At 53.0% G+C, this 56,399-nt stretch carries 59 protein-coding genes and 1 other annotated feature (2 of these 60 cut by a window edge); of the genes, 40 read left to right on the top strand and 19 right to left on the bottom strand.

The genetic code is table 11. The features are described 5' to 3' along the window. Together IRJ17_RS22865 and IRJ17_RS22860 are read right to left on the bottom strand one after the other, a co-directional pair. Positions 1-430 carry the 5' portion of a hypothetical protein gene (locus IRJ17_RS22865; RefSeq protein WP_242771984.1) on the bottom strand. It extends 422 nt beyond the left edge of the window, so the window shows 430 of its 852 coding nt (coding positions 1-430); the start codon lies at positions 428-430; its stop codon lies off the left edge, out of view. 91 nt (positions 431-521) lie between these two features. Then, a complete protein-coding gene (locus IRJ17_RS22860; RefSeq protein WP_242771981.1) occupies positions 522-932 on the bottom strand; it encodes a hypothetical protein in 411 nt (136 codons plus the stop codon). A gap of 567 nt (positions 933-1,499) precedes the next feature. Here IRJ17_RS22860 and IRJ17_RS22855 point away from each other — a divergent pair. The 4 genes from IRJ17_RS22855 (at position 1,500) to IRJ17_RS22840 (ending at position 3,870) form a co-directional block, all read left to right on the top strand. After that, positions 1,500-1,925 (top strand): DMT family transporter, encoded by a 426-nt coding sequence (locus IRJ17_RS22855; protein ID WP_122964298.1) that lies wholly within the window; start codon positions 1,500-1,502, stop codon positions 1,923-1,925. Positions 1,926-1,973: 48 nt separating this feature from the next. Continuing rightward, positions 1,974-2,672 (top strand): Crp/Fnr family transcriptional regulator, encoded by a 699-nt coding sequence (locus tag IRJ17_RS22850; protein ID WP_242771979.1) that lies wholly within the window; start codon positions 1,974-1,976, stop codon positions 2,670-2,672. 13 nt (positions 2,673-2,685) lie between these two features. Next, positions 2,686-3,153, top strand: a complete 468-nt coding sequence (locus IRJ17_RS22845) for a DMT family transporter (RefSeq protein ID WP_122964163.1) — start codon at positions 2,686-2,688, stop codon at positions 3,151-3,153. Between the two features lie 171 nt (positions 3,154-3,324). Then, a complete protein-coding gene (locus IRJ17_RS22840; protein ID WP_122964162.1) occupies positions 3,325-3,870 on the top strand; it encodes a CarD family transcriptional regulator in 546 nt (181 codons plus the stop codon). Between the two features lie 305 nt (positions 3,871-4,175). Here IRJ17_RS22840 and IRJ17_RS22835 read toward each other — a convergent pair whose 3' ends face one another. Then, positions 4,176-5,243, bottom strand: a complete 1,068-nt coding sequence (locus tag IRJ17_RS22835; RefSeq protein ID WP_242771977.1) for a CapA family protein — start codon at positions 5,241-5,243, stop codon at positions 4,176-4,178. 150 nt (positions 5,244-5,393) lie between these two features. On the opposite strand from IRJ17_RS22835, the gene IRJ17_RS22830 reads away from it, so the two are divergent. After that, positions 5,394-6,584 (top strand): UDP-N-acetylmuramoyl-tripeptide--D-alanyl-D-alanine ligase, encoded by a 1,191-nt coding sequence (locus tag IRJ17_RS22830; protein ID WP_254223384.1) that lies wholly within the window; start codon positions 5,394-5,396, stop codon positions 6,582-6,584. A gap of 233 nt (positions 6,585-6,817) precedes the next feature. Then, a complete protein-coding gene (locus IRJ17_RS22825) occupies positions 6,818-7,807 on the top strand; it encodes a C40 family peptidase (protein ID WP_122964159.1) in 990 nt (329 codons plus the stop codon). 577 nt (positions 7,808-8,384) lie between these two features. Here IRJ17_RS22825 and IRJ17_RS22820 read toward each other — a convergent pair. From IRJ17_RS22820 to IRJ17_RS22795, 6 genes are all read right to left on the bottom strand, one after another. Beyond that, on the bottom strand, positions 8,385-9,167 hold the full coding sequence (locus tag IRJ17_RS22820; protein WP_242771975.1) for a FixH family protein: 783 nt from the start codon (positions 9,165-9,167) through the stop codon (positions 8,385-8,387). Positions 9,168-9,172: 5 nt separating this feature from the next. Continuing rightward, a complete protein-coding gene (locus IRJ17_RS22815; RefSeq protein ID WP_063231326.1) occupies positions 9,173-9,784 on the bottom strand; it encodes an SCO family protein in 612 nt (203 codons plus the stop codon). A 49-nt stretch (positions 9,785-9,833) separates the two neighbouring features. Next, positions 9,834-10,703 carry a cytochrome c oxidase assembly factor CtaG gene (gene ctaG / locus IRJ17_RS22810; protein WP_063231423.1) on the bottom strand — a complete coding sequence of 290 codons (870 nt, stop codon included), beginning with the start codon at positions 10,701-10,703 and terminating at the stop codon, positions 9,834-9,836. Between the two features lie 165 nt (positions 10,704-10,868). Next, positions 10,869-11,339 carry a thioredoxin family protein gene (locus IRJ17_RS22805; protein ID WP_122964156.1) on the bottom strand — a complete coding sequence of 157 codons (471 nt, stop codon included), beginning with the start codon at positions 11,337-11,339 and terminating at the stop codon, positions 10,869-10,871. Between the two features lie 3 nt (positions 11,340-11,342). Further along, a complete protein-coding gene (locus IRJ17_RS22800; protein WP_063231328.1) occupies positions 11,343-11,771 on the bottom strand; it encodes a disulfide oxidoreductase in 429 nt (142 codons plus the stop codon). A 147-nt stretch (positions 11,772-11,918) separates the two neighbouring features. Beyond that, complete coding sequence (locus tag IRJ17_RS22795; RefSeq protein WP_173597437.1) at positions 11,919-12,704, bottom strand: metallophosphoesterase family protein; 786 nt, start codon at positions 12,702-12,704, stop codon at positions 11,919-11,921. 196 nt (positions 12,705-12,900) lie between these two features. On the opposite strand from IRJ17_RS22795, the gene IRJ17_RS22790 reads away from it, so the two are divergent. The 4 genes from IRJ17_RS22790 to IRJ17_RS22775 all read left to right on the top strand — a co-directional run bounded on the left by IRJ17_RS22790 (position 12,901) and on the right by IRJ17_RS22775 (position 16,956). Beyond that, positions 12,901-13,725 (top strand): cupin domain-containing protein, encoded by an 825-nt coding sequence (locus tag IRJ17_RS22790; protein WP_242771973.1) that lies wholly within the window; start codon positions 12,901-12,903, stop codon positions 13,723-13,725. An 88-nt stretch (positions 13,726-13,813) separates the two neighbouring features. Beyond that, a complete protein-coding gene (locus tag IRJ17_RS22785) occupies positions 13,814-14,536 on the top strand; it encodes an NAD-dependent deacylase (RefSeq protein ID WP_242771971.1) in 723 nt (240 codons plus the stop codon). A 167-nt stretch (positions 14,537-14,703) separates the two neighbouring features. Continuing rightward, positions 14,704-16,626, top strand: coding sequence for an ABC-F family ATP-binding cassette domain-containing protein (locus tag IRJ17_RS22780; RefSeq protein ID WP_242771969.1), 1,923 nt, complete (start codon positions 14,704-14,706; stop codon positions 16,624-16,626). A gap of 108 nt (positions 16,627-16,734) precedes the next feature. Continuing rightward, positions 16,735-16,956 (top strand): hypothetical protein, encoded by a 222-nt coding sequence (locus tag IRJ17_RS22775; RefSeq protein ID WP_122964150.1) that lies wholly within the window; start codon positions 16,735-16,737, stop codon positions 16,954-16,956. A 57-nt stretch (positions 16,957-17,013) separates the two neighbouring features. Here the strand turns inward: IRJ17_RS22775 and IRJ17_RS22770 are convergent, their stop codons facing one another. Together IRJ17_RS22770 and IRJ17_RS22765 are read right to left on the bottom strand one after the other, a co-directional pair. Beyond that, complete coding sequence (locus IRJ17_RS22770) at positions 17,014-17,376, bottom strand: L,D-transpeptidase (protein ID WP_173598597.1); 363 nt, start codon at positions 17,374-17,376, stop codon at positions 17,014-17,016. 84 nt (positions 17,377-17,460) lie between these two features. After that, positions 17,461-17,697 (bottom strand): hypothetical protein, encoded by a 237-nt coding sequence (locus IRJ17_RS22765; RefSeq protein ID WP_122904675.1) that lies wholly within the window; start codon positions 17,695-17,697, stop codon positions 17,461-17,463. Between the two features lie 196 nt (positions 17,698-17,893). Here IRJ17_RS22765 and IRJ17_RS22760 point away from each other — a divergent pair, with 196 nt between their 5' ends. The 3 genes from IRJ17_RS22760 to IRJ17_RS22750 all read left to right on the top strand — a co-directional run bounded on the left by IRJ17_RS22760 (position 17,894) and on the right by IRJ17_RS22750 (position 20,765). Then, the gene (locus IRJ17_RS22760) at positions 17,894-18,652 is read left to right on the top strand and encodes a DUF4931 domain-containing protein (RefSeq protein WP_063231335.1); all 759 of its coding nucleotides are present in this window, start codon (positions 17,894-17,896) and stop codon (positions 18,650-18,652) included. A 19-nt stretch (positions 18,653-18,671) separates the two neighbouring features. Next, positions 18,672-19,532, top strand: a complete 861-nt coding sequence (locus IRJ17_RS22755; RefSeq protein WP_122964148.1) for a GNAT family N-acetyltransferase — start codon at positions 18,672-18,674, stop codon at positions 19,530-19,532. A 102-nt stretch (positions 19,533-19,634) separates the two neighbouring features. Continuing rightward, positions 19,635-20,765, top strand: coding sequence for a virulence factor (locus tag IRJ17_RS22750; RefSeq protein WP_122964147.1), 1,131 nt, complete (start codon positions 19,635-19,637; stop codon positions 20,763-20,765). Between the two features lie 57 nt (positions 20,766-20,822). Here the strand turns inward: IRJ17_RS22750 and IRJ17_RS22745 are convergent, their stop codons facing one another. Then, a complete protein-coding gene (locus IRJ17_RS22745) occupies positions 20,823-21,509 on the bottom strand; it encodes a M15 family metallopeptidase (RefSeq protein WP_122964146.1) in 687 nt (228 codons plus the stop codon). Between the two features lie 182 nt (positions 21,510-21,691). On the opposite strand from IRJ17_RS22745, the gene IRJ17_RS22740 reads away from it, so the two are divergent. Beyond that, a complete protein-coding gene (locus tag IRJ17_RS22740) occupies positions 21,692-22,990 on the top strand; it encodes a phytoene desaturase family protein (protein ID WP_122964145.1) in 1,299 nt (432 codons plus the stop codon). Between the two features lie 99 nt (positions 22,991-23,089). Here IRJ17_RS22740 and IRJ17_RS22735 read toward each other — a convergent pair whose 3' ends face one another. Next, positions 23,090-23,902 carry a serine hydrolase gene (locus tag IRJ17_RS22735; protein WP_122964144.1) on the bottom strand — a complete coding sequence of 271 codons (813 nt, stop codon included), beginning with the start codon at positions 23,900-23,902 and terminating at the stop codon, positions 23,090-23,092. Between the two features lie 108 nt (positions 23,903-24,010). On the opposite strand from IRJ17_RS22735, the gene IRJ17_RS22730 reads away from it, so the two are divergent. The 5 genes from IRJ17_RS22730 (at position 24,011) to IRJ17_RS22710 (ending at position 28,293) form a co-directional block, all read left to right on the top strand. After that, the gene (locus tag IRJ17_RS22730; RefSeq protein ID WP_122964143.1) at positions 24,011-25,636 is read left to right on the top strand and encodes a peptide ABC transporter substrate-binding protein; all 1,626 of its coding nucleotides are present in this window, start codon (positions 24,011-24,013) and stop codon (positions 25,634-25,636) included. 30 nt (positions 25,637-25,666) lie between these two features. After that, positions 25,667-26,401, top strand: a complete 735-nt coding sequence (locus IRJ17_RS22725; RefSeq protein ID WP_122964142.1) for a gamma-glutamyl-gamma-aminobutyrate hydrolase family protein — start codon at positions 25,667-25,669, stop codon at positions 26,399-26,401. Positions 26,402-26,488: 87 nt separating this feature from the next. Further along, the gene (locus IRJ17_RS22720) at positions 26,489-26,932 is read left to right on the top strand and encodes a peroxiredoxin (RefSeq protein ID WP_122964141.1); all 444 of its coding nucleotides are present in this window, start codon (positions 26,489-26,491) and stop codon (positions 26,930-26,932) included. A gap of 99 nt (positions 26,933-27,031) precedes the next feature. Next, positions 27,032-28,084 (top strand): DNA polymerase IV, encoded by a 1,053-nt coding sequence (locus IRJ17_RS22715; protein WP_122964140.1) that lies wholly within the window; start codon positions 27,032-27,034, stop codon positions 28,082-28,084. Between the two features lie 11 nt (positions 28,085-28,095). Then, complete coding sequence (locus IRJ17_RS22710) at positions 28,096-28,293, top strand: hypothetical protein (RefSeq protein WP_122964139.1); 198 nt, start codon at positions 28,096-28,098, stop codon at positions 28,291-28,293. A 251-nt stretch (positions 28,294-28,544) separates the two neighbouring features. On the opposite strand, the gene IRJ17_RS22705 is transcribed toward IRJ17_RS22710, so the two are convergent. Both IRJ17_RS22705 and IRJ17_RS22700 read right to left on the bottom strand, forming a co-directional pair. Beyond that, the gene (locus IRJ17_RS22705; RefSeq protein WP_173597428.1) at positions 28,545-29,765 is read right to left on the bottom strand and encodes an MFS transporter; all 1,221 of its coding nucleotides are present in this window, start codon (positions 29,763-29,765) and stop codon (positions 28,545-28,547) included. 81 nt (positions 29,766-29,846) lie between these two features. Next, complete coding sequence (locus tag IRJ17_RS22700) at positions 29,847-30,410, bottom strand: TetR/AcrR family transcriptional regulator (protein ID WP_173597427.1); 564 nt, start codon at positions 30,408-30,410, stop codon at positions 29,847-29,849. Positions 30,411-30,609: 199 nt separating this feature from the next. Between IRJ17_RS22700 and IRJ17_RS22695 the strand changes: the two genes are divergently transcribed. The 9 genes from IRJ17_RS22695 to leuS all read left to right on the top strand — a co-directional run bounded on the left by IRJ17_RS22695 (position 30,610) and on the right by leuS (position 38,639). Continuing rightward, entirely contained in the window at positions 30,610-31,134 is a 525-nt protein-coding gene (locus IRJ17_RS22695) for a YqeG family HAD IIIA-type phosphatase (protein WP_122964136.1), read from the top strand. Beyond that, positions 31,131-32,252: a ribosome biogenesis GTPase YqeH gene (yqeH, locus tag IRJ17_RS22690; protein ID WP_122964135.1), complete on the top strand. Its 1,122-nt coding sequence runs from the start codon at positions 31,131-31,133 to the stop codon at positions 32,250-32,252. Before IRJ17_RS22695 ends, yqeH begins: the two co-directional genes overlap by 4 nt. 83 nt (positions 32,253-32,335) lie before the next feature. Beyond that, positions 32,336-33,187, top strand: coding sequence for a shikimate dehydrogenase (locus IRJ17_RS22685; RefSeq protein WP_122964134.1), 852 nt, complete (start codon positions 32,336-32,338; stop codon positions 33,185-33,187). 37 nt (positions 33,188-33,224) lie between these two features. Further along, positions 33,225-33,515 carry a ribosome assembly RNA-binding protein YhbY gene (yhbY, locus tag IRJ17_RS22680; RefSeq protein ID WP_122964133.1) on the top strand — a complete coding sequence of 97 codons (291 nt, stop codon included), beginning with the start codon at positions 33,225-33,227 and terminating at the stop codon, positions 33,513-33,515. A gap of 17 nt (positions 33,516-33,532) precedes the next feature. After that, entirely contained in the window at positions 33,533-34,126 is a 594-nt protein-coding gene (locus IRJ17_RS22675) for a nicotinate-nucleotide adenylyltransferase (RefSeq protein WP_122964132.1), read from the top strand. After that, entirely contained in the window at positions 34,110-34,700 is a 591-nt protein-coding gene (yqeK, locus tag IRJ17_RS22670; protein WP_122964131.1) for a bis(5'-nucleosyl)-tetraphosphatase (symmetrical) YqeK, read from the top strand. Before IRJ17_RS22675 ends, yqeK begins: the two co-directional genes overlap by 17 nt. After that, positions 34,700-35,056 carry a ribosome silencing factor gene (gene rsfS / locus IRJ17_RS22665; RefSeq protein WP_063231353.1) on the top strand — a complete coding sequence of 119 codons (357 nt, stop codon included), beginning with the start codon at positions 34,700-34,702 and terminating at the stop codon, positions 35,054-35,056. The genes yqeK and rsfS overlap by 1 nt, the downstream gene beginning before the upstream one ends. Positions 35,057-35,061: 5 nt before the next feature. Further along, the gene (locus IRJ17_RS22660) at positions 35,062-35,799 is read left to right on the top strand and encodes a class I SAM-dependent DNA methyltransferase (protein WP_242771967.1); all 738 of its coding nucleotides are present in this window, start codon (positions 35,062-35,064) and stop codon (positions 35,797-35,799) included. Positions 35,800-35,850: 51 nt separating this feature from the next. Next, positions 35,851-36,092: a binding site (T-box leader), on the top strand. 129 nt (positions 36,093-36,221) lie between these two features. Then, positions 36,222-38,639 carry a leucine--tRNA ligase gene (gene leuS, locus IRJ17_RS22655; RefSeq protein ID WP_122964129.1) on the top strand — a complete coding sequence of 806 codons (2,418 nt, stop codon included), beginning with the start codon at positions 36,222-36,224 and terminating at the stop codon, positions 38,637-38,639. 590 nt (positions 38,640-39,229) lie between these two features. On the opposite strand, the gene comER is transcribed toward leuS, so the two are convergent. From comER to asnB, 3 genes are all read right to left on the bottom strand, one after another. Further along, positions 39,230-40,063 carry a late competence protein ComER gene (gene comER, locus IRJ17_RS22650; protein WP_242771966.1) on the bottom strand — a complete coding sequence of 278 codons (834 nt, stop codon included), beginning with the start codon at positions 40,061-40,063 and terminating at the stop codon, positions 39,230-39,232. A gap of 71 nt (positions 40,064-40,134) precedes the next feature. Then, the gene (locus IRJ17_RS22645; protein ID WP_242771965.1) at positions 40,135-40,896 is read right to left on the bottom strand and encodes a helix-hairpin-helix domain-containing protein; all 762 of its coding nucleotides are present in this window, start codon (positions 40,894-40,896) and stop codon (positions 40,135-40,137) included. A 112-nt stretch (positions 40,897-41,008) separates the two neighbouring features. Next, positions 41,009-42,934 (bottom strand): asparagine synthase (glutamine-hydrolyzing), encoded by a 1,926-nt coding sequence (asnB, locus tag IRJ17_RS22640; protein ID WP_217022441.1) that lies wholly within the window; start codon positions 42,932-42,934, stop codon positions 41,009-41,011. Between the two features lie 213 nt (positions 42,935-43,147). Here asnB and IRJ17_RS22635 point away from each other — a divergent pair, with 213 nt between their 5' ends. The 5 genes from IRJ17_RS22635 to holA all read left to right on the top strand — a co-directional run bounded on the left by IRJ17_RS22635 (position 43,148) and on the right by holA (position 48,445). Further along, complete coding sequence (locus IRJ17_RS22635) at positions 43,148-45,523, top strand: DNA internalization-related competence protein ComEC/Rec2 (protein WP_242771964.1); 2,376 nt, start codon at positions 43,148-43,150, stop codon at positions 45,521-45,523. A 53-nt stretch (positions 45,524-45,576) separates the two neighbouring features. Further along, a complete protein-coding gene (locus IRJ17_RS22630; RefSeq protein ID WP_063231360.1) occupies positions 45,577-46,122 on the top strand; it encodes an RNA polymerase sigma factor in 546 nt (181 codons plus the stop codon). Beyond that, a complete protein-coding gene (locus tag IRJ17_RS22625; RefSeq protein ID WP_242771963.1) occupies positions 46,122-47,018 on the top strand; it encodes a hypothetical protein in 897 nt (298 codons plus the stop codon). The genes IRJ17_RS22630 and IRJ17_RS22625 overlap by 1 nt, the downstream gene beginning before the upstream one ends. Positions 47,019-47,186: 168 nt before the next feature. Beyond that, the gene (locus tag IRJ17_RS22620; RefSeq protein ID WP_173597418.1) at positions 47,187-47,351 is read left to right on the top strand and encodes a hypothetical protein; all 165 of its coding nucleotides are present in this window, start codon (positions 47,187-47,189) and stop codon (positions 47,349-47,351) included. Positions 47,352-47,404: 53 nt separating this feature from the next. Then, positions 47,405-48,445, top strand: coding sequence for a DNA polymerase III subunit delta (holA, locus tag IRJ17_RS22615; protein WP_217022443.1), 1,041 nt, complete (start codon positions 47,405-47,407; stop codon positions 48,443-48,445). An 87-nt stretch (positions 48,446-48,532) separates the two neighbouring features. Here holA and rpsT read toward each other — a convergent pair whose 3' ends face one another. Beyond that, positions 48,533-48,808: a 30S ribosomal protein S20 gene (gene rpsT / locus IRJ17_RS22610; RefSeq protein ID WP_005833151.1), complete on the bottom strand. Its 276-nt coding sequence runs from the start codon at positions 48,806-48,808 to the stop codon at positions 48,533-48,535. A gap of 176 nt (positions 48,809-48,984) precedes the next feature. On the opposite strand from rpsT, the gene gpr reads away from it, so the two are divergent. The 7 genes from gpr to IRJ17_RS22575 all read left to right on the top strand — a co-directional run. Beyond that, a complete protein-coding gene (gene gpr, locus IRJ17_RS22605; RefSeq protein ID WP_122964122.1) occupies positions 48,985-50,085 on the top strand; it encodes a GPR endopeptidase in 1,101 nt (366 codons plus the stop codon). A gap of 147 nt (positions 50,086-50,232) precedes the next feature. Further along, positions 50,233-51,411: a stage II sporulation protein P gene (locus IRJ17_RS22600; protein WP_122964121.1), complete on the top strand. Its 1,179-nt coding sequence runs from the start codon at positions 50,233-50,235 to the stop codon at positions 51,409-51,411. Between the two features lie 5 nt (positions 51,412-51,416). Then, positions 51,417-51,725, top strand: coding sequence for a DUF3679 domain-containing protein (locus tag IRJ17_RS22595; protein ID WP_063231364.1), 309 nt, complete (start codon positions 51,417-51,419; stop codon positions 51,723-51,725). Positions 51,726-52,038: 313 nt separating this feature from the next. Continuing rightward, the gene (locus tag IRJ17_RS22590) at positions 52,039-53,007 is read left to right on the top strand and encodes an ABC transporter ATP-binding protein (RefSeq protein WP_122964120.1); all 969 of its coding nucleotides are present in this window, start codon (positions 52,039-52,041) and stop codon (positions 53,005-53,007) included. 19 nt (positions 53,008-53,026) lie between these two features. Next, the gene (locus IRJ17_RS22585) at positions 53,027-53,998 is read left to right on the top strand and encodes an ABC transporter ATP-binding protein (RefSeq protein WP_122964119.1); all 972 of its coding nucleotides are present in this window, start codon (positions 53,027-53,029) and stop codon (positions 53,996-53,998) included. 128 nt (positions 53,999-54,126) lie between these two features. Continuing rightward, the gene (locus IRJ17_RS22580) at positions 54,127-55,791 is read left to right on the top strand and encodes an ABC transporter substrate-binding protein (protein ID WP_122964118.1); all 1,665 of its coding nucleotides are present in this window, start codon (positions 54,127-54,129) and stop codon (positions 55,789-55,791) included. 103 nt (positions 55,792-55,894) lie between these two features. After that, positions 55,895-56,399, top strand: partial view of an ABC transporter permease gene (locus IRJ17_RS22575; protein WP_122964117.1) — the beginning only. 506 nt of this gene lie beyond the right edge of the window; the window shows 505 of its 1,011 coding nt (coding positions 1-505); it begins with the start codon at positions 55,895-55,897; the stop codon falls past the right edge of the window.

Genomic DNA, 56,399 nt, shown 5'->3' with positions numbered 1-56,399 from the left:
CTGGACGTGGCATGAGCGTAACCGGGATGTTGACTCCCGTATGATCGACTCCTGTCAGCCTGCCTTTCAGTTGATGATACAGCTGGGAAATGTCGATGCCAGCAGACTGTTCCTGCGTCTGGGGTAGCTCCGCGTGCAAACTGTTCAAACTTGCCAGCTTGATACCCGCAGATTTGCGATCGGAAATAAGCAAATCTGCCACTTTCAGCTTAAACGCTTTTGGCGAATGAAACACGATGGCGGGGAATGCTGCATCTCCCGTGCGAAAATCTGTTGCCGGCATTGCCGAGCCGGAAAACAAAGGACGGAGCTGGTCAGCTTCTCGGAAGTGGGGAACCTCTTTTAGCAATTGGGAAAAGTAGTAGCACCATTCTTTTTCAGCAGCATGCTTGTTAGGAAAAACATACGAGATCAAATCCAGACGGTTCATGTTTCGTCTCCTTTGCTCCAGGGGATAGGGAAGAGCGGAATCGCTTCGATTCATAGACTCTTGAACCGAAGCGATTCTGACGAAACACTGTCTACAGAGACAAAACAGCCGCCGCTTTCTTTTTCCAGCAAGACAAAGCAAGATAGCCAAACGCCAGACCGCAAATAATCGAAGCCTGGCTTCCGTATTCAGCGAAGAAAGACAGCGGCACATCTATTCCTACGGGATAAAAGTAAACGAGAAAAATCAGATCGATGAGAAGAGCAGGAATGCCGAGCACGGTAAAAGGCAGCCAATCGAATGTCCAGCTTCCTTTTGTCACGCATGTCTGGATAAAGGTCGGCAGGGCAAAAACCAGCCCGATGAGAACAGGGTATAAAGTGGTGAACAGGAGAAACGGTAAGCGTTCGAAAGTAAGCGCCGCCTCTTCTTTCAACAGCTGCTCGCAGTACAGAATAACATCGAGCATGAACACCGCAATGATCAGAAAAACAATATACATGAACAACCGTTTACGTGTAGAAATAAGAATCTCCTCCTGAGTGTTGTGCGCAAAACTATGGTTCAAAATGCGGGCAAAGCAGTTGTGTCCAGCTGCGGCAAAGCCAGGTGTTGCCGCGACTTCAGCGCGAGGGCCAAGCCATGTGCCAAGATGGTCTTTTTCCTGTTCATACTTCCTCCTATATTTTTACAAATGGCATACATTGAGTATGTCGTATGAACAGGAAAAAAGTAACGGGTTTTTGTGAAAATGCTAAAATTTAGGTAAAAATGCCCGTGAGGAGTTGGATAACAAGCCCGTGGCGAGCTGCAATCCGCTCGTATCCAGCAGGGAACGAACTGCAAGCTGCAAGTTGCAAGTGACGTTCAAACCGGGAACGGGAATCGGGAGCAGTAACCGATCAAAGGGGAAATGCAGCGGCAAGTTCGGCCCTCTCAACCGCTTTTCCTAAACCAACATCGACAGCCTTCAGGATCAATCCGAGGGTTCTTTCTTTTTCAGGACATATGTCCTTCCCTGCAAGCCTGCATCTGTTTTTTAATGAAGGAGGGAATGGGGGAGAGGGAATTGAAAGGCATCCTTTTTGCATTTTTCGCAGGGGCATTCCTCACTTTGCAAGGAGTGGCAAACGCCCGGATCAGCTACGACATCGGAACGTGGCAAGCCGCGACATTGACTCAGTTGACGGGCTTTGTCGCCGCTCTTTTCGTGCTGCTCGCCAGCCGAAGGGCAAACTGGCAGGCACTGCGGCAAGTGAAGCCGCTGTATCGGTTTGGCGGTGCTTTTGCCGCCGTCATTATTTTCGGCAATGTCTTTGCGATCCAACAGATCGGAGTGACACTGACGATTTCGACGCTGCTGATAGCACAGCTTGGGTTGACGTTTCTCATCGACAGCAAGGGCTGGTTTGGAGTGAAGAAACAGCAGGTAACGTGGCCGCACGTGGTCGGAATCGGCTTGATGATCGCAGGAGTGGTCATACTAAAAGCTTGATCGGATCATCAAGCGGATAGAGAGCAGAAAGCGGGGGAAGAGCCAGTCATGCGAGTAACGCAAGATCGTGAAGAGCAAAACCATTATTTGCAGGCGTATCAGTTGGAAACGGTTTTCCCCGAGGAGCTGCAGGCGCATATGACGCTTTGCTATTTGGAGCGAGGAGAGCTTATCTGTTCCCAGGGAGCGAGCGCGGACACGCTTTATGTGCTGGTGAGCGGGAAGCTGAAAATATTTACAAACTCGCAGGAAGGCAAGACGCTGATCCTGTCGTTCAAGACGCCGCTTGAGGTGATCGGGGATATTGAATACGTGCGGGAAATGGAGACAATGAACACCGTTGAGGCGGTAGCACCGTCTGTGCTGCTTGCCGTGCCTTTCCGTTTCTTGAGAAAATACGCGAGCAATCATGCGCCGTTTTTACACTTTTTGCTGGAGATTATTACGAAAAAATTTACCGTCAAGTCGAACGATTTAAGCTTCAACTTGCTGTACCCGGTAGAAGTGCGACTGGCGAGTTATTTGTTGTCGGTGTGCTTTGAGGACGGGGATTCTAGCCTCAGAGGACAAGTAAGCTCGGCGAGCCTGTCCGACGCAGCCAATCTGATCGGCACGAGTTCTCGCCACGTGAATCGCGTTCTTCAGCAGTTTCGTCAAACTGGATTGGTCGAGCGCGAGAAGACGCATTTGTTGATCAAAGACAGACAAGGCTTGCAAAAAGTAGCCAATCCGCATTTATACGAGTAGGAGGGGGAATACGATGCTTGCAGGACTTGTTCTCGCGATCGTGGCCGGCTCACTGGTCAGCTTGCAAAATGTTTTCAACAGCAAGGTCAACGAGCGGGCTGGGTCGTGGACGACGACGACTTTGGTGCTGGGGATGGGGTTTTTGGCCTCGCTCGTGTGCGGCCTTTTGTTTGAGGGGGAAAAGCTGTGGGAATGGCGCAACATGCAGCCGTGGTACTGGTTTAGCGGGCTGATCGGGGTGGGAGTGGTCACTTGCCTGGTACAAGGAATCCGCCTGCTGGGTCCGACGCTTGCCGTCTCCATCGCGTTGACCTCGCAGCTCAGCTTTGCCCTGCTGTGGGATTCGTTGGGATGGATGGGGCTGACCCAAGTTCCTTTTACATGGAAGCAGCTAAGCGGTGTACTGGTTGTGATCGTTGGCATGCTCGTGTTCAAATGGGGCGGGCAAAAAAAGAGCCAGGAATGGTCGAAAGCGACGTGAGTCGGTAGACCGTCCCTGGCTTTTTCGTCTGTCTGGCTTGTTCACAAAAGTTTATGTATTTTTATCCAAAAGAAGATATTGACTTAAAATAAATGTGCATGATAAAATTAAAAATTTTAAAATCAATAACTGTGTTATAATGGAGAAGATCGCATTGTAGGAGGTGGACGTATGTTTCAGGTTGGAGACAAGATTTTTTACCCGATGCACGGGGCAGGCGTAATTGACGCCATGGAGGAAAAAGAGTTTCTGGGTGAGAAGCACCTCTATTATGTGCTCCATATGCTGCAAAGAGAGTTAAATATCATGGTCCCCGTTGAAAAGATGTCCGCGCTGGGGATTCGGATGATTGTAGATGCCGACATTTTGGACAATGTGTTGGCAGCGATGCAAGAAAGGAGCCCTGACTCCGCGCTGAATGCGGCACAGCGATTCAAGCTGAACACGGAAAAAATGAAGCGTGGCGATATTCATGAGCACGCGGAAGTGGTTCGGGATTTATGGGTGATCAGCAAAGGGAAAATATTGGGAACGAGCGACAAGCTGATGCTCGATAATGCCCAACAGCTGATAAGCAGCGAAATTGCGCTGGTCAAAGGTCTGGATTTGGAGCGGGCCACCCAGATTTTGAAACAAGTGTTGGCGACAGAGCCGAGCAAAGCAGACGAGGGGGCCTCCGAGCAGACGGCGGCAGGCTATCAAAAGTGCGTGCTGTAATCGAACGCAAATAGAAAAGGGTGTGATTGCCATTGGCAGTCGCACCCCTTTTTTCATGGTGGGAAGAAAGAACTAGCCGCTTTTGGACACGGACGAGCGAACCAGATTGTATTCCAGTCGGCTGGCAAAACGGGCATACTCCGCACATGACTATTGATCAGCCCATTGCTGGTATGATGTCTTCCTTGGCTATAGATTCAGCTCAGACCGTTCGGATGTCTCTTCTGAATATTTTGCTTTTTCTCCATTTTTCCATGCTATCAAAGCTATAAAAAACAGAGGGAGCAAGGACGAAACGCTCCCTCCTACTCGATCAAAATGCCTGGCTTCCGGCCGATGATGCGAACAGCGCGGTCCCACATCAGGCGCAGTTTTTTTCGCTGCATGAGCGGGAGGTGGATGTCGGGACGCCTCAAATAGGAGCGTATGGGAACGACGCGAAAACGGACGCGCCCGCCATACGTATAACGTTGGCAATAGGTGGGAATGACGGATATTCGCCCGATGGATACCCGACCCTCTGCCTCCTTTTCTACAGAAAAGCGCAGAATGGCACCGATTTGCGATTGATCGAAGCTGAGCATTTTTTCCGAAGTGAAATTCCCCAGCGAGTAGGCGACCAGTGTGCGTTTTGTCTCTCCAGTTGCCAGGGTGGCGCTCGGTGTGACGACAGGCTGCAAGACGTGAGGATGCGCGCCGAGAATGACATCTGCTCCGTGGTCGAGCAAGCTTTGTACGAGCAGACGCTGATTGGCGGTCGGGGTGTAGCGGAACTCCACGCCGAAGTGCAGCGAGACGATCACGAGGTCGACGAGCGGGCGAACGGAAGCGATGTCGCGCAAAATGGCATCGCGCATGATGAGATTGACCAGCCACGGCATGTGATCGGGAATGACCTGCTTGTTCGTGCCGTATGTGTAGGCGAGCACAGCGATGCGGATTCCGTTTACTTCCTGGATCAAAGGGACGGTCGAGTCTTGCAAGGAGCGGTACGTGCCTGTGTGAGCGAGCTTGTGGCGATCCAGCACGTCCAGTGTGCGGAAAAGTCCGTTTGGCCCTCCGTCCAGACAGTGGTTGTTTACGGTCGTCAAAAGGTCGAAGCCGACTTGTTTGAGATCGCGCGCCAGCTCGTCAGGACAATTGAATCTGGGGTAGCCTGTGCGCGCCGAGCCGATCTGATAAGGTTGACTCTTTCCGGAAAAGGTCGTCTCCAGATTGCCGATGGTCAGATCGGCATTTGTCAAAAGCGGAGCAACAGGGGCGAACATATCGGCAAAGGAATATTGATCGGCTGAAGCCAGCTTGGCGCAAGCCACTTGATTCTTCCACATGAGAATATCGCCTACTGCGGCGATCGTGACTTTCTTGTTCATTGGCTTCACCTCTCCCATCTACTCTATTCCAAAAGTTGTCTGCTTGTTTTGGATAGAAGCGGAACGTTTTCATAGATGACGGTCTATACAGGCTGTCTCAGCCGCTCATACAATAGGAAAGCTGATTGGGAGAGGGAGGCAGAGGGGGGATTGTCAGTGAAGAAAAAGGCAGGAAAAACCAGGCCGCAAAAAACGCTGATTCTGAACAAGCCAGTGATCGCAGTCACAGGGAGCGCGGGAAAAACAACGACAAAAGAAATGATCTTCGCGATCTTGAATAGACGTATGTCCACGTATCGGTCGATGTACAACAAAAATTTTCTCGGCAATACGCGAGCGCATGTCAAACGCTTGCGGGACGAGCACGAGGCGGCTGTGCTTGAGTTTGGAATCTTGCGAAGCGGGCACATTCAACAGCATTGCCGGATCATTCAACCGAACATGGGCGTGATTACGAATATTGGCACGGCGCACATTGGCAACTTTGAAGGCAAGGCAGGGCGCCTCGCGATGGCAAAATCGGAGCTGATTCGCAACATGAAGCCGACAGGAACCGTGTTTATCAATCGGGACTGTCCTTACTCCCGCCGATTTGCCGGGCAGCCTTTCAGAGGAAGCTTTGCTGGCAGATTCGTCACGTTCGGGATCGAGCAGGAAGCTGATTATCGGGCGGAGCACATCGTGATGGAGGCAGACGGAATCTCTTTTGTCTGCCAGATCGGACAGCAAAGCGAGGCGTTTTTCATCCCGACGCTGGGAGGACATAACGTGTACAATGCTTTGGCAGCGATCGCCGTGGCGCACACGCTCGGCATACCGCTCGCGGATATCCGGCAAGGATTGCGCCAATTTCAGCCGCAAAAAAAACGACTGGTCTGCTATCGCCTGAACAACAACGTGCAAGTTCTCGACGACACCTACAGCTCCAACCCGGATGCAGCCAAGGCGGCAATCGACGTCCTCAGCCAGTCTGAACACGGTACAAAAGTAGCTGTTTTGGCGAGCATGCTGGAGATGGGCAAATACGAAGTACAGGGACATGAAGAAGTCGGGCAGTATTTGAGCAGCAAAAATGTAGACTACTTGTATACGTTCGGCAGCAGTGCCCGCCATATCGCGCGTGCGGCCATTCGCGCAGGCTTTCCGGCAGAGCGGGTGATGCATTGCGCAAACAAGGAAGTCTTGCACCGCAGTCTCGCCAAACGCGTGAAACCGGACACTACCATACTGGTCAAAGGCTCCCACAAGCTGAAAATGGGAGAAACGGTGGAGTTTTTGCGCAAGGTGACAGCGGGCAGCAAACTCCCGCGCAGAAAACTGCCGAATCGAAAGCAGGCGTAACCAAACAGAACCGGGCAGGCGTTTGTCCCAAAAGCGGACAAGGGCCTTTTTGCCGTGAGAGCGAAGAGAGGGGCGAGTGATTCCGAAGCGGGCAAAAGCTAGGGCTATGGTCATCCGACTATGTAATCAAATCCTCAATTGGAAAGATTTACAGACTTATACGCATACGCTTTTTCCAGTAAAGTGGGTTTGTACCCAATCTGTTGGGAAAAACACAGCCAGGAGGAGAACGAATGACGAAACGAGATTGGTTGCAAAAGTCGACTGTCGCCGTCATGCTAAGTACATCCCTGCTTCTGTTCGCGGAAGGTGGACAGGCAGCAGCTAAGACTGTGGATTCACAATCTTCTGTGAAAGCGGAGGAAATTGTCAAGCTGACACAATCGTTGCTCGGCAAAGACTACAAGTACGGGGCAGTAGGACCCAACTCATTCGGTTCAGCAGGCTTGGCCACTTATGTGTACAAAAAAGCCGGGCTGACCATCGACGACACGATTGATGAGCTGTACAAGGCGGGAGAGGCCGTCTCTGCCGACAAAATCGAGCCAGGAGACTTGCTGTTCTTTTCCTCGAATGGGAAAGGAAAGCCGAGCTTCATGGGCATCTATATCGGAAATGACCAGTACATATACTCTTCGCAGGGCGAAGACGCAGTCGTTTTGAAAAACGTCAGCGATTATACGAAAAAGTTGGTAGGTGCGCGCCGAATTGCCGTTTTGGACAATGGGACAGGCACGACCCCGACTCCGGACCCAGGCCAGGAGGAAGGCTCCAACTCTGGCGAGATCGCAGATAACGTGATTGCGGCAGGCAAAAAATATTTGGGCACACCTTATGAATACAGCTCGACCCGTTCCAACAAAAAGACGATGGATTGCTCCGAATTTACGATGTGGGCGTACCGCGATGGTGCCGATATCGACATGGGCAATGGGGGGGCGCGTTCGCAAGCCGACTTTGTGAAAAAAAATGGCACGTACACCACGGATATCAACAAGCTGAAAAAAGGCGACCTCGTTTTCTTCATGGCGTATAAAGGCTACAAGGAATCCGATTACAAAGGAATCAATGTGCCGAAGCAGAGCATTACCCACGTAGGCATCTACATGGGCGACAACAAGCTGCTGCATACGTTTTCGAAAGAATCCGGCGGAGTGAAAGTGACCGACTTCAAAAATACGCATTGGGAATACCGATTCATTATGGGTGGACGGCCTTATTAATACAGTCAGCGACGGTGCGATTGCACCGTCTTTTTTCATGAGCGCGACACAAGCAGGCAGAGGCAGTAGCGGAAAAAATAGGTGAATGACCGCGGGCAAACGCACAGTCCATCTGTGCGTTTGCTGCATCTCTTATAGGGAGACTTGTAGGAGGTGAAACGTCATGTCATATCAGTATCCCCCAGGAGGTTATCCACCGCCGCCGCCACCACCCGGAGGTTCATCTGGAGGCTTTCCTCCGCCACCACCAGGTCCACCCCCAGGCAGGACGCCCAGCTCACCGGGATCGCGAGGGTATGGGGGAACAAGGCGAATTGAACCGGGCGGCTTCTATCCCTGCTTATATCGCTATACGTATATTTGGCTGAAAAATGGTCGTTCCTTCTGGTTTTACCCTGTTTTCATCGGCCGTACATCCGTGACTGGCTATCGCTGGAGACAAAACCGCTGGGAATACTACGGTTTGGAACTGGATCGGATTGCTTACTTTACATGCTGATCAAAACAAAACGGCCTTCCCGCGTTCAGGGAATGGCCGTTTTTGTTTGCGGTGTGCCGCAGGCAAGGCAGCGCGCTGTTACTTGACGGTGACCGCAAAATCTTTATGGTCGTGAATGTCGCCTTTTTCCAGATGGACTTTCACGGTGTAGTCGCCAGCAGCGGGAAAGGTCAGCTTGCCTTCGTACTGCCCGGCACTGCTTTCTTTGGCATCGACGAAGCTGTGCTTGGCCTCATTTCCCGTCCAAAATTCGAATTCGACCGTGCCGCCTGAGAACGGCTGGTTGTCTTTCATCAGGTGAACGAGCATCGCTGCCTCTGACTGCGCTGCAAGCTCGTCTGGCGGCATGAGGTGAAAATCGACTCCGCTTGGCGCATGCGCTTCACCGGAAGCGGCTTGGCCGTGATGCTCGTGTCCTGTTGCTGTCTGCTCCGACGTGTTAACGCCAGCAGGGGAGTTGCTGTCTACCGCTTTTACCGTAAACGGTGTTTTGCGCATGTTGTGGAAGTCGCGGGCGGTGACGTGATAGTAGACAAAGTAGGAGCCAGGCTCGCTGATCGTCTGCTGCGCCGTATAAACGCCGTCGGCTACGAGCTTTGCCGGGATCGTCTCATGCTTTTCCTGGCCATCCTTCCACCATTCAAACGATACTTCGCGCGCATCATCTACCGGCTTTCCTTCCTGGGTCACCTTGACCGAAAACGTAATCGTGCCTCCAGCTACAGGCTCCGTTGGTTCCAGCGTAAATGCGGCGTCCACAGGGGCGCCGGAAGCAGCCTCCATCCCCTGGTCATTCTGGTTGGAGCATGCCGCAGCCAGAACGGTCAGCATGGACAGGAACAGCGTGAAAAAGCGTTTCATTTGCGTTACCCTTCCTTCTTCAAGTTCAACAACTCTTGATAAATTTGCTCGGGATCAAAATCTTCCCCCATGCCGAATTTGCGAATAACCGCGTTGTTTTGATCGACAAGATAGGTGCTTGACGTGTGGGAGATGAACCCGTCATCCGTCTTTTTGGCAAAAAAGCCGAGGGAACTCGTCACCGTGCGAATCGTCTCTTCGTCGCCGCGCAAGATCGTCCAGCCGTCTTCTGCAATGCCGAGCTGTCGGGCATAGTAGCGCAGCACATCAGGCGTATCGTTTTGCGGATCGATCGTGATCGTCAAAAAGTCGACGCCTTTTCCCATAACCCCCGCTTCCTGCAAACGTTTTTGCAACTGCACCATCTTGATCGTGGTGGTAGGGCAAATATCGGGACAGCGAGTATAAATCAGCTCGACCAGCCGGACGGTTCCCGGCTTGGGAGAGAGGGAGTAGGCGGCTCCATCCAAAGTTTGCAGCTGTGCATCCGGCAACTTGGCTGAGACCTCCGAAGGGGTGAGCCAAAGCCACGAAGCGATGAGAGCGGCAAGGACAAAGAGCGGCAACAAAAGCACGAGCCGTCTGAGTCGAGTGGCGGCAGTTGGGGTGAGTGGCACGCCGGATTCCTCCTTTTTCAAATGGCGAGGCAGAACAACTCGCGGACGGTTATTGCGGCATCAGTCCATCGTCAGGCTGGTCTTTCTCTCTCCGGTACCAGGCTGCGAAGACGTAAGCGAGCACGGAACCGTACGTCAATTCCTGCAACAGCTTCATGATGATTCCGCCCAGACGCTGATCCTCCAACGGCGGCAGGGGAACGGCGAACATCGATTTGTCGATCGGAGCGGAGAAAAACGGCGCGCACAGCATGGAAGGTCCGTTTACATACGTCTCGTAAAGCGCCGACTCGGAGAAAATGATCAGCGCACAGGCTGGCGTAATCAGCACGCCGTTGGCAAAAATATAAGCCAGCTTTTGCAGCTCGGACAGCCGATGGATCTCCGGGATGGGAGCGATTACAGGAAGCCACATCCAAAGCGCTGTCACCAGGAGCAACAGGTGAATCAGGTTGTGCGCCGCCAAATTGTTCATCGTCATGTCTAGAATAACAGGCATGTGATAAAACGAGAATAGGGCATTGAACAAAAGGACGGCAGGGATCGGATGGCTGACCACGCGCAAAAACCCTTTCAACCCTTTGCGGTAAAAAAGGAAGCGCATGAGCCAGGGCGGTGTGCCGGCCAACAGCAACAAAGGCATCACGAGATAGAGAATCGACTGCTGAAGCATATGGGCGCTGAACAAAAAGTGGCCCGCGACATTCAAGGGGCTGCCCATGCCGAAGTAAAACAGCAGCAAGCCGAGGGAAAACGATAGTTTCTGTTTGAGCGAAGCAGGTTTGGCGTCAGGGAAAGTATGGCGCAAAGGTCCTGTCAAGGAAAAGTAAGCCAGTCCGATCAGAGCCGTCAACAGAAAAAGCTCCGGGTTCCACGTCGCCCGAAAGCCAAAGGTCTCGGTCAAGTATATAAGGGTCAACACCATTACCTCCGTTTTCCTGGAATATACCCAGTATCCATTATAGGCATTCGTTTCCAAAAGCCTAATGACTCTTTCGGGCTATTTCTGGCTGTTTTCGTTCACAGTTTTGTCACCGATACGAGAAAAGGCCCTGGAGCTTTCGCGTCCGGGGCCTTTTGTCCGCTATGATTTTTTCTGCTCTTCCAGCCATTTCTTCCACTGGTCGGCTTCGTGGCCGCCTACCAGACGAGCTACTTCCTTGCCGTCTTTGTAGTGAACGAGAGTCGGGGTGAACTCGATCTGGAAATCATCCCAGCTTGCGTTAAATTCGAGCAGGTTGTGCTTTTTCATGTCGATTTGCATGTCTTTGACGATCGGCACCAAAACAGGTGTCGTAGCGCGGCAATGCTCGCACAGCGGGCTGTAGTAGTAGACGTACAAGTCTTCTTTGCCCGCGATCTTGCTCTTCAGCTCGTCCGGCATGATCAGGTTGTCGTACAGCGGGTCTTGCAATTGCTCGATAGTAGCCGGATTCAGGTTGGCTTTGCCGTAAGGGTTGCCGGCAGCCGCCTGGCGGTTGGACATATCCGAGTACACAATCGCGCCGATCAAGAGCGCTGCTACCAGGATAGACAGGAAAATAATCTTTTTCATGCATCAATTCTCCTTTGCGTTTTTCATGACGATGAACAGCAAAATACTGATTAAAGCAAATGCGACCAGCGCCAGAAAAGGAATGGTGATAAACCCGAACCAGTTGATGTAGTCCGTATTGCAGGGGACAATGCCGCAAGCGTTGCCCAGCTCATGCAGGAAGGGAACCTTTTGGATCAAGTAATGATAGAGGGAGATGCAGCCGCCGATCAAAGAGAGAATCAAGGCGTACGAGGACATTTTGTAGTCCTTTTTCGCGGACGCCACTCCGAGCAAAATGATGAGCGGATACATCAGGATGCGCTGGTACCAGCACAAATCACACGGTATGTACTTCAATACTTCCGAAAAAAACAGACTTCCAGCCGTGGCAATCAGGGACAGGCCCCAAGCCGCAAACATGGATTGTTCCATCACTTGTTGACGTTTCATAACAACACCTCGTTCATATCTTACCATATTACGATTCGGAAGTAGATTATAAAAAGTAACAATTTTTCAAAGGGAAAGGCTTGTGCTTGTACCAAAAACAGGATAGAGGCGCTACCCGAAGCGCTAGGGCTACAGGTAGTGTCGCCGTCAGATGACGCGTACTTGCATGGCAGGCTGGACGTCGCCAACAGGGACAAAGATCGATTGCAGAGAGGGCCACTCTACCAACAATACTCCTCGCCGATAAGCGGCACCGCCATCGATGCCGATCAGGTTGCCGCGCCGCCAGGGACCATAGCCTTCATAGTCAGGCAAACGAGGCACCGGGGTATGACCGAAGACGATTGGCCTGTCTCCTTCATAATAAAGGTAGAAGGGCTCGCGAATCCACAGGAGATCTTCTGGATTTTGCTGGCGCAGCGGAATGCCGGGACGAATGCCCGCGTGGACGAGCAGAACAGCGGGCGCTCCCGTCTGCGGATCGGCTGGAAGCTCCATGTACAACGGCAAGGCGGACAAGGCCGGCAACAGTCCGGGATACTCGCTCTGAATCAGCCGTCGAGCTTCCTCCTGTTCGGCGCTGGATGGCATGGAATGGAGAAAAGCCCGGCGCAGAGGGTGGTTTCCCAAGAGCGAACGGATCGTGGCATCTCCGCCGTTGTAACGCAAGTACAGCTCCGGGTTTCCTTGTCCTTTCAGCCAATCCTCCAGCATCTGCTCGTGATTGCCTTTCAGGAGAAAGACCTGGTTTGGATATTGCTTTTGCAAGGTAAACAGGTCGAACAGCACTTCCTTCGATTCCGGGCCGCGGTCGATCATATCGCCGATCACATAGAGACGATCTCCCGTTTGCGGGGAAAAGGAGGCATCGCGCAATGCTCTGCGAAATGCCTGGTTCTGGCCGTGAATGTCCGAGACGAAATAGGTGGCCACTTCCACTCACCTCCCATGAGGACTTGGCGCGACTCTTATTACGATATGCCGATCAGGAGAGGGAGTGCCAATGCAACGAGCCGTGCGAGCTGAATCCAGGCTGCCTTGTTGAAAACATAGGCGCACCAACTGGGCGTTCGGGAATATGGATACCTATGAGACATATACCCAGAACGTTGGAGGGAAGACGGGACAGATGGCTACCACTTATCGGGACTATACTTCGCCGAATACGCAATTTACGTACGATATGCGCAACAACACGTTTTTTCAAAAAGACGCGGGCAACTTCATCGATTCTCTCGGCATCCAGCAGTTGAACACGCTGGGCAACACTTCGCTGCTCGACATCTTTTTGACGACTGGAAACGTGATTGAGCCACATATTCATCAAAACGCTTCCGAACTGGTTTACTGTGTGTCCGGCGAGGCAGCCGTTTCCATTATTAATCCATTCACGAACCAGTTGCTTACTTTCCATATCAAGCCGAGGCAAGTGGCGAATGTGCCGCAGGGCTGGTGGCATTACGAGATTGCCCTGACGGACGATACGCATCTGATTGCCGTTTTTGACGCTCCGGTGCCGGAAGTGATCTTTGGCTCCGACATCCTGCGACTGACCCCGGCAAGCGTATGGGCGCACACGTACTGCCTGGACGAAGCGAAGGTCAAGGACACTTTTGCTCCGATCACCAGAACCGTTGTCATCGGTCCGCCGCTTGGTTGCCAGCGAGGGGCGAATCCGGGAGCGAACCAAGGCTCGAATCCGGGCGCAAACCAAGGCACGAACCAATGGAACAGCCCGTCCAGCCAGCTTCCGCACTACAGCTATTCCAGCCAATGGCCGACAAGCTCCTATTACTACGATGCCGCCGCTTATGCCCAGGCGCCGGAGTACGGACAGTACACGCACTATCCGGAACTGTCCGGGTACACGTATTATCCGCCCAGCCAGCCTCAGCTCCAGCAACAGCCTCAGGCGTCTTATCCGCAGCAATATGGATATGCCGGAACGTATTAGCTGACGTACGAGACACAAGACTCCTTATTTGCTGTACACTTCCTTTTTCCTCCTTTACAATGAGAGCAAAAAAGCGGAGGGGATGCAGATGGAGTCGCTGGCCAAATGGCTGCAACAATCACCCCGAACGATTGTCTTTACAGGTGCAGGCATGTCTACCGAAAGCGGCCTGCCTGATTTTCGTTCCCAGACCGGATTGTGGCGCGGATTGGACCCCCAGCAGCTCGCCAGCACGAAAGCGATGCGCGAGAACCGGGACGAGTTCGCCGCTTTTTACCGCAAGCGGATCGAAGGGTTGCTGGCCTGCCAGCCGCATGCAGGACACGAGTTGTTGGCAAAATGGGAGCAGCGCGGGCTGGTCGAAGGCATTATCACGCAAAATGTAGACGGCTTTCACCAGCGGGCAGGGAGCCAGGCAGTGGCGCAACTGCATGGCACATTGAGCACGGTTAGCTGCATTCGTTGCCAGGAGCGCTATTCCAGCGAGCGGTATTTGCAGGAAGACGGGACTAGGTGTGCGTGCGGAGGCTTTGTCCGTCCCGATGTCGTCTTGTTCGGAGAAGCTTTGCCGCCGACGCAGGTTGAGCAAGCCGTCGAGTGGGCTGAGAGCGCTTCGCTGTTCCTCGTGCTCGGCTCTTCGCTGACAGTCAGTCCGGCTAACTGGTTTCCCCAGCGGGCGAAAGAAAGCGAGGCGAGACTGGTGATTGTCAATCAGGAGCCGACGCCGCTCGATGACTGGGCGGATCTTGTGGTGCGCGACCAGAAAATAGGGGAGCTATTGTCGCAAACCGAGCGATGGCTGACGAGCTGAACAAACAGGCGGGGCGTACTCACGACGAGTGAAGTGCGCCTGCTTTTTTGCATGCCGGACAGGAACCGGGCAGAGAATCCTAGAGCTTGCACGAAAAAAATGGTACGATCATAAGATAGCATCCCTTTCAACTGGAGAGGGCAAATAGAAAAGTACAGGTGAAGACCATGCAAATTATTTCAGTAGAAAACCTCTCCAAAAGCTACGGAGACAAAATTTTGTTTGATCATATTTCCTTCCATATCGCAGAGCAGCAACGGATCGGGCTGATCGGAGTCAACGGTACAGGAAAGTCTTCGCTGTTGCGCATCATGGCGGGACAAGATACGCCAGACAGCGGAAAAATCATTCACGCCAACCATTTTCACGTCGAATACTTGCCGCAAAACCCAAGCTTTGATGAGGAATCAACCGTATTGGAGCAAGTGTTCTACGGAGAGTCTCCGCTGATTCAACTGCTGCGTGAGTACGAAATCGCGCTGGAAGCCGTTCAGGCAGATCCGCAGGACGAGAAAAAGCAGGCGCGCCTGTTCGCTGTACAAGGGCGGATGGACGCAGCAGATGCGTGGGAGAGCAATACGCAGGCCAAGACGATTTTGACGAAGCTCGGGCTGCACAACTTTTCGCAAAAAGTCAAAGAGCTGTCCGGGGGCCAACGCAAGCGGGTAGCCATGGCGCGGGCGCTGATTCAGCCAGCCGATTTGCTGATTTTGGACGAGCCGACGAACCATATCGACAATGAGACGGTAGAGTGGCTGGAGGAATTTTTGTCCCGCTACAAGGGCGCTTTGCTGCTCGTCACGCACGATCGCTACTTCCTCGACCGGGTGACGAACCGCACGTTTGAGCTGGATCGCGGCAAGCTGTACAGCTACGAAGGCAACTACGCCACGTTTTTGGAGAAAAAAGCCGAGCGGGAAGAAAATGAGGCAGCAGCAGAAGACAAACGGCAAAATTTGTTGCGCCGCGAGCTGGCCTGGCTGCGCAGAGGGGCCAAAGCGCGGACGACCAAGCAAAAAGCGCGTGTCCAGCGGGCAGAGGAGCTGCGCGACCGGACCGTGGAAGGCCCGACAGCCAAGCTGGAGATGGCGCTTGGCGCGAGCCGACTGGGCAAAAAGGTCATCGAGATCGAGCACGTGCAAAAAGGTTACGGCGACCGCAGTCTCATCAACGACTTCAGCTATATCGTCCTGCCAGGTGATCGCGTGGGGATCATCGGGCCAAACGGCAGCGGCAAGTCGACGCTGTTGAACATGCTGGCCGGACGAATCCAGCCTGACAGCGGGACGATCGATATCGGGACGACGGTGAAAATCGCCTACTACACGCAGGATAGCGTGGAGATGAACGAGAAGCTGCGCGTGATCGAGTATGTGAAGGAAGCGGCAGAAGTAATCACGACGAGCAACGGCGAGGCGATTACCGCTTCGCAAATGCTGGAGCGTTTCCTCTTTTCCCCAGCCATGCAGTGGACGCCGATTGCCAAGCTGTCTGGCGGCGAGCGGCGCAGGCTGTACTTGCTCCGCACGTTGATGGGCGAGCCGAACGTGCTGTTTTTGGATGAGCCGACCAACGATCTCGATATCCAGACGCTCAGCATTTTGGAAGATTATTTGGAGCAGTTCCCTGGCGCGGTCATCACGGTTTCCCATGACCGCTACTTCCTTGATCGCACGGTCGACCACCTGTTTGCTTTTGAAGGAGACGGACAAATTCGCCATTTTATCGGCAATTACTCCGAGTATCTGGAAGAAAAGCGAGTGGAGGACACCGCAGCAGCAACAGCTTCCGTGGGGCAACAGCCATCCGTCGAGAAGCAGGCGAGCAGTCAGGCGACGCGCGGCAACAACCGCACGAAAAAGCTTTCGTACAAGGATCAGAAGGATTGGGATACGATCGAAGGCAAAATTGCAACTTTTGAAGAACGGCTCGCGACGCTCAAAAAAGAAATTGCCGGAGCGGGCAGCGACTACGGCAAGGTAGAAAAGCTGTTTGCGGAAGAACAGCAAGTGACTGCCGATCTGGAAGCGGCAGTAGAGCGCTGGGCGGAGTTGTCTGCCCTGATCGAAGAGTTGGAGCAAGGGAAGTAATTGGCAGGGTGCCAATCTCTGTTTGTCTAGCCAGTTATTGAGGCTGGGAAAGCAACGCCGATCTCCTGTAGACTAGAGAGGATTACTAGAGTAGAGGAGTCGCTGTCGTTGCCTGCCTATAAGCTGGACCCGGAATGGGTGATGTCTTACCTCGTATTGCAAGAAGAAAGGCTCGCTTGTGAAGTCCATCCGAAGGACAAAGAAGCGATCATGAACAAAATCAGGGAAATGACGCTTTCGATTATGTACAAGCAAGCCAGAAGATTTCTCGTATACTTGGAGACGAATGACCAAAAAACGGTCGATGAAACGGATAAGCACCTCATGTAAAAAAGACCCGCCTTTTCGAAAATGAAGAGGCGGGTCTTTGCCTGTGCACGCGGCCATTTATTGCAGGCGGATTCGGACAGGTGTGCCGATGGGAACGATTTTGGCCAGTTCGTTGACATCCTGATTGTACATGCGAATGCAGCCGTGCGAGACGTAGTGCCCGATCGAGGATGGGTTGTTTGTGCCGTGTATGCCGTAATGAGGTTTGCTCAGCCCCAGCCAGTATGTTCCGAAAACACTGAGCGGTCCTCCCGGGTACGAGTCGGGATAAGGAACCTTGTTGATGATCGTAAAATCGCCACGAGGTGTTTCCGTCGCGATCTTGCCGAGCGCAACCGGATAGGAGCGGATCAACGTATTGCCGTCGTACAAATCGAGCTTTAGCCTTCTGATCGAGATGCGAATGTTGTATGCAGGCATTCCCTCACCTCCCTTTGGCAGCCGCCCTCGACAACGTTGCTACTATCGTATGTGAGATGGCGGGAGAGGTACGCGGGTTTCTTTTTAGCGGAAGGAAGAAAAGGTATCAGGGTAGCGCAAGCCGTCGCGGTAGAACAAGGTGCGCACCCAGGCGTACAGACGCAACGGAATGGACGGGAAGACAATCGCCAGCTTCCCTTCTTCCAAAATGGGCAGGTCGAGCGGAGACTGAATCTCGTAAGGAACGCCCTCCTGATCGAGCAGTGCCTTGTAATGGTGTGCTTCGCTCCAGCTCACCGGGTAATAGAATGATTTTTCCATCGCATCCAACACCTTTCCGGTTTTCACTGCTCCCATTATATGCAACCCATTTGGGGTAAAAAAAGAAACGAGCGCGTAGATCAAGGAAAATAGGCTTTCTCTGTGGCCAAAATGTGCCGCGAGCGAAATTACGGCATGATTTTCAAAACAATTCAGTGTAAAGTGAAAGTATCCAGAAAATGGAGGGACGCTTTGTATGGCGCAGACACATTTGCACTTTAACATGCACATCGGAAAAAAGAAGCCGGAGAGCGTAATCAATCGGGAAACAGCGTGTCCTTTCTGTGATCGCGGCAGTTTGACTGACGTCCTGGAGCAGCGAGGTTCCATGATCTGGCTGATGAACAAATTTCCCGTCCTGCAAGACACGCATCAGACAGTGTTGATTGAATCAGAGGAGTGCAACGGCGACTGGTCGACGTATTCCCGGGAGCATGTGCACGCTTTGCTCTCCTTTGGCGTCGAGAAATGGCTGGAGATGGAGAGAAGCGGTTCTTTTCGCTCGGTTTTGTTTTTCAAAAACCACGGCCCGTATTCCGGCGGGAGCATTCGCCATCCGCACATGCAGATTGTCGGCCTGACTGGCTACGACTATCGCTCGCAAGTGAAGGACAGCGACTTTATGGGCATTACGATCGACAAGGAAGCAGGGGTTTCCTGCACCCTCTCCACGCATCCGCGAGCGGGCTTTTTTGAATACAATGTCATTTTGGAGGACTTGGATCGGCTGCCCAAAATGGCCGAATACTTGCAAATATTGGCGCACTGGATTTTGCATCACGTCAATCCGCGCAACCAGAGCTACAACTTTTTCTTTTATCAATGGAAAGAAAAGCTGATTGCGAAAGCCATCCCGCGCTTTGTGACGTCGCCGCTGTACGTCGGCTACACGATTCCGCAAGTGGCAAACAACCTGGATGAAATGATCGAAGAAATGAGAAGGCATTATTTTTAACGAAAAAGGAGCGAGGCTTTTGACATACGAGATCGTAGCGAAACAAACATTGACCGCAGAGGAATTGGCGCAAATTAACGAATTGGTTCGATTATGCAACGAACATGACGGGATTGATCTGAAAATCAACCCGGACATGCTGCGAAACCGCTCAGGCAAACATACGGAAGATTTTCTCTGCTACGCGGACGGCAAACTGGTCGGATTCCTCGGCTTGTACGTTTTCCACAGGAAAGAGGCAGAAGCGAGCGGCATGGTACACCCTGACTATCGCCGAAAAGGAATTTTTTCCAGTTTGCAGCGAGCTGCCGAAGAAGCGTGCAAACAACGGGAAATTCCTTCGATCCTCTTTATCGTCCAGCACAACTCGCAGTCCGGAGCAGCGTACATGCAGCAAATCGGCGCGACGTACGAACATTCGGAGCACTGGATGGACTTGGGCGAGGGCGGGCGTCAGACCTGTAACGACACGTTGCGAATCCGCCCGGAAACGGCTGACGATTACGAGACGCTGATTCAACTCAATGTGCACGGTTTTCAAATGGAAGAACAACAGGTGCGAGAGATGGCCGAGATGATGGCAAGCGATCTCAACTCCCGTACATACTTGGTGATTGTAGAAGAGGAAGCGGTCGGCAAAATCAGTGTGAGCCGCAAAGATGCGAAGGCGTTCATTTACGGATTTTGCGTCCATCCCGACCATCAAGGCAAAGGCTACGGCCGTCAGGCGTTGGCGCAAACGATTCGGCTGATCGAAGAGGAAGGCTACAAGCACGTCTCTCTGGAAGTCGCCTGTGAGAACAGCAAGGCGCTGGGGCTGTACGAATCTTGCGGCTTCGTCGTAAAGTCTGCCAACGATTACTACAGGCTGAATTTGTAGCAGGCAAACTGCTTTTGCTTGCACCTGCGGATTGGCAAACGCAGGAGCTTCCGTGCTACCATAGGGGAGAGGTAGCATTGCGGAAAAAGGAGTGACGAAAGCATGAAACTGTTGTCGATCGAACCGACGCCGAGTCCGAACGTGATGAAGCTGAACGTGGACGAGACTCTGCCAGGTGGCGTGCAACATGTTTATACAAAGGCGGAAGCAGCGAAAGCGCCGGAACTGATGCAGGAGCTGCTCGCCATTGACGGAGTGACGTCGATTTTTCACACGGCGGACTTCCTGGCGTTGGAGCGCAAGTCGAATGCAGACTGGCAGCGCATTTTGACAGAAGCGCGGGAGATTTTGCAGGCAGGAAAAGGAACGGCAATTCCTGTCGTCTCCGCTGAGCAGGCGGGAGCCTACGGCGAGGCGCAAGTATTCGTCCAGATGTTTCGCGGCGTGCCGATGCAAGTGAAAGTAACGATGGGAACCGAGCAAATTCGCGCAGCTCTGCCTGAGCGATTCGGACAGGCTGCTGTACAGGCTGGATCTGCTTCGCCGAACTTGATCATGGAGCGAAAATGGGTGGAGCATGGCGTGCGTTACGGCGATTTGCGCGAAATTGGCGAAGAAGTAGCGCAAGAGGTCGATGCGACTTACCCGCCAAGCCGCGTGGAGGAAATCGTCCAGCAGGCGATGCTGCTTGGTCCTGGGGAAGCGCCGCAAGAAGTGGAGCGCGAGAAAAAAGTCGTCACGCTTGAGATGCTGGACGACCCGGATTGGCGAAACCGCTATGAAGCGCTGGATCGGATGGAGCCGACAGAGGCAGACTTGCCTGTCCTGGAAAAAGCGCTCCGCGATCCCAAGCCTTCCATTCGCAGGCTGGCTGTCGTCTACCTCGGCATGGTGGGCGGCGATAATGTGTTCCCGTTGTTGTTCGAGGCGCTGCGGGATGACTCCGTCTCCGTGAGAAGGACGGCTGGCGACACGCTGTCCGATTTGGGCGATGTCCGGGCGATTGGGCCGATGTGTGAGGCGCTCAAAGATCGGAACAAGCTGGTGCGCTGGCGTGCCGCTCGCTATTTGTTTGAAGTAGGCGACGAGACAGCCCTGGAAGCCCTGCACGCAGCCCAGAACGATCCTGAGTTCGAAGTCAGCTTGCAGGTGCAAATGGCTGTACAGCGGATCGAACGGGGAGAAGCTGCCAGCGGTACAGTTTGGCAGCAGATGACAAGACGCAACGACTAATCGCTCTATCGCGGTTTCCGATTCGGGGAAGCCGCGATAGAGTTTTTTGCTTGCAAGCTACACGCCGCCGTACATGGCGCATGCCTGCCCGGTTTGAGCCGCCCATGCCTGGTTGCCGTAGTCAAAATGCCACCATTCGTCTGGGTAATTGGTGAATCCTACGCCTGTCATCACCGCATACAGCAAGCGGCGGTTGGCCTGCGCTTGTCTGTCGGATTCGTCAGTGAGCTCGTTGCTTTCAAAATAGCGCGTACAGGCGCGCGGTGAAAAGTCATCAAAAGCGGTTCCCATCTCCAGCCAGCCGTCAGGCCCGGCAATCGTCAGGTCAATGGCCCCTCCGGTCAGGTGACGCGGCGGTTTTGCCGGATCGTGCGTGGGGCGGGCCACAAAGCGGTGCAGCTCCGTGTACAATTCCTCGCCTTCGACGAAGCCTTGGGCGAGAAGCTGCGCTTTGAAACGGTCGTACAAGGCTTGCTGCACCCGGATCGGGCGGTATCCGTCCAGCACGACGAAGCGAAGATTGGGCGGGAGCAGCTTCGCGGCTTGCAAAAGCTTGTCTGCGACCCCTTTTCTGATCAGGCAATCCGCTGTGGCTCCGTCCAATTCCTGGATGTGGTAGGCCGGATATACCTCGAACTGTGGGGCATACTGCTTGAGAGAAATGAGCGGATCGTTGTTTTCACAGATGGCAGGGAGCGTGTCTGCCTCTTTTTGCGCCGGAGGAATCGGGGTATTCCAGTCCATGTGGCAACCACCTTTTGCGTTTTTCTTCATCATAGCACAGCCGATCTAGGTAAAAAATGGTATCAGACAGTATAAAAATAGACACAGTTCAATAATAGTTGACTTCCACCTTATCCATCCCTTATTCTATTGTAGGGTTTAGCTCATGAATCAACATCGCTAGTGCGTAGGGGAGATTGTGTATGACAACCAATCACTATGACGTTGTTATTGTAGGTGCCGGACTGGCTGGTCTTTCCAGTGCTGCCTACCTGTCGTCTAAAGGTAAAAAAGTTTTAGTTTTGGAGCGCGGACAATTGGGTGGACGTGCCGTTACATTGAAGATCAAAGGCTTTAACTTCAACTTCGGTGCTCACGCCATTTATGCTCGCGACAGCTCTGTATTGAGAACGTTTGAAAAAGAACTCGGACTCAACATTGACTGGCAAGATTTCAATCCGACAAAAGCGAAGTACGATATCGGAAGCGATCTGACTGCGGTTCCTTCCAACGTGCAAGGACTTTTCCAAACAAAGCTGCTCAAAGGGATGGACAAGGTGTTGTTCACATTTGAAATCCTGAAAACGATGCTCAAAGTGGAAAAAGGCCATCCGCACATGTCGATCCAAAAGTGGATGGAAAAAAAGCATGTCAGCGAAGAAGTGCAAGATATGATGCTGACACTCGCCTCCTCCAACTTCTTTACCCGTGAACCGGAAAAAATTCCGTCGGATGTGTTCTTCACGTACTACAGCCGTTTGTTCACCACGAACAAGCCTGTAGCTTATATCGGTGGCGGCTGGCAAGCTCTGATCGACGAATTTGTTCGCGTGATCGAAGCAAACCAGGGAACCATCATGCTCAAGAACAAAGTAGAAAAGTTCCTCGTAGAGAACGATCGCGTGGTTGGAGTGGTGACGCCGGAGGGCGAGTTTACGGCTGATGAGTTCGTCTGCTGTATTCCGCCGAAAGAGTTGGCAAAAGTATTCGCAGAAACGCGTCTGGAGCACGCAGTGGCCCAGCATGCGGAATACGAGCCGACAGTCGTCATGGTATACGACATTGGTTTGAAAGAGCGCATTGACGTGCCGTTCTCCTACATCTACGACAAGCAGAACAATATTTTTATCACCGACATCTCTTACTACGACCGCACTTGTGTGCCGGAGGGCGGACAGCTGTTGCAGGCGACTGCGTACATGCGTCAGGCCGACGTCGGCAACAAGGAAGCGGCAGATATCCGCAAGCAAGAGATCGAGAACCTGTACGACAAGCACTTCCCGGGCTGGCGCGAGCAATTGGTTGTTCCGCGTGTTTCCGCCCGCGCAGTGGTACAGGAGATCAAATGGACGATGAATCAAAAGCCAATGCCGACCTTCTTCCCGGACTACCGCAACCTGTTCTTTGCAGGAGACTGGTGTGAAGGGCAAGGCCAGTTGTCCGAGCTGTCCTTCTCCAGCGCATGGCAAGTGTCCAACCTGATTTTGGAAAAAGATAAGTAAAAGTAAGCGGGTCATTCCTTTTTGTTGCGAGAGGAAAGACCCGTTTTTTCGCGTGGGCGCAGAAAAGCCCGCCAGACGAAGCGGGCGGGCAGTGGCAAGCTACGCTTTTGGACCGTACGCGTCATACAAAAGACTGCCGATGCGGGCCATGACAGCAGCTGCATCTTTTTGCGCAAGACCTTTGTTGAGCAGGGAGACGCTGATCGCGTGCGGACCTGTGTAGAAAATTCCGACATCATGCGTGATTTTGGTAACCGAGCCTGTCTTGTTGGCGAACTCCCATTTGGGAACCATGCCGATGATCTCGCCATCCGGATCGGGCAAGAGGAACGGAAAACGGTCGCGATGCTGTTGCTGCTTCAAGATCGCAATCATTTTCAGACAGCTGTCGTAGGAGATGACTTTGCCAGTCGCCAAATAGCGGAGGTGGCTGCCGATATCTGCTGCTGTAATCTCGTTGTAGCCTTCCAGTTCGGCGGGCACGACCATCAGTTTGTTGTAAAAGGAGCTGTTTTCCATGCCTGTCTTGCGCATGGCGTTGCGGATGCTGTCTGTCCCGACGAGATCGATCATCATGTTCGTGGCTGTGTTGTCACTCTGGATGATCATCAAGGTGACGAGATCGTACACGGTGAACTCGGTTCCGGGTGTCATGTGCTGAAGAACGCCTGCCCCGCCGACGAGATCTTCCTGGCGCAGCTTGATTTTGTCTTCGAGAGCGAGCTTTCCGGCATACGCTTCCGCGAACACGGCTGTCATGATCGGCACCTTGATGACGCTTGCCGCATAAAACCGTTCGTTCTCGTTGATCGCGAGCTTTTCGTTTGTCTGTAAATCTTCCAGATAGACTCCCCACTCACCGCCAGCAGCTTCCAAAAGTTCTGAAACAGGGGTAAACAGACTGGATAGCATCAAACCCATCTCCTTTTTATTCGTGTAGACAAAATTTTCTCAAGATAATATTATTTAGTCATGCTCCTAACAATCAAGAAGAATTATTCCAAAGACGGGGGTTTTGTTGTGAAAAAGTTGAAGAATCTATCATTTTGCGCCGTTTTGCTGACCAGCTTGGTGTTTGCTGGCTGTGGAACGCCGCAAGCCGGCACGCCAGAGAAAGCGCCAGGTGCGCAAGAGGAGCAGAAAAGCGCGCCGCAAACAATGCAGGTCAACCTGAACACAGGTGAGCCGAACACGATCGACCCTGGACTGGCAGAAGATATCCCTTCGATGTCTGTTGCCCGTGCAGCATTTGATGGCCTCCTGCGCCTGAATGCAAAAGGCGAGCTGAAAGAGGCGGTCGCCGAGAAGTACGAAGTTTCCGCTGATGGCTTGACCTACACGTTCCATCTGCGCGATTCCAAATGGTCCAACGGCGATCCCGTTACGGCCCACGATTTTGAATACGCCTGGAAACGGGTGCTCGATCCCGAGACAGCGTCCGGCTATGCGTATCAGCTGTACTATTTGAAAAACGGGGAAGCGTTCAACGCCAAGAAGGCGAAAGCGGACGATGTCGGCGTGAAGGCGACCGATGACAAAACATTGGTCGTGACACTGGAAAATCCGGCTCCATTCTTCCCTGAGCTGGTGGCGTCCGTCACTTATTTCCCAGTCAATAAAAAGGCGGTCGAAGCCGGCAAGGATTGGGCTGCGAAGCCAGAAACGTACATCGGCAACGGCCCGTTTGTCCTGAAAAAATGGGAGCACAAATCGCTGATCGAGTTTGCGAAGAACGACTCCTACTGGGATAAAGACGCTGTGCAACTGTCTACTTTGACGATCAACATGATTGAAGATGCGAATACCGAGCTGTCCATGTTCGAAAAAGGCGATCTGGACTGGGCTGGCTCTCCGCTCGGCGACTTGCCGCTCGATGCGCTGGACTCGCTGAAAAATTCCGGGAAAATGCAGTCCCAGGCGACAGCAGGCACGTACTGGTACATTTTCAACACGACGCAAAAGCCGTTCGACAACAAAAAAATTCGCCAGGCGTTCGCAACTGCTGTCAACCGCAAGGAAATCTCGGAAAACGTAGTGCCGTTCAAGAGCACGCCAGCGCTGGGAATCCTCCCGCCAACCATGGCGCTCAATCCGGATGGCTACATCAAGGATGGCGACGTGGAAACAGCGAAAAAGCTGCTGGCCGAAGGAATGAAGGAAGCAGGCTTGACCCAGTTGCCTGAGTTGACGATCGCCTACAATACGACAGAAGTGAACCAGCGTATTGCCACTGTGATCCAGGATCAGTGGAGAAAAGCGTTTGGCATCGAAGTCAAGCTGGTGAACAAAGAGAACAAAGTCCACCGCGAGCAAATGAAAGAAGGCAACTTCACGATCGGCCGCGCCAGCTGGATCGGCGACTTTAACGATCCGATCAACTTCCTGGAAGTATTCAAGGGCGGCTTGAACACATCGAAATGGGAGAACAAAGAGTTCCTCGACCTGCTTGCCCAGTCTGCCAAGGAAGGCGATCTGGCAAAGCGCAAAGAAATTTTGCAAAAGGCGGACGCCATCGTCATGGATGAAATGCCTGCATTGCCGATCTACTATTTCACCTATGCGTGGGTGAAGCAAGACAGCGTAAAAGACGTCGTCGTGGACGCTCTCGGGTTCATCGACTTCAAGTACGCTTCAAACGTCAAATAAACCAAGGTAGCGATAAGGGAGTGACTTTGCGTGCGTCCGATTATTGGTGTCGCGTGTACGAAAATGTATTTCCCGAATAACAATCTGGATCAATTTTTTTACGTCGGCTCAGGCTATGTGGACGGAGTGGCCCGCGCAGGCGGGATACCGCTTATCCTGCCGCTTTTGACGGTACAGGAAGCGCCGTTTCGGGAAATGGTCGAGTCGCTCGACGGCCTGATTTTGACGGGCGGAGATGATCCTGCCCCTCACTTGTACGGGGAGGAACCGCTGCAAGGGCTGGGCGATATCGAATACGAGCGGGACTTGGCCGAGCTTGCGGTAATCAAGCTGGCGCTGGAGCTGAAAAAGCCGATTTTGGGCATTTGCCGCGGAATGCAGATTTTGAATGTAGCGTGTGGCGGCACGCTCATCCAGGATATTCCGAGCCAGGTTCCGGGAGCCTTCCAGCACGCGCAAAAAGGCTCGCGCCAGTACGGCGCACACAAAGTCACGCTGCAACCGGGATTTTTGGCGGACGCTCTCGGACAACAAGAAGTGTTGGTCAATACGTCCCACCATCAGGCAGTCAAGGACGTAGCGCCAGGCTTCCAGATGACAGGATGCGCGGCTGACGGAGTGATTGAAGCGATTGAGAGTCAAAACGGGCTGTACATCGGTGTGCAATGGCATCCCGAGCGGATGTGGTCGCACGATAGCCAGATGTTTAAAATCGCCCAGGCATTTATTGCCCGGGTAAAACAGCAAAAGCTGCAAGCCAACTAAACGAAAAGCCGTTCTGCACTTGCGCAGGGCGGCTTTTTGCAATCGCAAAACGATTTTCGATGTATACTGGGCTTAGAGGTGAGTGAAATGTTGCCAATTGGAGCAAAAGCCCCTTTCTTTTCCGCCAAAAGCACAAAAGGCCCGGTCGATTTGCGCGACTATGTAGGCAAGCAAACGATCGTGCTGGTCTTTTACCCGGGAGATGATACCCCGGTATGCACGAAGCAACTGTGCGCCCTTCAGGACAACTACGGCACATTGCAGCAGAAAAATACGGTCGTGTTTGGCATCAATCCGGGTGAACTGGACAAAAAGCAGGCGTTTGCAACGAAATTTCAGTATGAATTTCCTTTGATCGTCGATGAAGGCCAAAAAATTCGCGAGGCATATGATGTAGGAAAAATCCTCGGGTTGTTTTTCCAGCAGCGAATCGTCTATATCATCGGCAAAGACGGGACGATCGTCTACGCGAAAAAAGGCAATCCTCCCGTATCCGAGCTGCTTCGGGTCATGGAAGCGCAAGAGCAATAACGGGCGAACGGCGGTTGGGGAGATATCCGCTTGCATTGAAGGGCCAAAACAAGGATAATACAAGTACAAATGAGAATGTATGTTTGGTGGTTATCCGCTATGAAAAAATTCCTTCATCTGGATATCGACGCGTTTTTCGCCAGTGTAGAGCAGCTTGACCGCCCCGAGTTGCGCGGCAAGCCGGTCATCGTCGGGGGAACAGCCAATCGCGGCGTCGTCTCGACGTGCAGCTACGAGGCGCGCAAGTACGGTGTTCGCTCTGCCATGCCTGTCGCGATGGCGCGAAAAAAATGCCCGCAAGGTGTGTACCTCCCCGTCCGCTATGGGCGTTACATCGAGAAATCGGCGGAAGTCAGGGAGATTTTCACTTCCTATACGGCGCGTTACCAAACGGTCGGGTTGGACGAAGCCTACCTGGACGTCACGGACTACGAGAATGCCGTTCCCGTCGCGCGCGAGCTCAAGCGGCGAATCAAACGGGAGACAGGATTAACCTGTAGTATCGGTCTTTCCTATAATATGTCGCTGGCGAAAATCGCCAGTGATTTGAAAAAGCCGGACGCTTTTGTCATCATTCGTCCCGAGCAGGCGCTGGACGTACTGCGCCCTTTGCCGATCGGAACGCTGCACGGCGTCGGAAAAAAATCGCAGGAATTGCTCGCCAAAAAGGGCATTGCTACGGTCGAGGACTTTTGGCAACTGTCTCTGGACGAGGTCGTGCAACTGTTCGGCAAGTTTGGCCGCTCGCTGTACGACCGCTCCAGAGGGGAAGACAGCCGGGAGATCGTGATGGACCGCGCACCGAAGTCGACGAGCCGCGAGACGACACTGTCTTTTGACTTGTATGACCGCGAGTCGATCGCGCCGATTGCCTATTCCTTGCTGCGGGAAGTCGAAGAGGACGTGCGCCAGGATGGGGTCGAGCCGCAGACGATTACGCTCAAGATCAAGTACGCCGATTTTACGCAACGGACCAAACAGCACAAGGCAGTCGCAGGGGCCAACTGGCAAGAACTTCTGGACGATTTGCTCGATGCGTTTGATTACTCGCCGGGTGTCAGGCTGGTCGGAGTTGGCTTTTCCAATTTTGCCGAGCCGAAACAGGAGCGCTACGAGCAATTGTCCATGTTTCCTTGGAAGCTGGGGAGATAGGAGGAGGGGCAATGGGCGAGGAGAACCCGTTTCATTGTTGTGCGACCTGTACGCATTTTCGCGTGGAAAAAGCGCCCGGCGGCGTGACTTATCGCTGTTCGCGGCTGACGTACGAGACGCGGCCGGACTACCGTTTTCAGTGCTGGACTCCGACAGAGCGGGTCAAGCGCCTGATGGAGACGAGACAACAACCGTTCGATAGCGAATAAAAGACGACACCCCCGATGGCCACGTACTAGCGTGACAGCGGGGGTGTCGTTTGTTTGGCTGGAGCATGTGGTTGCTTCGTCAGTGGCTTGGTCACTCGGTCGCTCGGTCACTCGGTTGCTCAGTCACTCGGTTGCTCGGTCGCTCGGTCACTCGGTTGCTCGGTCGCTCGGTCACTCAGTCGCTCAGTCACTCAGTCGCTTGGTCACCCAGTCGCTACCAGCAGCATTCGTCTGTGCGTTTCCTTTAGACATTAAGACGAATGCATCTCGCCTTTTGACGAAGAGACTCGCACGGCTCCACTCGCTTTGAGCTGGAGGAACAGCATGATGCCGAAGCCAAGCACGGCTGCTGCCACAACGAGGATGGCAGACGATACAGGCAACAAATCCGTCAAAATGCCGCCTGCCAACGGCCCGGCTACCATGCCGATCCCGTGGAACATGTTGAACAAAGCGTAGGCTGTGCCATAGGCGCCGCTTCCCCCTTGGTCGATGATGCTGCCCAAAGTCGGGAGGGTGGGTGACAGCGTAAAGCCTACGCCTGCGCCGACAAGCGCCATCGCAATTCCCGCCTGCCACAGCGAGCCAGCCCATACCAGTGAAGGCATGAAGACAGCGAGGATGACGATTCCGGCGAACATCAGCTTATACGGATTAAAACGGTTGGACAGCGAGCCTGCTACCGGGGCAATCAATCCGTAGGCCAAAGTCATCGCTGCAAACAGCAAGCCGATCGCAGTCGGGGTGATGCTGAACTTTTGCGTTAAAAAGACGGGCAGCGTCGGCTCCAAGAGACAGAGCGATACTTCCGCCAGCAGGACGATTCCGGCGATGAAGACGACCTGTGGATTGCGCAAAAATCCGCCTACCGCAAGCTTTTCGCTGGCTGTACGAGCCGCTTCTTCCTTCAGGAACAAAAAGACGAGCACGATGTTGATGACCGTAAAGGCCGCAGCGGCGAGAAACGGCATCCGGTGATCGCTGATCTCAAACAGCCAGCCGCCGATCGGTGCGCCGAGCAAAGTGCCTGTAGAAATAGCGGTCAACGCCGTTCCCATGACCGCTCCGCGCATTTTCGGAGGGAACAGGTCGGCGAGCAGGGCGAGAGCGGTCGGCCAAGTCGCAGCCGCTGCAATCCCTTGCACGAAGCGGGCAGTAATCAACAAGGCCATGGTGTCAGAGAACGCGAACAGCAGCGTGGAAGCTGCCAGCCCAATCAGGCCGACCAACAGCACGGCACGTCTGCCCAAGCGGTCCGAGATCGGGCCGAAGATCGGAGTGGCGAGCAGCATGGCGACCGCATAGCTGCTGAACAGAATGCCCATCATGGTAGAGGAGGGCTTTAGCGTCTCGGAAAAATAAGGGACGATTGGAATCAACAGACTGTAGAGCAGCATATCGATGAACAAAATCAGAATCACGAACAGCAAGCCAGTGCGTTGCGCTTTTGTCATTTGGGTAAAAACAGCCATGGTGAACACCTCTTTCAAGTCGTGTACTCGAAAAACTATTTTTGTTTTATTGGTTTTCGCAAAAAAAGAGAATAAAAGGGGCTACCTTTTATCCACAGGGATCAGGCCGTACAACAGAACATCGACAATCGCCGCCAAAGCTTCGGAAACCGTAATCTGGTTTTTCATGTAAAAGCGCTGATCCAGTGTCGAATTGACGGCGTCGATGATCAGCTTCATCACTAATGTCACGTTCATGTTGACGATCAGCCCCTCTTTGACCCCTTGTTCAATCAGGGCGCGCAGCGTCTGCCAATCGTCCGAGAGCGCGGAGTCGACCAGAGCCCATTGCTCCGGGTAGTAGCGCTTCATCTGTTCAAGAATGCGCAAATCGTAAAACTCGTAGTGTGTCGGCAACACCAGCATGACCCCTTTGATTTTATCGAGGAGAGAAAGACTGTCGTCAGCGAGAATTTGCCGGGTTTTTTCATCGCCCTCGGCAAACGTCTGGGAGATGATTGTTTCGAGAATCTCCACTTTGGAAGAAAAATGCTCATACAGCGTTCGCTTGCTGATCCCCAGCCTGCGCGCCAGGTCGTCCATGGAAAACTTCATGCCTTTTTCTCTGATCTCTTCAATAAAACCTTTCATGATTCGGTCTTTCATCTTCAGCGACCCCCTGCCTGACTTACGGGTGAAAACTATTTAAACAAAAACAGTTTTATAAGTACCGCCATTATGACACACTCTGATTGTCCGTGGCAAGGGGCGGCGCAAGCTTTTTCTTTTGCAACAGAGTGGTCGATTATGGTATAGTAGGTGCCGAAATCGCGGTTAATGGCTGCACATCATTTGGAGGTGCCCCGTGTTTTTAAACAAGCTGATGCCCAGTCAGTTCGTAGAGTCAATCCATCACATTGATATAGATCAATTGAAACGAAATAAAATCCGTGCGGTGATAACAGACCTGGACAATACGTTGGTGGAGTGGGACAGGCCGGAGGCTACTCCGGAGGTAATCGACTGGCTGGCCCGGATGCAGGAAGCAGGCATTCAGGTCACTGTTGTGTCCAACAACAACAAGGAGCGCGTACATCGCTTCTGTGCACCACTCGATCTCGGTTTTATTTGTGCGGCGAAAAAGCCGACCAACCGTGCCTTTTTGCAGGCAGTTCGGCAAATGAACGTGACCATCGCCGAGACTGTCGTGATTGGCGATCAATTGTTTACTGATGTGCTGGGGGGAAATCGACTGGGGTTTCATACGATCCTGGTCGTGCCTGTGGCCCAGACGGACGGTTTCTGGACGCGCTTTAACCGTCAGATGGAGCGCGTGGCTTTAAGCTGGATGGAAAGGAAAGGAATGGTTTCGTGGAGGAGAAAAGCATGACGGAACAAACACTCGGCTCTTGTGCCGGATGTGGGATCGCGATTCAGACAGAGGATGCGAAAAAGCCCGGCTATGCGCCGGAGTCGGCATTGGGGCGCAAGGTCGTCATCTGTCAGCGCTGCTATCGCATCAAGCATTACAATGAAGTCGCTCCGGTAGGAATGGGTGACGACGACTTCCTGAAAATTTTGGATGGCATCGGCTCTACGCAATCGCTGGTCGTCATGGTCGTCGATATTTTTGACTTCCAAGGCTCCTGGCTCAGAGGGCTGCCGCGCTTTGTCGGGAAAAACCCGATTTTGCTCGTGGGCAACAAAGTGGACTTGCTGCCGAAAAACATCAACCTGAACCGCGTGCGCAACTGGATGCAGCATGAAGCGAAAGAGCGCGGCTTGCGCCCGGAAGACATCGTGCTGATCAGTGCGCAAAAAGGACTGCATATCGACGAACTGTTGAATCGGATCGGGGAGCTGCGCAAAGGGCGCGACGTGTACATCGTCGGAGTGACCAATGTCGGCAAATCGACGATGATCAACCGCATCCTGCACGATTACGGAGCCGCAGAGCTGGAGATCACGACATCGCCATTCCCTGGCACGACGCTCGATAAAATCGAAATTCCGCTGGAAGACGGCCGCTCCATTTACGATACGCCGGGCATCATCAACCGCGATCAGATTGGACATATGGTGTCGCCAGCCGATTTGCGCAAAATCACTCCGAAAAGCCGGATCAACTCCAAAGTATACCAGCTCGAAGCTGGACAAACTCTGTTTCTCGGCGGCTTGGCACGCATCGACTTTGTGCGTGGATCTAAACAGCCGTTTGTCGTTTATGTAGACAACGACCTGTACATTCATCGCACGAAGCTGGAAAAAGCGGACGAAGTGATGGAAAAGCATCACGGCACGCTGCTGGTGCCTCCGACAGGAGAAGAAGCGGCAAAAGCGCTCCCGCCGTTCGTCAAGCATTCCTTCAAGGTGACCCAGTCGCAAATGTCTACGGATATCGTCATCTCCGGGCTGGGCTGGGTGACCATTCAAGGCAAGTACGAAGCGAACGTCGTGGTTCACGCGCCAAAAGGAGTAAGCGTGGGCATGCGCCGCGGGCTGATCTAGCCAGTTCAACAAGTATCCGCGTATGGCGCTCCCTTTTTCGTGCCATATGCTAGAGAGAGAAGCTACGGGGGAGGAAATGCTCCATGATTACAAGCAAAACGCAGTTGGTTGGCCTGTTCGGACATCCGGTTTCCCATTCCCAATCTCCGATGATGCACAATGCTGCTTTTTCCGAGACCGGACTTGGATTCGCTTATGCGGCGTTTGACGTAGACCCGGAAGACTTGGCGGACGCGGTAGCGGGGATTCGCGCATTGGGCTTGCGCGGGATTAACGTGACGATTCCCCACAAGGTGGCGATCATGCCGATGCTCGATGAAATCGATCCGCTGGCGAAGCGCATCGGCGCGGTCAATACGGTCGTAAGCAAGGATGGCAGGCTGATCGGTTACAATACGGACGGCATGGGCTACGTCCGCTCGCTTGTAGCGGAGACGGGGATCGTGCTGGACAAACAAATTGTCACGATGATGGGCGCGGGCGGAGCTGCCCGTGCTGTTGCGTTTACTTTGGCGGAAAAAGGCGTCAAGGAAATTCGCATCATCAACCGCTCGCGGGAAAGAGCGGCTGTACTGGCAGAGCATGTGGGAACAATCGTCCCGACGCGGATCGTGGAGCAAGGGGAAGGCAAAGACGCCATCGCAGACTCCTCCCTTTTGATCAACACGACTTCCATCGGCATGCTGCCAAACGTGCAGGAAACTCCTGTGCCAGCAGAATGGCTCCATCCCGGCCTGACTGTCAGCGACCTGATTTACAACCCGCTGGAGACGCGCCTGTTGCGTGAAGCGAAAGAAATCGGCGCGACTGTCCACTCCGGCGTCGGGATGTTCGTAAACCAGGGTGCACTGGCATTTGAGCTGTGGACGGGAACAGACGCACCGACAGATGTCATGCGTGAGATTGTCTTGCAGCAACTGACGAAAACAACCTGATCAATCTTGATTGCAGGAACTAAAAGGAGGCATGCCGATGTTGACCGGCAAGCAAAAGCGCTTTTTGCGCGCAGAAGCACACCATCTCACCCCGATTTTCCAAGTAGGAAAAGGGGGCGTGAATGAAAATATGATCACCCAGATCAAAGAGGCGCTGGAAGTGCGCGAATTGATCAAAGTAGCGATCTTGCAAAACAACAGCGATGACAAACACGAGGTAGCAGAAGATTTGGCAGCAGGTGCGGGTGCCGAGCTGGTACAGCTGATCGGCCATACGGTTGTCTTGTACAAAGAGTCCCGGGAGCACAAGACCATCAAGCTGCCGTAACCATAAGGACTACCGCCATGAAGCATGCCGTCAAAAAAGTAGGGATGATGGGCGGGACATTCGATCCGATCCACTGCGGTCATTTGCTGGCAGCAGAACAAGCCAGGGAACAGGCCGGGCTTGATGAAATCTGGTTCATGCCGACGCACATTCCTCCGCACAAACAGAGGGACAGTCTGACATTGGCAGAGCATCGCCTGAACATGGTTCAGATGGCTGTGGCCGATCACGAGGCTTTTCGCGTCACGGATATCGAGCTGAGAAGAGAAGGCCCCTCCTACACCTACGACACAATGGTTCAGCTAACACAGCAGTTCCCTGATTGTCAGTTTTCTTTTATTATTGGGGGAGACATGGTCAAAATCTTGCCCAAATGGTACCAGTTCCAAGAGCTGCTTCGCATGGTACGCTTTATAGGACTCGCCCGGCCGGGCACCGAGCTGGATCGGGAGGCAAGCGAGTACGTCACGTTTGTGGAGATGCCGGTTTGGGACATCTCTTCCACATTGATCCGCGAAAAGGCGGCTGCGGGCAAAAGCATCCGCTACCTGGTGCCAGCTGCTGTGGAGCGCTATATAAAGGAGAACCGATTCTATGAAACTCTTGACTAATCGGGAAGAACTGCTTGCCCGCATTCGGGCGCAAATGCATGAAAAGCGCTTCAACCACACGCTCGGAGTCGCCCAGTCAGCTCGCAACCTTGCCGTTCGCTACGGGGCTGACCCGGACAAAGCGGAGCTTGCAGGGCTGTTGCACGACTACTGCAAATGCTGGCCCGTGGAGAAAATGTTCGAAATTCTCGTTCGCCACGATATGCCGACAGAGCTTCTGGAAGGGGAAAAAGAGCTGTGGCACGCGTTTGCCGGGGCGATCGTCATCCAGACGGATCTCGGTGTGACAGATACGGATATTTTGCAAGCCGTTCGCTACCACACGACGGGGCGAGCGGGGATGTCCCTGTTAGAAAAAGTCGTTTGTGTGGCAGACTATATAGAACCGAACCGCATTTTTCCTGGTGTCGACGAGATTCGCGCGCTGGCTGAAAAGAATTTGGATCAAGCCTTGGCACTAGCTTTGGGCGGCACCATTCAGTTTTTGATAGAAAAGCAGAAAACGGTTTATCCGTTGACGCTGATTGCCTATAACGATTTGGTATCCCGCAAAGGGAGAGAAGGAGGGTTTTGATGGTTAAAACAGTAGAAGAGTTGGCTCGCTTGGTAGTGAAGGCAGCCGATGACAAAAAGGCAGAAAATCTCAAGGTGCTGGACATCAGCAAGCTGTCCGTCATTGCAGATTACTTCATGATTTGCCACGGAAACAACGAGCGCCAAGTACAGGCAATCGTGCGCGAGATTCGCGACCAGGCCCATAAAAACGGCTATGATGTTCGCGGGATTGAAGGGGCAGACGAAGGTCGCTGGGTGCTGGTTGACCTGGGAGATATCGTCATTCACGTCTTCCACCGGGAAGATCGCGAGTTTTACAACCTGGAGCGCCTGTGGAAGGATGCAGAAGAGGTTTCCTTCGCTGTGCAAGGGTAATAAAGATGGCCTACGCACACATGGCCGCCGTCTACGATGCGTTGATGGCAGACACCCCCTACGATCAGTGGCTCGACTGGATTGAGCGTAGCTGGCAAAAAGGCAGCGCATCCAAGCGGATTATCGATCTCGGCTGCGGGACAGGGACGATCGCCATTCCGCTGGCGAAGCGGGGCTATCGCGTCACAGGTGTCGACCTCTCAGCCGAAATGCTGGCGATTGCCTACGATAAAATGCGCCAGGAGCAAGTAGAGGTAGCGTGGGTGGAACAAGATATGCGCGAGCTTTCCTTGCCGGAAGCCGATGCGGTCATTTCCTTGTGCGACTCGCTCAGCTACTTGACAGAAGAGGCGGACGTGCAAGAGACGTTCCGACGCGTGTTCGCTCATCTTGCTCCAGGGGGAAGCTTCTTGTTTGATGTGCACAGTCCGTACAAGATGCTGCACGTTTTCGGAGACGAGACGTTCACCTACGTCGACGACGAGGTTTCGTACATTTGGCAATGTTTCTGCGACCCGCTTCGCCTGGAAGTAGAGCATCAGCTGACCTTTTTCATCCGCCAGCCAAACGGCTTGTACGAGCGGATGGAGGAGGAGCATTGGCAAAGAGCTTACCAGCCTGTGCAACTGATGCGCTGGCTCGCGGAGGCCGGGTTCACGGACATCGTCATTACGGCAGACTATTCGGACTTGCCACCGCAGGAAGCGAGCGAGCGCCTGTTTTTTTCCGCACGCAAGCCATAAAGTTTGACATGGTTGGTTCCAATTGACTATAATGGCGTTATAACTGCAAATTTCGACGCGTTTAAGAGGAATAGTAGGAATATGCCCCGCGAGCATACAGAGAGTTGACGGCAGGTGCAAGTCAACCCGGGATCGTCCGAACTCGCCTCTCAGCACTCGCCTTGAAGGCCATTCTAATATGGTTGTGTAAGGGTGGGCGGCTCATCCCCGTTACGGATTTAAGTGGGTGGATGCTTTGCATTCGCCAATGTGGGTGGTACCGCGGGAGTATAAACAAACCTCTCGTCCCTTTCGTTCAAGCGATTGGGGCGTGAGGTTTTCTTTATATGGCCGAAAGGCAGTTTGGATCATGATGTTGGCAACAGCTTGGCATAGCCAAGTTTTCTACTTTTTTACCTATTTTAAGATGGGAGTGCTCTACCATGGTTTTCAGTCATCGTGAAGTCGAAAAAAAATGGCAACAATACTGGGAGCAAAACAAAACCTTTAAAACATCAGAAGACCCAGGCAAGCAAAAGTTTTACGCTCTCGATATGTTCCCGTACCCTTCCGGTGCAGGGCTGCACGTCGGACACCCGGAAGGCTATACGGCTACCGATATTTTGTCCCGCATGAAGCGGATGCAAGGCTACAACGTGCTTCACCCAATGGGGTGGGATGCGTTTGGTCTGCCTGCTGAGCAATACGCGCTCGACACAGGCAATGACCCTGCGGAGTTCACGGAAAAAAATATCAACACGTTCCGCCGCCAAATCAAGTCTTTGGGCTTCTCCTACGATTGGGACAGAGAGATCAACACGACTGACCCGCACTACTACAAATGGACCCAGTGGATTTTCACGAAGCTGTATGAGCACGGCTTGGCGTACATTGACGAAGTAGCTGTAAACTGGTGCCCTGCACTGGGAACGGTGCTGGCAAACGAAGAAGTCATCGATGGCAAGAGCGAGCGCGGCGGACATCCAGTCGAGCGCCGTCCAATGAAGCAATGGGTGCTGAAAATTACGGCCTATGCGGAAAGACTGCTGCAAGACCTGGAAGAGCTGGATTGGCCGGAGAGCATCAAGGAAATGCAGCGCAACTGGATCGGCCGCTCCGAAGGGGCAGAAGTTACTTTTGCCGTCGACGGACACGATCAAAGCTTTACCGTCTTCACGACGCGCCCGGACACGCTCTACGGCGCTACTTACGCGGTACTCGCTCCAGAGCACAAACTGGTTGAGCAGATTACCAGCCCAGAGCAAAAAGCAGCCGTAGAAGCTTATCTGGAGCAAGCCAAACACAAAAGCGATCTGGAACGTACAGACCTGGCAAAAGAAAAGACAGGGGTATTCACCGGGGCATACGCCATCAATCCGGTAAACGGCGAGCGCCTGCCGATCTGGATCGCGGACTACGTGCTGATCAGCTATGGAACCGGCTCGATCATGGCGGTACCTGCACACGACGAGCGCGACTATGAATTTGCAAAAACATTCGACCTGCCGATCAAAGCGGTAATCGCGGGCGGAGACATTTCCAAAGAAGCGTACACAGGCGACGGAGAGCATATCAATTCCGGCATGCTCGACGGTCTGAACAAAGAGCAGGCGATCAACAAAATGATCGAATGGCTGGAAGCCGAAGGCAAAGGAAATCGCAAAGTGACCTACCGTCTGCGCGACTGGCTGTTCAGCCGTCAACGCTACTGGGGTGAGCCGATTCCGATTTTGCACCTCGAAGATGGCACGATGAAAGCTGTTCCAGCATCCGAACTGCCGATTATGCTGCCAAAAACAAAAGAAATCAAGCCATCCGGCACGGGCGAATCGCCGCTTGCCAACATTACCGATTGGCTGAACACCGTCGATCCGGAAACAGGCATGAAAGCGCGCCGCGAAACCAACACGATGCCGCAATGGGCGGGCAGCTGCTGGTACTTCCTGCGCTTTATCGATCCGCACAACGATCAAGCCATGGCTGATCCGGAAAAGCTGAAAGAATGGCTGCCAGTCGACATCTACATCGGTGGAGCAGAGCACGCGGTACTGCACTTGCTGTACTCCCGTTTCTGGCACAAATTCCTGTACGACATCGGCGTCGTACCTACCAAGGAGCCATTCCAAAAGCTGTTTAACCAAGGAATGATCCTTGGCGAAAACAACGAAAAAATGAGCAAATCCAAAGGCAACGTCGTCAACCCTGACGATATCGTACACAGCCACGGCGCCGATACGCTCCGCCTGTACGAGATGTTCATGGGGCCGCTGGATGCTTCCATCGCCTGGTCGACAAAAGGCCTCGATGGTGCGCGCCGCTTCCTGGACCGCGTATACCGCCTGTTCGTGCAAGACAACGGCCAGCTGAACGAGAAAATCGTCGATACGAAAAAAGCGACGAGCATGGAGCGCGTTTACCATCAAACCGTGAAAAAAGTAACCGAAGACTACGAGGGCCTGCGTTTCAACACAGGTATCTCCCAACTGATGGTATTCGTGAACGAAGCGTACAAAGCAGACGTTCTGCCGAAATCGTACATGGAAGACTTCGTAAAAATGTTGTCGCCAATCGCTCCGCACTTGGGTGAAGAACTGTGGGAGAAGCTCGGACACAACGAAACGATCTCCTACGAAGCATGGCCAACTTACGATGAGTCGAAGCTGGTGGAGGACGAAGTGGAAATCGTCATCCAGATTAACGGCAAGAACAAAGAGAAGTTGCTGATCGCTTCCGATTCGACCAAGGAACAAATGGAAGAGCTGGCGCTTAACAACGACATGATCAAAGAACTGATCGATGGCAAAACGATCGTCAAAATCATTGCCGTTCCTGGCAAACTGGTCAACATCGTCGTTCGCTAATCGATTCGAGTGAACAACCATACAAGATTATTTGCTTGCTACTTCTGTCTTTAGTAATCACTGCTGGTTAGAAGAGGGAGCATGATAATCCAAACGGAAAAAAGGAGTGGAGCCTGCACGACAGGCGTCCCACTCCTTTTTGATTATCTGCGTGCGGGTCCGGCAAGCAAGCCTGTCACGCGGCGCCTGATCAAGCGTACTGTCACGCGCCCGGGTCAAGCGTACCCGTCACGCAGCCTATCACGCGCTTGGTCATGCGTACTGTCACGCGGCCTGTCATGCACCTGGTCATGCGTACTGTCACGCGACCTATCACGCGCTTGGTCAAAGCGTACCCGTCACGCAGCCTATCACGCGCCCGGTCAAGTGTACTGTCACGCAGCCTATCACGCGCCCGGTCAAGTGTACTATCACGCAGCCCATCACGCGCCCGGTCAAGCATACTGTCACGAAGCCTGTCATGCGCCCGGTCAAGTGTACTATCACGCAGCCTATCACGCAGCCTATCACGCGCCCAGTCAAGCATACTGTCACGCAGCCTGTCACGCGATCTTTTAATCGACCTGTGCAACGATCAGCACATATGCAAGCTACTGCGGCTGTTCATTCAAGTAACGGTCAAGCAGCTCCTGATCCTCGGAAAATTTTGCCTGTGTGCGCTGGAATACTTCTCTGAAAATGCCTGGAAACTTACTTTGCAAAGGAATCAAACCTTCTCCGGTGATGCCTCCCGGGACGCAGACCCGTTGCTGCAAGGAAGGGAGCGTAAATTTTTCTTCCCGAAGCAAGTCAGCCACGCCGATCAGCATCTGCGAGGTCAAATACGTAGCAGCCTCTGGAGAAATGTTTGTCTCCTCCACGGCATCTTGAATCATCTGCTGCAAAATGTAGCTGAGAAAAGCAGGGCCGCAACTGGCGATGTCCGAAGTGATGCGCAAAAACGGTTCGCTGATTTCGACCGGGGTACTGATGTGGGCGAAAAGATTGCGGATGTAATGACGTTGCTCCTCGCTAACGCGCGACCCGAACTCGCATAGACTGACTCCGCTTTGTGCGGCATTGGTAATGCTGGGCACGACCCGGGCGATGGCGCATGGCACTTTCGATTCCAAATGCTCCAGTTTGATCGGGCTGGTAATGGTGATGAACAGATGTCCCTCCGTCAAAACAGGGGCGAGTTGGGCAAGCAACTCGCTGTATTCCAGCGGCTTGACGCACAACACGATGATGTTGGCTTCTCTGGCCAAGTCTGCGTTGCTATGAGCGACCGCCAGCCCGCCAAGCCGCTTTGCGAGCTGTTCGGCTTTTTCGATTGTGCGATTGGTGATGATCATTTGGCTGGGAGACAGCGCTTTGGCGGACAGCAATGCTTCAATTAAGATACTGCCCATGCTGCCCGTACCAATGAACCCGATTTTATCCATGGGCATACCTCCCTCCGATATTCTTTTCCCATTCTATGTGGCAATTTTGCCAATCATGACCGGATGATCGTTTATTGCGCAACGATGTGGTCTTTGATCTTTTCGAACATCTTGGCCCCGATCCCCGATACCTTTTTCAACTCGTCGACCGAGCGAAAACGACCGACTTGCGTGCGGTATTCCAGGATCGCTGCTGCCCGCGACTCGCCGATTCCAGGCAACGTCATCAGCTCCTGGACTGTGGCCGAGTTGAGATTGACCGTTTTGCCTGGTTGCTTGCTGCTCCCCGCGCTAGGAGCACCATTCACGCCCACCTGGACAGAAGCGGGGGAGGGCAAGCCTACGCCGGGCAGGGGAGAAGTGCCGCTGCTGCCTTTTGCCGGAATGATCAAGGCGGTGCCGTCCGCAAGTGGCTGAGCCAGATTGATTTGATCGAGGTCTGCTTGTGGAAGCGCTCCGCCAGCCTCTTCGATTGCATCTGCGACCCGCTTGCCAGGCGCAAAGCGATACAGCCCCGGTTTTTTTACTTTTCCTTTCACGTCGACGTAAAGAGGCGGAGCAGCTTGCTCTTGTGCCGCCCCGGCTGCAAGCTGCCTGGAAGCCGAAGCAGGCACCGACGCGTCAGGTGCGGCTCTTTGCTCCGCTGGCGTGGTGGCAACGGATGGCGCTTTCGGCTCCGCTGCGCCCTGCGCATAGGCAGACGCAGCGATCGGCACGCCAACCGTCCCTTCGCGGTTGTCTCGCTGATAAAGCCAAAAGCTGAGCGCCAAAAATGCGATGGCCGCAACGACCAGAATGAGACGGCGATAACGTTCCCACCAATCGAGAAGCATGACAAAAGACCCTCCCTTACCCCGCGCATGATTGTGAAATCGCTCTAGTCACAATCTACGAAAAGTAAGAGAGGGTCTGCAAATTTTTTTCACTCGCTCCTTGCCAGTTAAGTTAACCGATGTGCTGCAAGGAATTTTTTTTGCGGCGAATGTCTACGTTTGGACTCACATACGGATCAAACGTATATTTTTGCTCGATGAAAATTTGGTGCCACAGCATGAAGACGAGAATCGTCCAGATTTTGCGGCTGTAGTCGGCATTGCCTTCGCGATGCTCGTCAAGCATGTAGAGCACGTAAGCCTTGTTGATCAAATTGTCGACCTTCGATTCGAAAATGATCTCTTTGGCCCATTTGTAAAACTCGTTTTTCAGCCAATGGCGCGTCGGAACCGGGAAGCCCAGTTTCTTCTTCGATTTGATTTCCTGCGGCAAGAAGTCTTTCATCGCCTCGCGCAGAACGTGTTTGGTCGTGCCGTTGGCGATCTTGTACTTCGTCGGAATGGTCGCAGCAAATTCGAACACCTTCAGATCGATGAACGGAACGCGCAGCTCCAGGGAGTTGGCCATCGTCATTTTGTCGGCTTTCATCAAAATGTTTCCGCGCAGCCAAGTGTGAATGTCCAGATACTGCATTTTCGTTACATCATCGTACTGGGAGGCGCGCTTGTAAATGTCCTCGGTGATCGTAAACGGCGAGACGTACGATTCAGAGCGTGCGATGTCGTCCATCACGACGCGTCTTTTCATCTCTTCGCTGAAGATCAGGGCGTTTCCGAAAAAGCGTTGCTCAACCGTTTTCGAACCGCGGATGAGGAAGTTTTTCCCTTTTACCTGATCAGGCAGGCGATGGGCCATGTAGCCGATGGACTGACGCATCCAGCCCGGCATGCCGGAAAACATTTTGAGAGAGCTAGGTTCTCTGTAGATGTTGTACCCGCCAAAAAATTCGTCGGCACCTTCGCCAGACAAGACGACAGTGACGTGCTCGCTTGCCATTTGCGCAACGAAGTAGAGCAAGATCGCAGAAGGGTCTGCCACCGGCTCATCCTGATGCCAGATGAGACGCGGCAATTCGTCCATGTATTGCTGGGCGTTGATTACCCGCTCGAAGTGCTCGGTTCCCAAAAAGCCAGCCGTGCGCTTGGCGAAATCAAGCTCGCTGTAGCCAGGGATGTCTGATCCGACGGAAAAAGTTTTCACCGGCTCATAGGTGCGCAGCATGGCGACGATACTGCTGGAATCGACGCCGCTGGAGAGGAAAGCTCCGCGCGGCACTTCGCTAATCCGGTGCTTGTCGATCGACTCCATCATCACATCGCGGGTTCCTTCGACGAAATACGAGAACGGCTTGCTCTCATCCGGCTTGAACTCCACGTCCCAGTAGCGTTCCAGCTTGATCTGGTCGTTTTCGACGATGAACGAGTGCGCTGGCGGGATGCGATAGATGCCTTGATACATCGTTTCCGGATCAGGCACGTATTGGAAAGTCAAGTAATGATAAAAACCGTTGTGGTTTACTTCGCGCGTAAATCCAGGAATCTCCAGCAAGCTTTTGATTTCGCTGGCGACCCCGATGGAATCTTGCGTCTCCACGTAGTAGAGCGGCTTGATCCCGAAGTGGTCGCGTGCGCCGAACAACCGTTTTTTGCGGGAGTCGTAAATGGTAAAGCCGAACATGCCGCGCAAATGTTTAGGTGCTTCTGTTCCTACCTCCTCGTAGAGGTGCAGGATGGTTTCAATATCAGAATCGGTATGGAAAACGTGACCGATGTCTTTTAACCATTGTTGCAATTCCTTGTAGTTGTACACTTCACCGTTGCCAATAATCCAGATGTCACGTGTTTCGTTAAACAGCGGTTGATGCCCGCCTTCCACGTCAATGATGCTTAAACGACGAAAGCCCAGGGCGATGTTGTCTTCGAGATGAAAACCATCGTCGTCTGGACCACGGTGCAGGATGATACCGGTCATCGCGCTGATCGCTTCTTGCCTAACTGGCATTTGCCGCTTGTTGTAGAGTGTTACGATTCCACACATATGAAATGACTCTTCCTCTCACTGGATTGCTCCTGCTAACTCTATCACGTATCGCAAGCTGGCGCAATCTCTTCTGAATGCTTGGGACTGTACGCAAAACAGTCGTACAGCCTAAGGAAAAAGGACTCTCGTCTCTTCTATTTTTGTCCGCACGCCAAGGGATATACTCTCCTAAAGAAAAGAACAGTTCGACAAAGAACGGAGGGAGAGACTATGTCACTTTGGGGCGCTAGTCTGGCCGTAATGAGCGGTTTTCTCCTGGCTGCCTACGTCCAGCCCTTTTGGATGGCGGGCGTTCTCGGCGCATGGGCAGCAGTCTTGGCGTTTCTTCCGCTTGTCTACCGAAGGCGGCTCGCTTTTTACTGCTTCCTCTCTATTCTAGCAGGTCTCTATTTTTATGGGTACGAGATTCTCCATGCGTCCACGCTGAAACCATCAGCTGAACAGCAAGCGGCTGTCTGGGTTCGTGGAGAGATTGCTTCTGTCGTCAAGCGGGACGGCGATGCTGCCCGTTTTTTTGCCACCATCAGCGAATGGGGGGAGGAAAAAGAGCGGTTGCGTCCGCTTGCCAGTAACGAAAAAATAGTTCTTCGCGTCCAATTAGGTACGGCTGAGGAAGCAGCTGCGATTGAAAAGTGGCGGACGGGCAGCCAGCTGACGGCTTTTGTCCGGCTGGCTTTGCCGAGTGGGGCGCGTAACCCGCACGCTTTTGACTATGCCCGCTATTTGCATTGGCAAGGGGTACACGTCACAGGCGACACATCATTTGGCGAGGTGCGCACAGAGGCGGCGGCAAGCGTATGGGGGAGCTTTCAGGAGTGGCAGGAGGCGGGAGCGAGCCGGATTGACCGCTTGTTTCCCGATCAAGAAACGGCGGGATACATGAAGTCGTTGCTGCTTGGGGTCAGTCAGGAGGTGACGCCCCAGCTTGCGTCCATGTACACCAATTTGGGCCTGAGCCATATTCTCGCCATATCCGGCTTGCATGTGACACTGGTGACCTCGATGTTTTTGTGGACGCTGGAAAAAGCGGGCGTCAGCCGTCGCTGGAGCCTATGTGCGACGGTCTTGCTGCTTGTGGGTTACGTACTGCTCGTTGGCGCCAGTGCTTCCGCTGTGCGAGCCGGCTTGATGGGAGGAGTAGGTCTTGTCTGTCAGGTCGTGGGGAAAAGACTGGATGGAAAAGAGATTTGGGCAGGCACGCTCCTCGGCATGCTCGCCACGAATCCGTATCAGTTGTGGCATGTCGGCTTCCAACTGTCTTTTGCCGTTACGCTGGGACTTATTTTGTTTGTGCCGTACAGCCAGCAAGTAGCTGTCCGCGTGCCTGCGTGGATCAGAACACTTGTGGCTGTGACGGTTTCCGCCCAGCTCGTCTCTTTTCCGTTTCTGCTGTACCATTTTCACCAGTTTTCTCCGCTTTCCTGGCTGGTCAATCTGATTGTGACGCCTGTGCTGTCTTTTTCTGTCTTGCCGCTCGGATATGCGGCGATCGTGCTTGATTTGCTTCACCCGGCGCTGGCGACGCTCCCTGTCTGGGTGGCTACCCATTTGCTCAGCTGGGTACACGAACCGCTCCTGGCTATGGATCAGTGGCTGATTCCATTTACCTACTGGCCGCATCCGGAATGGTGGTGGCTCCTCCTGTATGCCTGTTTTCTCGGGAGCATGCCCAGTTTGTGGAAGCTCGGTTTTCATCGGAAACGCGACGTCGTGCTCTGTTTGGCCTTATTTCTCGGGCTTTTGGCGGCGGCGAGACAACCGTTCGCAGGCAGCGATGAAGTGCGAATCACGTTCCTGGATGTCGGGCAAGGGGATTCCATCGTTGTCGAAATTGGCAATCAGAAGGTATACTTAATGGATGCGGGTGGGACAATGCGCCATCCGGCAGCGGAGCCATGGATGGAAAAGCGCGACCCGTTTGAAGTGGGCAAAGACGTCGTCCTCCCGTTTCTGATGTCGCGCGGGATTGAGAAAATTGACCGTGTCATCATGACGCATGGCGATTGGGACCATATCGGTGGAATGAAAGCGCTGGTGCCCCGCTTTTCTTTTGGAGAAGTGATGGTGAATGCTGCAACACCGGAGGAGAAAGAGACGGAGATTCTCCAGATGTTCCAGCAAAAAGGCGTTCCCATTACGACTGGCACCCCTGGTCAGGTGTGGTCGGATGGGCCGGAAATCGAATGGAAATGGCTTCATCCTGGAAAAACGACTCTTCGCGGCAATGATGCGTCCGTCGTGCTTCAGCTGACGGCATACAACAAAACGGTCTTATTTACGGGAGATGTGGAAAAGGACGGAGAGGCGGTCCTTGTGCAAAACGGCTTGACGCCCGTCGACGTTTTGAAAGTCGCCCATCACGGCAGCAAAAGCTCCAGTACCGACGAACTGCTGGCAGCTGTTTCTCCCGAGGCAGCGGTCATTTCGGTTGGCGTGAACAATCGGTACGGACATCCTGCGAGCGAGGTACTGCATCGTCTGGAAAGCTGCGGTGCTGCCGTTTACCGAACGGATCAGCAAGGGGCGGTTACGCTGATTATCTCGTCTGCGGGACTGATTTGGAAGACCCAACAATTGGATACATAACATGGTTGCAACCTTTTATATGAGCGACCCGTCTGTAGGGGGGAGAGGAGATTATGCAGGAAGCAGAATTGATCAGGCTGGCGCAAACCGGGGATCATGATGCGCTTGTCGAGCTGCTTCGATCCATTGAGACCTCCGTTTACCGAAGCGCTTATTACATTCTGGGAAATGAACAGGACGCGCTCGATGCGGCTCAGGAAGTGCTCATACGCATTTATCGAAAATTGGACACTTATCAGGAAAAGGCGAAGTTTTCGACCTGGGTACAACGCATCGTCAGCAACGTCTGTATGGATAAATTTCGCGCGAAGAAGGAAACGGTCTCAATCGACGAACACGAGCTGATCATACCTGATCGAAACAACGTAGAAGATGAAATCCTTCTCACCGGACTGTCAAACGACATCCAGGAAGCCATCGGAAAACTGCCTAGGCAGTACAGGATGGTAGTAGTTCTCCGCTATCTGGAAGACTTGTCTTACCAGGAAATCGCGGAAGCATTGGATTTGCCGCTTAACACGGTAAAATCGTATTTGTTTCGGGCTAGGCAACAGTTGCAGGAACTGTTGTACGACTACCAGAAAGGGGGGATCGGTTGATGACCAACGAAGAAATTTGGGAATGCATGCAGCGGGATCTGGATGGGGATTTGTCAGTGCAAGAACAGCAAGTGCTGCGCAACCTCATCCAAAAAGATGCTGACCTGCAACTTATGTACAACCGTCTGAAAACTGTGTCGCAAAAGCTAGAGCAGTTGCCCCCTGTCGTACCCTCAATCAGCATTGTAGATTCGATTCTGCCGCGTCTGGAATCCGCCGCAGCGAAGCCTGCGGTTGTGCAATCTGCTGTGCTAGAGGAATCCTTGCCTACTCTCGAAGTTAAGCGCAAGTCGTCTTCCCTGGCGGAATCCAAAAAGTGGAAGCGAGTGAAAGTGTGGCTGGCTGGTATTGGCAGTACGGCAGTTGCTGCCTGCTTGCTGGTTGGCGTGCTGTTTTCGGGGAGTGAAGAAAAGCCGCTGCAGCCGGATGCGTTTCAAAATGGTGCGGACAGCACACCGCCTGTCGTGACGAAAGATCCGGTTGTTTACGGCCCGGAAGCTCCTACTCCAAGCACTAATCCATCTCCATTGAATAAAAAGGAAGAGGAGAAGAAGTCCGAAAAGGCGCCACCGAAGAAACAAACACACAAACCACCAGCAAAGACCGAGTATAAGCCACCTGCCAAGCCGCCTGCTGCTAATGCGACTCCGCCAAATAAAGCGCCCGCAAATGTTCCAAAGCCTGTAGTAGTGACAGAGGATAAGCCACCGTCATTCCCGGTTGGACTGGAAGAGAAATCGGACGAAGATGACAACAAGTCTGCGCGTGAAAAAGATGACGGGGACAAGGACGAGGAGAAAGACAACAAGAAAGACAACAAGAAAGACAACAAGAAAGACAACAAGAAAGACAACAAGCAGGAAGAGCGGGAGAGCAATAAAGAGAACGACGATTGATAAAAAGGTCTCTCCTGCTTTGCACATGCAAACGTGGTTTTTCAAACGGGACTGGCACCACTAAGGGGATTCGTGCGTAAAGTACATTATCAAGCACCCCCTGCTTACCGTTTGGGGAGGAGGAATCCCGGGGCTTTTCCCTGAACGTTTACATAGAGGTGCCAACGGATGGAAAAACCGCTGCCGACCGAACAGGTAGCGGTTTTTTTCTGTTCAAAATCGCTGCTTGCGGCTGGTTCGCCATCTCCTGCACCGATGAACGCGGTTGCAGGCTCGCAAAAAGCAGGCGGCCGATTGATTGTGCCTGGAGCAACGAACAGCAAACCACGGTGAGCGTTTTGTGCTATAATTACGCAGGAAAGAGCAAGGAAAGGGAGGGAACAGGCATGCCACTCCTCTCGGCGATTCGGGAAATCAGGCAAAAGCAATTTTCGCCGGTCTATGTGTTGTATGGCCCGGAGGCATTTCTGGCCGAAGAATTTTTGACACTGGCGAAAAATCAGATGATTGATCCGCAGTTTCGCGATCTGAACATGAGCGTATACGATTGCACGGAGACAGGGCTGACAGACATTTTGCAAGACGCGGAGACGTTGCCGTTTTTGGGCGAGCATCGGCTGGTTATCGCCAGACAGGCTTATTTTTTGACGGGGAGCAAGCCGCAGACAAAAGTGGAAAGCGATCCGGATGCCTTGCTGGGGTATCTGCAAAATCCGCCTCCGTATACGACCTTGATTTTACATACGGAGTCAGAGAAGCTGGACGAACGGAAAAAGCTCGTCAAAACGCTGCAGCAAAAAGCAAAAGTCATTCCGTTTCCGTTGCTGAAAGATGCTGACTTGTACGGTTGGGTGGAACGGCAAGCGGATAAGTACCAGGCAAAAATCGGACGTCAGCAGGCGATGAAGCTGGTGGAACGCGTAGGGCAAGAATTGCGGCTTCTGGACAAGGAAGTGGAGAAGCTGGCCTTGTATGTAGGAGTCGGGGGAAGCATTACGGATGAGATAATCGAAATGCTTGGCGCACGGACGCTGGAGCAGGATGTGTTCGGGCTGATTGAGCAAGTAGCGTCAGGCAAGCTGGACAGGGCATTGCGCATGATGTACGACTGCATGAAGACAGGCGAGGAGCCGATCAAGCTGATTGCCTTGCTGGCCAGACAGTTCCGCATGCTTTTGCATGTCAAGCAGTTGGCACCGCGCGGTTACTCGCAACAGCAAATGGCCGGGATGATCAAGATGCATCCGTACGCGGTGAAAAAAGCGATGGAGCAGGCGCGGCATTTTTCGGAGGACTCGTTGAAAAAGTTGCTGCACATTTTGGCGGAAGAAGATTTTCGCATGAAGTCCGGACAAGTGGACAAGCGGCTTGCCTTGGAGCTGTTTGTTGCGCGGGCGCATGCAGAGCGGCAGCGGACGACCGGGTAGTGCCAACGGCCAATAAGCCAATAAGCCAATAAGCCAATAAAAAAACCCCATGAACAAATTGTTCGCGGGGTTTTTTTGGCTGGTCTCTTACGCTACAGGAGCGCTCAGAACGTTGAGCTTTTTCATCAAACGAGACTTTTGACGGTTTGCTGCGTTTTTATGAATGAGACCTTTCGAAGCGGCCTTGTCCAGCTTTTTCACAGCCACCAGAAGAGTGGATTTCGCCAATGCTACATCAGAAGCGGCGACAGCTTTCTCAAAGCTCTTGATGGAAGTGCGCAGATCAGACTTTTGAGAAGCACGGTGTGCGCGGCGCTTTTCGATTGTTTTGGTGCGTTTAATCGCGGATTTAATGTTTGGCATGTGTGTCACCTCCTTAGACGACCATAGACATACAGTCATACAACAAAGTAATTCTAGCATGCGCCAACACCATTTGCAAGAAAGGATTCGGAATAAAAATAAAGGATTCAAGCAACCTAGTAGCAGGAAGAAAACGGTCATGGCCGTTTTTACTTCGTGAAGGGAGTCGATGGAACATGGCGCACAACATTGATTTGTCAGGCTACTCGATTCGAACCGATCTGGCGGTGGAGGCGCACGAGCTGGCCCAGCAGCAAAACGAAAGCAACATCGAAGGCATTTGGCTGCAAGCAGACGACAGTGAGCCGAATATCAAAGTGACGCGACTGCACGTGCAGACCGAAGCGGCAGGCAAGCAAATCGGCAAGCTGCCGGGGCGCTATTTGACGATGGAAGTACCAAAGCTGCGCGACAACGATACTTCCATAGAAGAGCAAGTGGCGAAGCGATTCGCGATGGAGTTTGCCGCTTTTCTGGAACAGATGGGGATCACGAAAGACAAGAAAGCGCTCGTCGTGGGGCTCGGCAACTGGAATGTGACCCCGGACGCGCTCGGCCCGATGGTGGTGGAAAATCTGCTCGTTACACGCCACTTGTACAAGCTGGCGCCGGAAACAGTGGGTGAAGGCTATCGCGAGGTCAGTGCCCTGTCGCCGGGTGTTTTGGGCATTACCGGGATCGAGACGAGCGAGATCGTGTTTGGGGTCGTAGAAAAAAGCAAGCCGGACTTCGTCATCTGTATCGATGCGCTGGCCTCTCGCGCTCTGCATCGCGTAAACACGACGATTCAAGTATCCGACACGGGCATACACCCCGGCTCAGGCGTGGGCAACAAGCGAAAATCGATTGATCAGGCTACTCTCGGGATTCCGGTCATTGCGGTCGGAGTGCCGACCGTTGTTTTTGCTTCTACCATCGTCAACGACGCGATTACGTATTTGCTCGGGCATTTTGGACAATCCATGGTCGAGAGCAAGCGAGCGTTCAACAAGCTGTCGCTGAGTACCGTTCCCGAACGCAAGGAACCGTATACCGAGGATGATCTGCCTGATATGGAATCACGCAAGACGTTCATGGGGCTGGTCGGATCGCTTCCGGAAGAAGAAAAGCGGCAACTGATCCACGAGGTGCTGCGGCCGCTGGGGCAAGATTTGGTCGTCACGCCAAAAGAAGTGGATGACTTCATTGAAGGAGTTGCCAATGTGATTGCCACAGGCTTGAATCGATCTCTGCATCAGGCTGTGAATGAAGATAATAGCGCCGCCTACACTCACTAGACGGTCGAAGGATGAAAATAACTAGATTGGGAGAGTTGAGCTAGAAAAGGGTTCTATCGTCTCTATGAGGCTCATAGGCTAAAGCATAGACAAGCGTGAAAGAGAGCATGCGTGCTTGTCCATGCTACAGCCAGAGGAGTGAGACTGATGGCGACCCTAGTCCAACGCCAATTCGCTGTTCTTTCATTCATAACCGCTTTTTTGTTCGTCATGACGGGTGTGTTTTCGCTGGGAGGAAATCGCCTCGCAATCACCTCCTCCGCCATCCAGCAGGCGGCTTCGCATATATCGAGCCTGGCGATACTCAACTGGATGGGGCAGGAGATTCCAGCGTTGTCTGCCACCGTGCAAGCTTCGGGCGATGCCAGATCCAACAGCGTGACGGGCTTTCTTTTTCAGCTCGCGACGAACATTCAACCCGGAGATTTGCGCAGTCTGCTTGGCAGAGAGCTGCCGGGGATGGTAACGACAGAAGACGCCCGCTTTGTCGTTCAGGGAAAAGGTGCGTCGTTGGCTGATTTTTACGTAGAGTACCCAACGCGAGTGGCGGATACTTCCCAGCTCGTTCCGGTTGTAGAGCCAGCGACACAAGAAGCGGCGAAGCAGGAAGAAGAGAAGCCCGCTCCGGCTCCGGTAGCAAAGCCGGTGTCGACAGGCGGCAAGAAAATCGTGTTCGTCTACAATTCGCACAACCGCGAGTCGTGGTTTAGTGAGACAAAGCCTGTAGGAACGGCTGTCGATCATCCTACGCGAAACATCTCTTTGGTCAGCCAGCGTCTGAGCGAAGAACTGAACGAGCGGGGGATCGGCTCGGAGGTTAGCAAGGACGACATTTACCAGCAACTGTTGAACAAGAAAATGGACTACGCCCTGTCATACGCCCAATCGTTGCAGGTGGTCAAGGCTGCCGTGGAAAAAAATCGCGAGCTGCACTACTTTTTCGACCTGCACCGCGACACGGCTCCGCGCGAAACTACTACCGTAACGATCAAAGGCAAAACATACGCAAGAGTCATGTTCGTCATCGGCAAGCGCAACAAAAGCTACGAGAAGAACGAAGCGTTTGCGACAGACCTGCACAATCTGATGGAGAAAATGTACCCTGAGCTGTCACGCGGAGTGATGGAAAAAGGCGGAAAAACCGATCACGGCGAGTATAATCAGTCCATCTCTTCGGGAAGCATGTTAATGGAAATAGGTGGAACGGGAAATACGTTGCAGGAAAGCCTGAATACGGCGGAGGCGCTGGCCGATGTTTTTGCCGCTTATTACTTGCAGGCTGAGAAGGTAAGCAAAACGGAATCGCAAGAGCCTGCGAAGAGGTGATGGGCATGAACGTGACGGTGAAGCTGACGGGGCTTTTGGTCGTCCTTTTGATCGGTGTGGTGCTTGGGCTGCAAACGGCGGAGCGGGGCATATCCAAAGTAAGCGGTGTGCCGGAAGAAAAGGCGCAAACCTTTTACATCAAAAAAGTGGATCAAGGCCAGATGGAAATCGCGGTGATGGGCAAGCAGGTCCAGACTGCCGGGCCGGAGAAAATGGTCAATTACGTGAGCCGGGTGGGACTGACACTGGGTGACAGCATCAAAAACGGTGCGCAAATGTTTGTCGATTGGGTAGGAAGTTTTTTCGAGCCATAGATTTTGTTTACGCGCAAAAAGAAGGGGTGTACAAAGCCCCAGTGACAAAAGGCCCGCCAAAACGGGCTTTTTTTGTGCGCATGGACAGGCTCGGACAAGATGTCCCAAACGGCATAACGCAGACTGTGTCTGAGATGTGGGCTTCAAAAACATTTTCTGGAAGGAAATGGAGAAGGTGAAGGAGAATATTCTATATAGTCAGTAAAAATATAATAGTTAGAATTTATTGTGTTGCCAAAAAATTGTATTAATGGCATAATGTCTACTGATAGATCTTTTTCTACTGAATATATCGGTAAGAGAGGTGAGCCACGTGTCAGATCCTGTCCTGCAAATTGAAAACCTGCAAACGCACTTTTTCACGGACCGCGGCCAAATCCCTGCCGTTGATGGCGTGACGATCACGGTTAACAAAGGAGAAGTAGTGGGCATAGTCGGCGAGTCAGGCTGTGGAAAAAGCGTCACTTCCCTGTCTGTCATGAAGCTGGTGCCCAATCCGCCGGGAAAAATCGTCGGGGGAACAATCAAGTTCAAAGGGGAAGACCTCGTAACAGCCAATGAAAAGCGGATGAGAGACATACGCGGAAATGAAATCGCGATGATTTTCCAGGAGCCGATGACATCTCTGAACCCCGTTTTCACGATCGGGAATCAGATCGGCGAGGCCATTCGATTACATACAAAGGCTAGCAAAAAACAGTCGCGGGATCGCGCCATCGACATGTTGAAAAAAGTGGGAATCCCGCGAGCCGAAGCGATTGTCGATGAATACCCGCACCAGCTCTCCGGCGGGATGAGACAGCGTGTCATGATTGCCATGGCTATGGCCTGTAATCCGGAGCTTTTGATTGCGGACGAGCCGACGACGGCTCTCGATGTGACGATTCAGGCGCAAATTCTCGACTTGATGCGGCAGCTCAACCGGGAAGCGCAGACGGCGATTTTGCTCATCACCCATGACTTGGGCGTGGTTGCCGAAATGTGCCACAGAGTTGTCGTCATGTACGCGGGCAATGTCATCGAAGAAGGGGATGTCCGCACCATTTTGAAAAAGCCCAAACATCCGTACACAAAAGGGCTGCTCAATTCCTTGCCGAAGCTGGAAGAGTCGCAGGAAAGGCTCTACTCGATTCCGGGGAATGTGCCGATCCCAGGCTCGCTCACGGTCGGATGCCGCTTTGCACCTCGTTGTGATCAGGCGACAGACCTTTGCCGCAGCGAAATGCCGCAGCTCAAAGCGGTAGGAGACAACCATTTTTCCCGCTGCTGGCTGAGTGAATAACCCGAAAGGAGCATGCCCGTTGACAGAAGAACTACTCGTCGTAAAAAACTTGAAAAAGTATTATCCCATCACAGGTGGCGTCCTGGGCGGGGAAGTAGGTGTGGTGAAGGCCGTCGATGATGTCTCGTTCGCCGTCAAGCGCGGGGAGACGCTCGGATTGGTCGGAGAGAGCGGCTGTGGCAAGTCCACGACGGGACGCTCGCTGCTTCGGCTGATTGAGCCTACCGCAGGCGAAATCACGTTTGACGGTGTCAACGTTACAGCACTTTCCACAGATGAGATGCGCAAAATGCGGCGCGATATGCAGATCGTGTTTCAAGATCCGTTCGCCTCTCTGAATCCTCGTCACAATATTGAGAAGATTCTGGAAGAGCCACTTGTCGTACATAAAATCGGGACGAGTTCCGAGCGCAAAAAAAGAGTGCAGGAAATGCTGGAAGTCGTGGGGCTGAGCAGCTACCACGCGAGGCGCTACCCGCACCAGTTCAGCGGCGGGCAACGCCAGCGGATCGGCATCGCCAGAGCGCTCATGCTCAACCCCAAGCTGATTGTAGCGGATGAGCCTGTGTCCGCGCTTGACGTGTCCATTCAGTCGCAGGTGCTCAATCTCATGCAAGATTTGCAAAAGGAAATGGGCCTCACCTACTTGTTTATCGCCCATGATTTGAGCGTGGTGCGTCACATCAGCGATCGGGTGGGTGTGATGTACCTCGGCCGAATTGTCGAATTGACGACGAGCGGACAGCTTTACTCGAACCCGCTCCACCCTTATACAAAAGCACTATTGTCTGCGGTGCCGACTCCGGACCCGGATGATGTACGGGAACGGGTGATCTTGCAAGGTGACGTGCCAAGCCCGGCGAATCCGCCGAGCGGCTGTACGTTCCATACTCGCTGCCCCCACGTGACAGAAGAATGCCGCTCAACTCGTCCCGCTTTTCAGGACGTGGGTGATGGACATTTTGTGGCCTGTCATCTGTACAAACAGTAAAGCCGCACACGAGGATGACCGCCTGATGAAAAGGAAGCCTTTTTAAAGGGGGGATGCGAGGCAGGAGCGACACGGATGATGATGGATTAATGTAACATGCTTTCATTTTAGAAGAGGGGGATGTTTTCATGAAGAAGAGAGTTCTCTCCGCAGCCATGACCAGCCTGTTGGCTCTGGGCATGTTGCTTGCTGGATGCAGCGGTTCTCAAACGACACAAGCGCCGGCAGAACAGCCAAAGACAGAAACTCCGGCAGCGACTCCAGCACCTGAGCCAGCCAAATCGGGGCCTAAGCAATTGATCGTAGGCCGCGGCGGCGATACAGTCGGTCTCGACCCGATCGCTCAAACCGATGGCGAATCGTTCAAGGTGACGGAAAACGTGTTCGATACACTGGTAGGTTACGCCGAAGAAAGCACAGAAGTTGTTCCTTCTCTGGCGGAAAAGTGGGAAATTTCTCCGGACGGCTTGACGTACACTTTCCATTTGCGCAGTGGAGTCAAATTCCATGACGGCACCGATTTTAATGCAGAAGCCGTAAAATGGAACTTCGAGCGCTGGAGCGACAAGAGCCATCCGCAACATAACAAAGAAGGCTTCGAATACTACAACGACATGTTCGGCGGCTACAAAGGCGACGAAAACCATGTCATCAAGTCTGTAGAAGCGGTAGATGCGCAAACGGTGAAGTTCACCCTGAACCGCCCGCTCGCGCCATTCATTCAAAACCTGGGCATGTCCTGCTTCGCGATTGCCTCGCCAAAAGCGGTACAGGATATGGGACCTGAGAAATTCAACGAAAATCCGGTAGGAACCGGGCCGTTCAAGTTCGTAGAGTGGAAGCGCAATGACACCATTACGCTGGAGAAAAACCCTGACTACTGGAACGCTGGTTTCCCTAAACTCGACAAACTCGTGTTCAAGGTTATCCCTGAAAACACGGCTCGCTTGACAGCACTGACCTCTGGCGAAATCGACATGATGGACGGTGTGAACCCGGATGACGCGCAAACGGTAAAAGACAACAAGGATCTGCAACTGATCCTGCGTCCATCCATGAACATCGGCTTCGTCGGTTTCAACGTGGAGAAAAAGCCACTCGACAATCCAAAAGTTCGTGAAGCACTCGCATACGCGATCAACAAGCCAGCTATCATCGAAGCATTCTTTGCAGGACTTGGCCAACCGGCTGTGAACCCAATGCCACCATCGATCTGGGGCCACAACGGCAACATCAAGGATCGTGAATTTAGCATTGACAAAGCGAAGCAGCTTTTGACCGAAGCAGGCTTCCCGAACGGCTTCAAAATCAAGTTCTGGGCAATGCCAGTTGCTCGTCCGTACATGCCTGATGGCGTGAAAATTGCCGAGGCAATCCAGCAAGACCTAAAAAAAATCGGAGTAGAAGCTGAAATCGTGACGATGGAATGGGCGACTTACCTGGAAAAAACAAAAGCAGGCGAGCAAGAAATGTTCATGCTCGGTTGGACCGGCGACAACGGCGACCCGGACAACTTCCTGGCGACTTTGCTGGATAAAAACAACATCGGCGGAAACAACCGTACGCGCTGGGCAAACGAAGATGCGCACAAGCTCTTGATGGCTGCTCAGTCCGCTACGACCAAGGAAGAGCGCGAGAAGCTGTACCTGCAAGTGCAAGAGCTGATCTTCAAGGACGTACCGATGGTGCCACTGGCTCACTCTACGCCAGCATTGGCTGCCAAAGCGAACATCATCAACTACAAGCCGCATCCAAAAGGCTCCGAGAGTCTGGAAAAGGTTGACTTCCAGTAAAACCGGATGGAATGTGAAAGCCAAGCAGGGTAAGAGGAGAAAACCTCTTCTTACCCTTTCTTTTTGCACCTAGCCATTATCTTTTTGTAAGGAAAGCGAGGAGATGGCATTGCTATCCTACAGCATCCGAAGAATTTTTATGCTCATCCCCGTTCTACTGGGCATGTCCATCGTCGTATTTTCCATCATCCGTGCCATCCCAGGTGATCCGGCTCTGACCATATTGGGAGAGAAAGCAAGTCCGAAAGCGATTGAAGATTTACGGGAAGTTTTAGGCTTGAACAATCCGTGGTACATTCAATACTTTGACTATTTGAAGCAAATCATCACCGGAGATTTGGGAGTTTCCCTGCATTCCGGAGCAAGCATCACGCAAGAAATCGGGCCGTATTTGGCCGCTACTACCGAGCTGACGATCGTCAGCATGCTTTTCGCTGTGATTATCGGAGTGAACGCAGGAATTTTGTCTGCGTGGAAGCAAAACTCCTGGTTTGACTACTGTGCGATGTTGATCGCCTTGATCGGTGTCTCAATGCCAATCTTTTGGCTAGGTTTGATGGAGCAATGGTTCTTTGCGCAAGAACTGAAATGGCTGCCATCCGTTGGTC

It is taken from the genome of Brevibacillus parabrevis (assembly GCF_022701015.1).
Lineage (GTDB): Bacteria > Bacillota > Bacilli > Brevibacillales > Brevibacillaceae > Brevibacillus > Brevibacillus parabrevis.
Note: the sequence above shows the minus strand (reverse complement) of the source record. Positions and strands in the feature narration are given on the sequence as shown.

Excerpts from the sequence above, each read along its gene's own strand:
- IRJ17_RS22860 (WP_242771981.1), bottom strand. The coding sequence starts at position 932 with ATGTATATTGTTTTTCTGATCATTGCGGTGTTCATGCTCGATGTTATT.
- IRJ17_RS22850 (WP_242771979.1), top strand. The coding sequence starts at position 1,974 with ATGCGAGTAACGCAAGATCGTGAAGAGCAAAACCATTATTTGCAGGCG.
- IRJ17_RS22845 (WP_122964163.1), top strand. The coding sequence starts at position 2,686 with ATGCTTGCAGGACTTGTTCTCGCGATCGTGGCCGGCTCACTGGTCAGC.
- IRJ17_RS22840 (WP_122964162.1), top strand. The coding sequence starts at position 3,325 with ATGTTTCAGGTTGGAGACAAGATTTTTTACCCGATGCACGGGGCAGGC.
- IRJ17_RS22835 (WP_242771977.1), bottom strand. The coding sequence starts at position 5,243 with ATGAACAAGAAAGTCACGATCGCCGCAGTAGGCGATATTCTCATGTGG.
- IRJ17_RS22825 (WP_122964159.1), top strand. The coding sequence starts at position 6,818 with ATGACGAAACGAGATTGGTTGCAAAAGTCGACTGTCGCCGTCATGCTA.
- IRJ17_RS22820 (WP_242771975.1), bottom strand. The coding sequence starts at position 9,167 with ATGAAACGCTTTTTCACGCTGTTCCTGTCCATGCTGACCGTTCTGGCT.
- IRJ17_RS22805 (WP_122964156.1), bottom strand. The coding sequence starts at position 11,339 with ATGAAAAAGATTATTTTCCTGTCTATCCTGGTAGCAGCGCTCTTGATC.
- IRJ17_RS22800 (WP_063231328.1), bottom strand. The coding sequence starts at position 11,771 with ATGAAACGTCAACAAGTGATGGAACAATCCATGTTTGCGGCTTGGGGC.
- IRJ17_RS22790 (WP_242771973.1), top strand. The coding sequence starts at position 12,901 with ATGGCTACCACTTATCGGGACTATACTTCGCCGAATACGCAATTTACG.
- IRJ17_RS22785 (WP_242771971.1), top strand. The coding sequence starts at position 13,814 with ATGGAGTCGCTGGCCAAATGGCTGCAACAATCACCCCGAACGATTGTC.
- IRJ17_RS22780 (WP_242771969.1), top strand. The coding sequence starts at position 14,704 with ATGCAAATTATTTCAGTAGAAAACCTCTCCAAAAGCTACGGAGACAAA.
- IRJ17_RS22770 (WP_173598597.1), bottom strand. The coding sequence starts at position 17,376 with ATGCCTGCATACAACATTCGCATCTCGATCAGAAGGCTAAAGCTCGAT.
- IRJ17_RS22765 (WP_122904675.1), bottom strand. The coding sequence starts at position 17,697 with ATGGAAAAATCATTCTATTACCCGGTGAGCTGGAGCGAAGCACACCAT.
- IRJ17_RS22760 (WP_063231335.1), top strand. The coding sequence starts at position 17,894 with ATGGCGCAGACACATTTGCACTTTAACATGCACATCGGAAAAAAGAAG.
- IRJ17_RS22750 (WP_122964147.1), top strand. The coding sequence starts at position 19,635 with ATGAAACTGTTGTCGATCGAACCGACGCCGAGTCCGAACGTGATGAAG.
- IRJ17_RS22745 (WP_122964146.1), bottom strand. The coding sequence starts at position 21,509 with ATGGACTGGAATACCCCGATTCCTCCGGCGCAAAAAGAGGCAGACACG.
- IRJ17_RS22740 (WP_122964145.1), top strand. The coding sequence starts at position 21,692 with ATGACAACCAATCACTATGACGTTGTTATTGTAGGTGCCGGACTGGCT.
- IRJ17_RS22735 (WP_122964144.1), bottom strand. The coding sequence starts at position 23,902 with ATGCTATCCAGTCTGTTTACCCCTGTTTCAGAACTTTTGGAAGCTGCT.
- IRJ17_RS22720 (WP_122964141.1), top strand. The coding sequence starts at position 26,489 with ATGTTGCCAATTGGAGCAAAAGCCCCTTTCTTTTCCGCCAAAAGCACA.
- IRJ17_RS22715 (WP_122964140.1), top strand. The coding sequence starts at position 27,032 with ATGAAAAAATTCCTTCATCTGGATATCGACGCGTTTTTCGCCAGTGTA.
- IRJ17_RS22710 (WP_122964139.1), top strand. The coding sequence starts at position 28,096 with ATGGGCGAGGAGAACCCGTTTCATTGTTGTGCGACCTGTACGCATTTT.
- IRJ17_RS22705 (WP_173597428.1), bottom strand. The coding sequence starts at position 29,765 with ATGGCTGTTTTTACCCAAATGACAAAAGCGCAACGCACTGGCTTGCTG.
- IRJ17_RS22700 (WP_173597427.1), bottom strand. The coding sequence starts at position 30,410 with ATGAAAGACCGAATCATGAAAGGTTTTATTGAAGAGATCAGAGAAAAA.
- yqeH (WP_122964135.1), top strand. The coding sequence starts at position 31,131 with ATGACGGAACAAACACTCGGCTCTTGTGCCGGATGTGGGATCGCGATT.
- IRJ17_RS22685 (WP_122964134.1), top strand. The coding sequence starts at position 32,336 with ATGATTACAAGCAAAACGCAGTTGGTTGGCCTGTTCGGACATCCGGTT.
- yhbY (WP_122964133.1), top strand. The coding sequence starts at position 33,225 with ATGTTGACCGGCAAGCAAAAGCGCTTTTTGCGCGCAGAAGCACACCAT.
- IRJ17_RS22675 (WP_122964132.1), top strand. The coding sequence starts at position 33,533 with ATGAAGCATGCCGTCAAAAAAGTAGGGATGATGGGCGGGACATTCGAT.
- yqeK (WP_122964131.1), top strand. The coding sequence starts at position 34,110 with ATGAAACTCTTGACTAATCGGGAAGAACTGCTTGCCCGCATTCGGGCG.
- rsfS (WP_063231353.1), top strand. The coding sequence starts at position 34,700 with ATGGTTAAAACAGTAGAAGAGTTGGCTCGCTTGGTAGTGAAGGCAGCC.
- IRJ17_RS22660 (WP_242771967.1), top strand. The coding sequence starts at position 35,062 with ATGGCCTACGCACACATGGCCGCCGTCTACGATGCGTTGATGGCAGAC.
- leuS (WP_122964129.1), top strand. The coding sequence starts at position 36,222 with ATGGTTTTCAGTCATCGTGAAGTCGAAAAAAAATGGCAACAATACTGG.
- comER (WP_242771966.1), bottom strand. The coding sequence starts at position 40,063 with ATGGATAAAATCGGGTTCATTGGTACGGGCAGCATGGGCAGTATCTTA.
- IRJ17_RS22645 (WP_242771965.1), bottom strand. The coding sequence starts at position 40,896 with ATGCTTCTCGATTGGTGGGAACGTTATCGCCGTCTCATTCTGGTCGTT.
- asnB (WP_217022441.1), bottom strand. The coding sequence starts at position 42,934 with ATGTGTGGAATCGTAACACTCTACAACAAGCGGCAAATGCCAGTTAGG.
- IRJ17_RS22635 (WP_242771964.1), top strand. The coding sequence starts at position 43,148 with ATGTCACTTTGGGGCGCTAGTCTGGCCGTAATGAGCGGTTTTCTCCTG.
- IRJ17_RS22630 (WP_063231360.1), top strand. The coding sequence starts at position 45,577 with ATGCAGGAAGCAGAATTGATCAGGCTGGCGCAAACCGGGGATCATGAT.
- IRJ17_RS22625 (WP_242771963.1), top strand. The coding sequence starts at position 46,122 with ATGACCAACGAAGAAATTTGGGAATGCATGCAGCGGGATCTGGATGGG.
- IRJ17_RS22620 (WP_173597418.1), top strand. The coding sequence starts at position 47,187 with ATGGAAAAACCGCTGCCGACCGAACAGGTAGCGGTTTTTTTCTGTTCA.
- holA (WP_217022443.1), top strand. The coding sequence starts at position 47,405 with ATGCCACTCCTCTCGGCGATTCGGGAAATCAGGCAAAAGCAATTTTCG.
- rpsT (WP_005833151.1), bottom strand. The coding sequence starts at position 48,808 with ATGCCAAACATTAAATCCGCGATTAAACGCACCAAAACAATCGAAAAG.
- gpr (WP_122964122.1), top strand. The coding sequence starts at position 48,985 with ATGGCGCACAACATTGATTTGTCAGGCTACTCGATTCGAACCGATCTG.
- IRJ17_RS22600 (WP_122964121.1), top strand. The coding sequence starts at position 50,233 with ATGGCGACCCTAGTCCAACGCCAATTCGCTGTTCTTTCATTCATAACC.
- IRJ17_RS22595 (WP_063231364.1), top strand. The coding sequence starts at position 51,417 with ATGAACGTGACGGTGAAGCTGACGGGGCTTTTGGTCGTCCTTTTGATC.
- IRJ17_RS22580 (WP_122964118.1), top strand. The coding sequence starts at position 54,127 with ATGAAGAAGAGAGTTCTCTCCGCAGCCATGACCAGCCTGTTGGCTCTG.